Here is a 51,823-nt window from a genome sequence, read left to right on the forward strand (position 1 = left end):
ACGGGCTGAACATGAACATCACCAGCAGGTACACCGGGAACCACGGCGCATCGAAGAAGGCGAACAACGCCTGGCCGGTGGCGAACTGGCGCAGCGCGGTCAGGTCGGCGAGCATCTGCCCCGCCGCACCTTTGTGCCCGGCCAGGCTGGCCTCGTAGGCGGCCTCGAACACCCGCGGGTTGAGGTCCATGTCCATGCGCGTGCCCAGGCGGATCACCACCTGGCTGCGCAGCCACTCCAGCAGCCCCATGAAGGCGAACACCCCGAGCACCATGAGGCTGAGCATCAGCAGGGTCATCTCGTTGCGCGACGACAGGACCCGGTCATAGACCTGCAGCATATAGAGCGCCGGCGCCAGCATCAGCACATTGATCACCGCGGTGAACAACGCGACGTTGCCAAGCCCGGCACGGCAGGCCTTGAGCGCCCGCAGCACTTCATTGGCCGCGGCGGGAGCGGTTCGCATTTGTTGGAAACCTCTTGGAAGGCGCCGACAGGCGATTGCATTCGCGCCATCGTCGCCACAGAATTCGCACCGCCGCAGCCTGGGCCCGGCAAAGACACGGGCTGCGGGGTAAGTGCATCAGATCAGCGAATGGCAGGGTGACCTTCCATTCGCTTTTTCATGCCTGCGCTCAGGCCGCCAGGGCCAGGTCCTCAGGCAGCGCCTGCACGCCGACCGCTTCGGCGGAGGCAGCGTGCGCGGGGCCTGCGGCTAGGGCCGCGCCGATCTCGGCGAAGGTGCTGTTGGTGGACACGCCATAACCGGCCAGCAGGTTGTCGAGCACGCCCTCCAGGGCCGAGGTGTTGCCCTGCATCAGGCCGTAGATCACGCTCTGCACTTCGTTGCCGGCACGGCCTGCGCCCTGCGCGGCATCCAGGTCGAGGCCGTTGAAGCTGACCACGTAGTTGCTCAGGGTGAAGTCGCTGCCGCTGCCGCCGCCGAGCACTTCGCCCAGGGAAACGTTGTCCAGCGAACCCCACAGGTAGTGATTCAGGTTGTCGCCCGGTGCCTTCGACGGGTCGAATACGTAGTGCAGGCCGTTGGCGCTGTCGCTGTCGGCAACGAAGGCGTAATCCGAGCTGTTGCGACCGTGAGTGGCGTACTGGTCGCCGTCGAAGGTGCCGTTGCTGAAGCCGCCGGTGTTGCTGTAGCCGTGGCCGGCGGTGACGAAGCCGGCACTCCAGAAGGCCAGGTAATCGTCGACGGTGGAGCTGGCGAAAGCGGCGTCGTAGTTAACGGAAAGGGTCATGACGGTTCCTCGTTGTTGCACAGTGATGACGAAGGCGTGTTCCGTGCCTTCGCGTCGCCCGGAATGGGCAAACCCGGTTGGATCAGAAGCGGTACTCGAGCATGCCGCTCAAGGTGCGGCCACGGGCCAGCGACAGGTTGTTGCCGTCGCCCATGGCCACGAAGTAGGCCTCATCGGTGGCGTTTTCCAGGGAAAGGGCCAGGTTCAGGCTGGAAGTCATCCAGTAGCTGGCGTACAGGTCATAGACTGTGTACTGGGGCCACTGCGCCTGATCGATCTGGTTGTAGGTATGGCTCTTGAGGTTTTCACCATTGCCTTCGCTGTAGCGCACACGCATGCCTACATCCAGGGTGCGATCGAGCAGGCGCATGCCCAGGGTCAGCGCGCCGCGGTCTGCAGGCATATAGGAGGCGTTGCCCATGATGTCGCCGCAGCTGACGATACTGTTGGTGTCCGCCGCGCCCTCGGCGCGTGATACCCGCACCGGCAGCATGATGATGCGGCTGCCCACACGGACCGGGCGCATGACGGTGCCGGCACTGACCAGCCGCTGTGCGCCGCCCATGTAGAACTGGTTGGAGCAGAACTCGTTGCTGCCGATCATGTGGGTGTAGCTGAGCTGCCCATAGTAGGCGCCGGCGTCGTAATCCAGGCTGTATTCCACGCCGCGAAAGCGCGTGGTCTCCAGATTGTTCTGGTAGGCCGAGCGACCCAGCGCGATACCCGCCACGCTGCTGCCGGGCAGCGAGACATTGGTGTCGAGAAACGAGAAGTTGTCGATGCGCGTGTCGAAGTAGGCGACCTTGGCGCCGAACCGGTCGCCGTCGCGAAGCAGCGACTCCTTGAAAATGTTCAGCCCCAACTCCCAGTTGTGCGACTCCTCGGCCTTGAGAAACGGGTTGGGATAGACCATCTCGGCACTGCCGCCGGCATGTGGGCGGCCGCTCATGAACACTTCGGTCACCGCCGGCGGACGCCAGCCACGGCCCCAGCGGGTGTAGACCTGCAACCAGTCCGGCCCTGGCTTGACCGCAATACCGAAGGTTGGCGAGAAACGGCCCTCCTCCGTCTGCTCGTCGAAGATCATGTGGGTCTGCTGGCGCGAAAGGCTGACCTCGGTGACCCCCTCGGGGTACATCCAGGTGGTGACGCCGGTCTTGCCGCTCAGCCGGTAGCGGTCATAACGCAAACCGGCATCCAGACTGAGCCAGTCGTCATGCTCGTAGGTGAGATTGCCGAACAAGCTGGCCATGATCCGCTTGCCCTTGGGGTTGGCACCTTGCACATAGGGCAGCGATTCCACTTCGTTCTGGGCGGCGACACGGTCCGTGCTGGGACGGAAACTGTCCTGGAACAGCTCGGTGCCGTAGTTGAAACTCAAGGTGTCGACCTGCCCGAAGTGCCAGCGCGAGGTGTTCTGCACTTGCAGCCCCCAGGTGTCGGTCTGGAAGCGGTCGGTATAGGCCTCGACACGGTTGCCGGTACCCACGCTGGACATGTTGTCGGCGTTCCAGCGGTCCTGGCGGGTGGTTACGTAATAAAGCTTGGCCTTGAAATCGATCAGGTCGTTGTCGGGTGAGAAGCTGTAGTCGACTGCAGTGTTCTTCGCATTGATGTCATTGGTCCCGGTGACCCGGTAGTAGTAGCGGTTGCTGTTGCTGTCGTTGTAGGTCCAGGCATCCTTGCTGTCGGCATCGGTCTCGAAGTAGCTGAACTGCAGGCGCTGATGCTCAGGCAGGTTGATGCCGAACTTGAACAGCTGGGAGCGGGTGATGCTGTCCATCGCTCCGACTTCACCGTGCAACCAGCTCTTCCAGGCCTCGCGATTCTCCAGCTTGCCGCGGATCTGCGTGCCCAGGTTGTCGGCATTCTGCGTGCCGCTGCGGTAGTCGCCGAAGTGTCGCTCGCTGTAGCCGACGAGGATGTCGCCTATCTCGTTGCCGGCAGCAAACAGCGCACTGCCGTTGAAGTACGTGCCATTGCCCAGCTCGCCGATGCCATGGCCGGCGCGCAGGCGACCGCCGACTTCCTTGCCGTCGCCAAGCAGGTCACGGGCCTCGACGGTATTGAAACTGGCGATGCCACCGATCACCCCGGCGCCGCCCATGCCGGCAGAGGTGCCCTTGTCGATTTCCACGCCCTGGATGAACTCCGGGTCGATGAACATCGTGCCGTTGCGCTGCTGGTGGCCGTTGACGCTGAAGTTCTGGCGCATGCCATCGATGTTCATGTTGACCCGGCCATAGTCCTGCACGCCGCGGATGTTCACCGACAACCCGGGGTCGCGCTGGTTGACTGCCGTGTATACCCCGGCAGTCTGCTCGAGCAGGTCGGCCGCGTGGCGCGGCGGGCGCTTGTCGATCTGCTCGCGGGTGATCACGCTGACCGAGCGAGGCGTCTGGTAGACCCAGTCGCCGTCACGCATCGAATCAACATGAGTGGCGCCCAGTTCCATGACCTGGCCACCCTCCGCCAGGCGCTCCAGGCCCACTTGGCCCGGGGCACTGAAGCGATAGCGTACGGGCATGCCGCGCAGCAACCGGTGCAGCCCCTCTTCGACGCTGTAGCCGCCGTGCAGGCCTTCGCTTTGCAAGCCAGCCAGGGTTCGGCTGTCGAAGAACACCTGCACCCCGGATTGCTCGGCATAGGCCAGGACGGCGCTGTCCAGAGGCTGGGCAGGGATGTCGAACTGAATGACGGTGTGCTTGGTGCTGCTGGCGGCGGTGGCAGCCTGCACCATGCCGATCCCCATCGGCAGGGTGCAGGTGCCCAGGGCCAGGCTGCCGGCAAGGGCGATGCGGCTCAGAGGCCGGAGGGATCGAGTTGATTGCGTGCTCACTGCGCGTCTCGTCTGTTAGCGTTTTCTAATAATGAAAATCAATCTCAACAGTCAGACGAGCAACGTGGGAAAACTCAGTAACGCCAGATGAAAGTTTTTGCGAAAGACTCAGTAGATCACGGTCAAGCCCGGTAACTGCAGGCGCTTGGCCTTCAGCTCGCGGGCAAGGGTATCGGCGGCGGCGCCCAGGTTGTCGAGGCGGAACACACCGCTCACTTCACGCTGCGCCAGCGTGCCATCGACCACCATCAGGCGGCCATCGCGATAACGGTTCAGGCGCTCGACAACCTCGGCCAGAGGCTGGCGCTCGAACACCAGCACACCCCGCTGCCAGTCGGTGGCCCGATGCAGATCGCGGCCACTCCATGGCCGGATACCCTGGGCCTGGTCGTAGCGCAGTGCCTGCCCCTCCTGCAGGAGCTGATGGGCGGCACCCTGGGCCGGCGCCGTTTGCAGCCGCACGTCGACACTATGCTCGAGCATGCCCACCCAGCCGCCATCACCCGCCTCGCCCACCACGAATCGGGTGCCCAGTGCCTGGCTGGTGGCACCGGCATATTCGACCACGAAGGGCCGCGGCTCATCCGCGCTGACCGGCGCCGCACTGAACACCGCCTCCCCCGCCAACAGGCGCACCCGACGCTGCCGACCATCGAAGTCGAGCTGCACGGCACTGCCGCTGTCCAGGTCGACCTGGCTACCATCGGGCAGGCTTACGCGGCGCACTTCGCCAGCGGCGGTGGCGTAGTCGGCACGCCAGTCGAGCAGTACTTGAGGGCCTTGTTCGACGCCCAGAATTGCCAGCAACAGCAACGCACTGCTGGCCACCGCCCAGCGCAGCCGCGTCGGCCGACGCCGGCCACGCGGACGCTCGGCCCGGGCCACTGATGCCCGGTGCGGCATTGTCGGCGCCAGGCTCGTCACCTGGCCGAGATCGGCCCAGGTCGCCTTGGCGAAGGCATAGGCCCGCGCATGGCGCGGATCGCTGCCGCACCATTGCGCCAACGCCAGCTGCTGCGCCGGGCTCAGGGGGCCGCCCCCCTCCAGCACCACCCACTCGGCGGCCTGCTCGCGGATGGCTTGCTCGTTCTGGCTGCTCACACGGTTCTCTCGCGATCTGGTTATGTCTGGGCTGACGTCTGAAGCGGCATTAGTCAGTAAACCGTTGGTCATTCGGTTTCCTGCAGGCACTGCATCACATAGGCCAGGGCCTTGGCCAGATGCTTTTGCACCGAGCTGTCGGAGATCCCCAGGTGCCGGGCAACCTCGGCATGGGTCATCCCTTCCAGGCGGTTGAGGCGGAAGATTTCCCGGGTGCGCTCGGGCAATTCGCCGAGGATCATCTGCAGGCGACGCAGGTGCTGCTCGCGCACGGCTTGCTCCTCAAGCCCAGGGCCGTCCTCGACGAGCGCCTCGAAAGCCTCGTGGGGCACCGTGTCGGTCTTGCGCCTTTGCTGCTGACGCACATGATCGATCATCAGGTTGTGCGCGGTGCGATAGAGGTACGCCTGGGCGTTGTCGATGGTCTCGGTACGCTGCTGCTCGGCCAGGCGCAGGAAACTGTCCTGCACAAGGTCAGCGGCCAGCTGTGGGTCGCGCACCTTGCGCGAGAGCAGGCCTTGAAGGTTTTTCGCGTGCTTGAGAAACAGCCGCTTGAGGTCTAACTCCGCCACACGCGCTCCATGAGGTGGTCGCAAGGTGGCGGTATGCTACTCGTTATTGAGAATCACTTACAAGAAAATGACCTACTCGAACAATGCATCCAGCGCCTGTTCCAGACGGGTCACGGCAATCACCTGCAACCCGGCGGGCGCCTCTTTCGGCGCGTTGCCCTTGGGCACGATGGCCCGCTTGAAGCCATGTTTGGCCGCTTCCTTCAGACGCTCCTGGCCACTGGGCACCGGGCGCACCTCGCCCGACAGGCCGATTTCGCCGAACACCAGCAGGCCATGGGCCAGCGGACGATTGCGCAGGCTCGACATCACCGCCGCCAGCAACGCCAGGTCGGAAGCGGTCTCGAGCACCTTCACCCCGCCGACGACGTTGAGGAACACGTCCTGATCATGGGTGGGGATGCCACCGTGTCGGTGCAGCACCGCCAGCAGCATGGCCAGGCGGTTCTGGTCCAGGCCCAGGGTCACCCGTCGCGGGTTGGCCAGGTGGCTGTCGTCGACCAGCGCCTGGACTTCCACCAGCATCGGCCGGGTGCCCTCCCAGGTGGCCATGACCACACTGCCGGGCACCTCTTCCTGGGTGCGATTGAGGAAGATCGCCGACGGATTGGAGACTTCCTTGAGGCCGCGGTCGGTCATGCCGAACACGCCCAGCTCGTTGACCGCGCCAAAGCGGTTCTTCACTGCGCGCAGCAGGCGCAAGCGGCCATCGGACTCGCCCTCGAAATACAGCACCGTGTCGACCATGTGCTCGAGCACCCGAGGACCTGCCAACGAGCCTTCCTTGGTGACGTGACCGACCAGGAAGATCGCCGTGCCGCTCTGCTTGGCATAGCGCACCAGCAATGCCGTGCTCTCGCGCACCTGGGCCACGCCACCCGGCGCCGACTGCAGTTGTTCGGTGAAGATGGTCTGGATCGAGTCGATCACCATCACCCGCGGCTTTTCCTGGCGCGCGGTGGCAATGATGGTCTCGATGCAGGTTTCAGTCATGACCTTGAGCTGGTCCTGGGGCAGGCCCAGGCGCCGGGAGCGCATGGCCACCTGCTGCTGCGACTCCTCGCCGGTGACATACAGCGCCGGCATCTGCACGGCGATGTTGCACAGGGTCTGCAGGAGGATGGTCGATTTGCCGATACCCGGATCGCCCCCGATCAGCACCACCGACCCATCCACCAGGCCGCCGCCCAGTACGCGGTCGAGTTCGGTGCTGCTGGTGGTGAAGCGCGGGATCTCCTCGACGCTCACTTCGGCCAGGGTCTTGATCTGCGCCTGCTGCCCGGTCCAGCCGGTACGCCCGCTCGGTGCCGCGGCGCCGCCGCTTTCGATCATGCTCTCGACCAGGGTGTTCCAGGCCCCGCACTCGCCACACTGCCCGGCCCACTTGGGGAAGGTCGCGCCGCACTCGGTGCAGCCATACAAACGCTTGGCCTTGGCCATGGGCTGGGTCTCCTGGAAAAAACCGCCATGATAGCCGAACACGGACGTGCCCCGGAGGCCTCGGCGGGCGACAAAACTATTCGCTCTATAAACAGTCTGTAGCTGCGAACGTCACGCATGAAGCGTTTTAGTGGCTTACACTGCGTTTACCTCTCCATTCGTAACAAAGGAATACAGCATGGGCATGCTCAGTGAATTCAAGGCCATCGCGGTCAAGGGAAATGTCGTCGACATGGCGGTGGGGATCATCATCGGCGCGGCGTTCGGCAAGATCGTTTCGTCCTTCGTCGGTGACGTGATCATGCCCCCCATCGGCCTGCTGATCGGCGGTGTCGACTTCAGCGACCTGGCCATCACGCTCAAGGCTGCCGAAGGCGATGTGCCGGCCGTGATGCTGGCCTACGGCAAGTTTATCCAGACCATCCTCGACTTCATCATCGTCGCTTTCGCCATCTTCATGGGCGTGAAGGTGATCAACCGCCTCAAGCGCGAAGAAGCCGTGGCACCGACCGCTCCGCCTGTGCCCAGCGCCGAGGAAACCCTGCTGACCGAGATTCGCGACCTGCTTAAGGCGCAGAATCGCCAGCCCTGAAGCACAAAACGACTGGGGCCGCTTTGCAGCGGCCCCAGTGACGGCGTTCCAAAAGGCGCCATCGTTCCTTACCAGTAGTTCTCCACCGCCACCTGCCCCGGCCGCTTGCTCAGGCTCAGTTGCAAGTCCCGCGCCTTGAGCACCTTGCGCGTCTCGTCGATCATCTCCGGGTTGCCGCACAGCATGATCCGTGAATGCTCCGGCGACAGCGCCAGCCCCGCCGCCTTTTCCAGTTCACCGTTCTCGATCAACGTGGTAATCCGCGCGTTCAACGCACCCGGATGCTGCTCTCGGGTGACCACTGGAATGAACTGCAGCTTGCCCGCGTACTCCGCCAGGTAGTCGCGCTGCTCCAGCGCGGCGATTTCATCGATATACGCCAGTTCCTTCGCCTCGCGCACCGAGTACACCAGCTTGATGTTGTCGAAACGCTCCCAGGCCTCGAAGTCCTGCAGGATCGACATGAACGGTGCGATGCCGGTGCCGGTGGCCAGCAGCCACAAGTCACGGCCGCCGACGAAGCGGTCAAGGGTCAGGTAACCGAAGGCCTGGCGATCGATCAGCAGGGTGTCGCCCTCGCCAAGCCGGCTGAGCTCACTGGTGAACTCGCCCCCGGGCACCACGATGGAGAAGAAGTCGAGAAACTCGTCATGGGGCGCGCTGACCATGGAATAGGCACGCCAGACGACGCTGCCATCGGCCTTGTTCACCCCCAGCCGGGCGAACTGACCGGCACGAAAGCGAAAGCCTGCATCGCGGGTCACGCGCAGGGAAAAAAGGTTGGGTGTAAGGGGCTGGACGCCGAGCAGGGTCTGGCGGGTGAATTTGTCGGCGCTGGCGGTCATGACGGGCTCCACGAATCAAGTGCGCACAGTGTCGCGCAAAGCAGCAGAGATAAACACCGTCGGTTTGTAAGGTATCGCCAGGAACCAAGCACAATCTGCTTAAGAATGCGTGACAGCTATAGCAAAAAAACCCAGCACACCATTAGGAGATTTCCTACACTACTGCCCGTACAACGCTGACTTTGGATCCACCGCGACACAAAGGGAGCTTCACCGATGCCACATTGGAAGAGTGAGCAACTCCAGCAGATGCTGGAGGAGCGAGAGCCGCAGCAGCTGTTCGGCCAGGCCGTGAAACTGGTCCAGGCACTGGACATGGAGTTCGTCGGCCTGACGCTGCACCTGCATGTCGCTGCCCGTGGCCCCCAGGTGATCCTCTACAACAATTACCCAAGTGCCTGGAATACGCGCTACCAAGCTGAAGACTTCATCAAGATAGATCCGGCAGTGACAAAATGCCACCACACGACGTTGCCGCTGGTCTGGAGCGACGAACTGTTCCACGAGGTGCCTCAGTTGCGGGAGGCTGCCACTGCCCACGGCATGACCCATGGCTGGAGCCAGTCGGTGCACGACCAGCAGCACAACGAAAGCCAGTTGAGTGTCACCAGGCCTCAGGGCGCTGTCTCCCGTGACGAACTGTTCGAGAAAAGCGCCCAGGTGATGTGGCTGTGCAACACCTTGCACGCCGCCCTCAGCACACACCATCTGGCCAAGTACAGCCCACTGCCGCAATTGAGCGAGCGCGAGCTCGAAGTGCTCAAGTGGTCGGCCGCCGGCAAGACCGCAGCCGACGTGGCGATGATTCTTTCGCTGTCGACCAGCACCGTGAATTTTCATATTCGCAGCGTGATCAGCAAGACCAACGCCTCCAACAAAGCCGGCGCCATCGCCATTGCTGCCCTGCGCGGCCTGCTCTGACAGCCCCCGTCCCCCACCCAGACACAAAGCCCTGTAGAATCACCTGCCGCAAGCCCGCCGCACCCGCGCGCCGGGCAGATACGCAGCAGAGCCCCACGTCATGCCCCTGTTCAACAGCCCCTTCGCCGACCTCGACCTGATCCGCCAGCCGGAGCAAGCCAACGACCCGCTGCTGGCGTTCGATGCCGCCGACCAGTACCTGCTTGAGCACCTGGCCGCCCAGGCACCGGGCTCAGGCTGCAAGGTGCTGGTGCTCAACGACAGCTTCGGCGCCCTGGCCGCCAGCCTGGCCGGGCACCTGGACGTGACCAGCAGCGGCGACTCGCACCTGGCGCACCTGGCCCTGGAGAAGAATCTGGCGGGCAACGGCAAGCCGTTCGACAGCGTGCCCTTCATCCCGGCCAGCGAGCCCTTCCAGGGCCCGTTCGACCGCGTGCTGGTGCGCGTACCCAAGACCCTGGCCCTGCTCGAGGAGCAACTGATCCGCCTGCAGGGCCAGCTGGCGCCAGGCGCCCAGGTGATTGCCGGGGCGATGATCAAGCACTTGCCGCGAGCCGCCGGCGACCTTATGGAGAAGTACATCGGCCCGGTGCAGGCGTCGCTGGCGCAGAAGAAAGCGCGCCTGCTGATTGCCACCTTCGCCGAACGCCCGGCCGCCCGCTCCCCCTACCCCAGCTGCTATCGTCTGGAGACGCCGGCCCTGGAGCTGGTCAACCACGCCAACGTGTTCTGCCGCGAAGGCCTGGACATCGGCACTCGCGCCTTCCTGCCACATCTGCCCCGTGACCTGGGTCGCGCCCGGGTCGCCGATCTGGGCTGTGGCAATGGCGTGCTGGCGATCGCCTGCGCCCTGGCCAACCCGGATGCGCAGTTCACCCTGGTCGACGAGTCGTACATGGCGGTGCAGTCGGCGCGGGAGAACTGGCAGGCGGCACTGGGAGAACGCGCAGTGACGATCAGGGCCGCGGACGGCCTGGCGGGGCAGGAGAAACAATCGCTGGACGTGGTGCTGTGCAATCCACCGTTCCACCAGCAGCAGGTGGTCGGCGACTTCCTCGCCTGGCGCATGTTCCAGCAGGCCCGCGAGGCGCTGGAAGTCGGTGGCGCGCTGTACATCGTCGGCAACCGCCACCTGGGCTACCACAGCAAGCTGGCGCGTTTGTTCCGGGGTGTCGAGCAGGTGGCGGCAACGCCGAAGTTCGTGGTGCTCAAGGCCCGGAAATAAAAGCATCGCGGGGCAAGTCGCATCGGTACGACTTGCCCCGCGATGACTCGATGGCTTAGTGAGTACTCAGGCCTGCCGCATTCATGAACATGCGCATGCCATAAGCCACCACGCCAAGCGCTGCCACGCTCAGCCCCCAGATCAGCACCAGCCAACCCAGGCGTTGCCACAGCGGTTTCTTCTCTTCGACATTCATCACCCGGCGCTCCTAGTGATAGCCGTCTTCATGGGTCACCTTGCCGCGGAACACGTAGTAGCTCCAGTAGGTGTAACCAAGGATGAACGGCAGGATGAACAGCGTGCCCACCAGCATGAAGCCCTGGCTCTGCGGCGGCGCCGCGGCATCCCAGATGCTGATCGACGGTGGGATGATGTTCGGCCACAAGCTGATGCCCAAGCCGCTGTAACCGAGGAAGATCAGCACCAGGGTCAGCAGGAACGGGGTGTAGTGGGCATTGCGTGCCACCGCCCGCAGCAACCCGTAGAAGGTCACCAGCACCAGGATCGGCACCGGCATGAACCAAACCAGGTTGGGCATGCTGAACCAGCGCTCGGCGATCTGCGGATAGGCGATCGGCGTCCACAGGCTGACGATGCCGATCACCACCAGCAGCACCAGCGCCAGGGGACGGGCCATGTCGTGCATCTTCTGCTGCAACGGCCCTTCGGTCTTCATGATCAACCAGGTGCAGCCCAGCAGCGTGTAGGCAACGATCAAGCCCAAGCCCGAGAACACGGTGAACGGGGTCAGCCAATCCAGGGTGCCGCCGGTGAACTTGCGGTCGACCACCTTGAAGCCTTCGATGAACGCGCCCAGCGCAACCCCCTGGAAGAAAGTCGCCACCAGCGAGCCCCAGATGAAGGCCTTGTCCCAGATATGGCGTTTGTGGGCCCGGGCCTTGAAGCGGAACTCGAATGCCACTCCACGGAAGATCAGGCCTACCAGCATCAGCATCAATGGCAGGTACAGCGCCTCCAGCACCACCGAGTAGGCCAGCGGGAAGGCACCGAACAGCGCCGCCCCGCCCAGCACCAGCCAGGTCTCGTTGCCGTCCCACACCGGGGCGACCGTGTTCATCATCACATCGCGGTCACGCTCGTCCTGGACGAAGGGGAAAAGCATGCCGATGCCCAGGTCGAAACCATCCATCACCACGTACATCATGACGCCGAAGATGATGATCACGGCCCAGATCAGCGGAAGATCGATACCCATCTCAGTTCCCCTTGCTCAGGCTGGTGGAGTCGGCCTCATGGCCTTCATCGGCGGCGGACAGCGGCCGCGCCGGCGTACGTTTCTGGCCAGGGCCACCGGGGGTGTGCTCATCGCCTTCACCGGTCTTAGGCCCTTTGCGCACCAGGCGCATCATGTAGCCGATGCCGGTGCCGAACAGGGCGAAGTAGACCACCACGAACATCACCAGGGTGAAGCCCAACTGCGCGTAGCTATGGTTGGACACCCCATCGGCGGTGCGCATCAGCCCGTAGACCACCCACGGCTGGCGACCGATCTCGGTGGTGAACCAGCCGGCGAGGATGGCGATCAACCCCGACGGGCCCATCCACAGGGTCAGGTAGAGGAACGGGCGCGAACTGTACAAGGTGCCGCGCTTGCGCAGCCACACACTCCACAGGCCGACGAAGATCATCAGCATGCCCAGGCCGACCATGACCCGGAACGACCAGAACACGATGGTCGAGTTGGGTCGGTCCTCAGGCGGGAACTCCTTCATCGCCGGCACTTGCTTGTCCAGGCTATGGGTCAGGATCAGGCTGCCCAAGGCTGGGATCTCGACCTTGAAGCGCGTGGTTTCGGCCTGCATGTCGGGAATGCCGAACAGGATCAGCGGCGTCGGCTCGCCGGGTTTGTTCTCCCAGTGGCCTTCGATGGCGGCGATCTTCACCGGTTGGTGCTTGAGCGTGTTCAAACCATGGAAGTCGCCGATCACGGCCTGGATCGGAGCCACCACCAGGGCCATCCACATGGCCATCGACAGCATCTTGCGCACCGCCGGGTTGTCCCGCCCGCGCAGCAGGTGCCAGGCCGCCGAGGCGCCGACGAAGAACGCGGTGGCGACGAAGGCCGCGGTGGCCATGTGCATCAGCCGGTAGGGGAAGGACGGGTTGAAGATCACCGCGAACCAGTCCACCGGAATCACCTGGCCATTGACGATCTCGTAGCCCTGGGGGGTCTGCATCCAGCTGTTGGAGGCGAGGATCCAGAAGGTCGACACCAGCGTGCCGAGCGCCACCATGCAGGTGGCGAAGAAGTGCAGGCCACGACCGACACGGTTCCAGCCGAACAGCATGACGCCGAGGAAACCGGCCTCGAGGAAGAAGGCGGTCAAGACCTCGTAAGTGAGCAAGGGACCGGTGATGGATCCGGCAAAGTCGGAGAACTGGCTCCAGTTGGTACCGAACTGATAGGCCATGACCAGGCCCGAGACCACGCCCATGCCGAAGTTCACGGCGAAGATCTTCGACCAGAAGTGGTAGAGGTCACGGTAGGTGTTGTCGCCGGTCTTCAGCCAAAGGCCTTCGAGGACCGCCAGGTAGCTCGCCAGGCCAATGGTGATGGCCGGGAACAGGATGTGAAAGGACACGGTAAAGGCAAACTGGATTCGGGCGAGCTCTAGGGCTTCCAATCCGAACATGGTGCTTCCTCTTCAGGTAATCCGGCGACCGGGCTCATGGCCTGTCGCCCACTGCCCCCACGGGTATCGAGTGCGGCGCGTTGGAATTGTTCTGTTCGATCGCGGGGATTCCGGCCCGAAGGCCAAGATCGTTGCATCTGGAACGATTGATCCAGATCAACGACTGAATGGAAGCATAGTCCTGAATGCCCCATCCGGATGTGTGGTTGATTGCCGCGTGACCGGTTGCCTCACCCTCTTTTGCGAAGTCGCGGGAGTTGATCCACACGACTTTCAGCAACTATTTGTTACAAACAGATGTTACTCTGCAGGCCCCTCTATCTCCGAGGCTGCAGCCCCCCGATGTCCGATTCCGCCCCGCAATTGCTGCGTCATCACCGCCCTTTCCTGGCCTTCTGGCTGGCCCGCGTATTCACCGCCAGCGGCTTCCAGATGCTCACGGTGGCCATTGGCTGGCACCTCTACCAACTGACCGGGAATGTCCTCGACCTGGGCCTGGTCGGGCTGGTCGAGTTCGCGCCCCGGGTGCTGTTCATGCTGCACACAGGCCACGTCGCCGACCGCTACGACCGACGCAAGGTGGCCGCCCTGTGCCAGACCCTGCAGGCGCTGATCGCCCTGGCGCTGGCCCTGGGCAGCGTCAGCGACAACGTCAGCCGCGAGCTGATCTTCATCCTCGCCTTCCTGCTCGGCGCCACCCGTTCGTTCGAGATGCCGGCGACCCAGGCGCTGCTGCCCAACGTGGTGCCGCCCGGGCTGTTCCCACGGGCCGTGGCGGCATCGGCGTCGGCCACCCAGTCGGCGACCATCGTCGCCCCGGCGGTCGGCGGCTTTCTCTACGCCTTCGGCAGTACCTGGGTGTACGGCCCGACCGTGGCCCTCTACCTCATCGCCTGCCTGCTGACCCTGAGCCTCGACGCGCGCCAACAACTACCCCAGCGCGGTCGGGCCAACCTGGAATCGCTGCTGGCCGGGGTGCGCTTCATCCGCAGCCGCCCGGACATCTTCGGCGCCATCTCCCTGGACCTGTTCGCCGTGCTGCTGGGCGGCGCCACCGCGCTGCTGCCAGTGTTCGCCAAGGACATCCTGCTCACCGGCGCCTGGGGCCTGGGCCTGCTGCGCTCGGCACCGGCGGTGGGCGCGCTGTTGATGTCACTTTGGCTGGCGCGCTTCCCGGTGGAGCGCAAGGTGGGCCTGATCATGTTCGCCTCGGTCGGCGTGTTCGGCGTGGCGACCATCGCCTTCGGCCTCTCGACCTCGTTCTGGTTCTCCCTGGCGGTGCTGGTGGTGCTCGGCGCGGCGGACATGATCAGCATGGTCATCCGCGGCGCCTTCGTGCAGTTGGAGACGCCAGACGAGATGCGCGGCCGGGTAAGCGCGGTGAACGGGCTGTTCATCGGTGCCTCGAACCAGCTCGGCGAGTTCGAGTCGGGGCTGACCGCGCACTGGTTTGGCACAGTCCCGGCGGTGGTGCTCGGCGGCGTGGGCACGCTGCTGGTGACCGGGGTATGGATGAAGCTGTTCCCGACGTTGACCCATCGCGACCGTATGCATAACGGCTGAAAACCGTGTTCGCCCCCTCGCGAGGCGAAAAACCCGCGAGAGGGCCCGAATGGCCTCTCTCCCCAATGGCCATAGGCCCCCGCCATCCTTGCTGGTATGATGCGCGGCTTTTTTCCACCCCACACAAAACCACGGCACCCGGTACGGTCTGTGCTTTGCTGTTGGGGTCGATACATTCACGGCGCGAGGGCGCCCGGGGAGCAGGCATGCTGGAAAGGCTGTTTCAACTAAAAGCACACAACACCAACGTGCGCACCGAGATTCTCGCGGGCGTCACCACCTTCCTGGCCATGGCCTACATCCTGTTCGTCAACCCGAGCATCCTCGGCGAGACCGGCATGGACAAGGGCGCGCTCTTCGTCGCCACCTGCCTGGCCGCGGCCATCGGCTCGGTGACCATGGGCATCATCGCCAACTACCCGATCGCCCTGGCGCCGGGCATGGGCCTGAACGCCTTCTTCACCTACACCGTGGTCCTGCACATGGGCCACACCTGGCAGGTGGCGCTGGGCGCGGTGTTCCTTTCCGCAGTGCTGTTCTTCCTGCTGTCGATCTTCCGCATCCGCGAATGGATCGTGAACAGCATCCCGCTGCCGCTGCGCTCGGCCATTGCTGCCGGCATCGGCCTGTTCCTGGCGCTGATCGCCCTGCATAACGCCGGCATCGTCGTCGATAACCCGGCCACCCTGGTGGGCCTGGGCGACCTCAGCAAACCCGCGCCGATCCTCGCCACCCTGGGCTTCTTCCTGATCGTCGCCCTCGAGTCGCTGAAGGTTCGCGGCGCCGTGCTGATCGGTATCCTGGCGGTGACCGTGGCCGCGATCGCGCTGGGCGTCACGCCGTTCGGCGGGGTGGTCTCGATGCCGCCATCGCTGGCCCCGACCTTCCTGCAACTGGACATCGCCGGCGCCCTCGACGTGGGCCTGATCAGCGTGATCTTCGCCTTCCTGTTCGTCGACCTGTTCGACAACTCCGGCACCCTGATCGGCGTGGCCAAGCGCGCCGGCCTGATGGGTAAGGACGGCCACATGCCGAAGATGGGCCGCGCCCTGATCGCCGACAGCACCGCCGCCATGGCCGGTTCGCTGCTGGGCACCTCCACCACCACCAGCTACATCGAGTCGGCGGCGGGCGTGAGTGCCGGCGGGCGCACGGGCCTGACCGCCATCGTGGTCGCCATCCTGTTCCTGCTGGCGCTGTTCTTCGCCCCGCTGGCCGGCAGCGTGCCGGCCTTCGCCACCGCCCCGGCGCTGCTGTTCGTCGCCGTGCTGATGGCTTCGGGCCTGGCCGAGATCAACTGGGACGACGTCACCGAAGCCGCGCCAGTGGTGGTGACCGCCCTGGCCATGCCGCTGACCTACTCGATCGCCAACGGCATTGCCTTCGGCTTCATCGCCTGGACCGCCATCAAGCTGATCTCCGGCCGTCGCCATGACCTGAACCCGGCGCTGGTGATCCTGTCCATCCTGTTCGTCATCAAGCTGGGTTGGTTCCCCGCATGAGTGCTGCCTACGATCCCGCGCAATACGACGCGCAACTGGCGGCCAAGGCCGCCCGCCTGCGCGACCTGCTGGCCCCGTTCGACGCGCCGGAGCCGGCCGTGTTCGACTCGCCGCGCGGGCACTACCGCCTGCGTGCCGAGTTCCGCCTGTGGCGCGAAGGCGGCCAGCGCCACTATGCGATGTTCGCCCCAGGCGAGAAGCACAAGGCCATCCTGATCGACGACTTCCCGATCGCCAGCGAGCGCATCAATGCGTTGATGCCGCGCCTGAAAGCCGCCTGGCAGGCCAATGAAGACCTCGACAACCGGCTGTTCCAGGTGGAGTTCCTCACCACCCTGGCCGGTGATGCGATGATCACCCTGTGCTACCACCGCCCGCTGGACGAGGCCTGGGAGGCCGCCGCGCAGCAGTTGGCCGCCGACCTCGGTGTCAGCGTGGTCGGCCGCTCGAAAGGCAAGCGCGTGGTGATCGGCCGCGACTACGCGGTAGAGAAGCTCGACATCGCCGGGCGCACCTTCAGCTATCGCCAGCCCGAAGGCGCCTTCACCCAGCCCAACGGCGCGGTGAACCAGAAGATGCTCGGCTGGGCCTTCGAGGCCATGGGCGAGCGCCAGGACGACCTGCTCGAGCTGTATTGCGGCAACGGCAACTTCACCTTGCCGCTGGCCACCCGCGCCCGCCAGGTGCTGGCCACCGAGATCAGCAAGACTTCGGTCAACGCCGCCCTGCACAACCTCGACGAGAACGGCGTGGACAACGTGCGCCTGGTGCGCCTGTCGGCCGAAGAGCTGACCCAGGCCCTGAACGAGGTCCGCCCGTTCCGCCGGCTGGAAGGCATCGACCTGAAGAGCTACGACTTCGGCACGGTGTTCGTCGACCCGCCGCGCGCCGGCATGGACCCGGACACCTGCGAGCTGACCCGTCGCTTCGAGCGCATCCTGTACATCTCCTGCAACCCGGAAACCCTGGCGCAGAACATCGCCCAGCTGCACGATACCCACCGTATCGAACGCTGCGCGCTGTTCGACCAGTTCCCCTACACCCACCACATGGAAAGCGGGGTGCTGCTGGTTCGGCGCTGACCCGCGACGACGCGGGGCCGCCAGGGCCCCGCCGTTCGCTGCAAGGAGTGATGTGCCATTGGACCAGTTGAGCGCCATGCAGACCTTCCGCCGGGTCGTCGACCTCGGCAGCTTCAGCGCCGCCGCCCACCAGGCGGGCGTTTCCCACACCGTGCTGTCGCGCCAGGTGAAGCACCTCGAACGCCATCTCGGCACGCAACTGCTCAACCGCACCACCCGTCGCCTGCAAGTGACCGAAGCCGGGGCGCTGTTCTATCGCCACTGCACACGGATTCTCGAGCAGATGCAGGCCATGAACCTTGAACTGTCCGAGCATCAACAACAGCCCAGCGGCACGCTGCGCCTGGGTGTGGCCACTGCCTTTGGCGAGCTGGAACTCGGACACTGGCTACCCGACTTCGTCGGACGTCACGAGCGATTGCAGGTCGAACTGCATTGCAGCGACCGCTTCATCGACCTGCTGGAAGAAGACATCGATGTCTGCCTGAGGGTCACCGACCACCTGCCCGACTCCAGCCTGGTGGCCCGCAGGCTGGCAGACAGCGAGGTGGTGCTGGTGGCCGCTCCCGGCTACCTGGAGCGCCACGGCACGCCGACCACGCCCGACGCCCTGGCGGCCCACCCGCTGCTCGGCTACAGCCGCTTGCCGCATCCACAGCGCCTGCAACTGACCGGCCCCGCCGGCGAGCGCCGTGAGTTGCTGATGCCCCAGCGCCTTAGCGCCAACTCACCGATGGCCCTGCGCGCGGCAGCGATCGGCGGGTTGGGGATCGCCAGCTTCGACCGCTTCATCGCCCACGATGCCTTGCGCGACGGGCGCCTGGTACCGGTGCTGGCGGCCTGGTCGCTGCCCTCACGCACCCTGTACGCGGTCTACCCGCAAAGCCGCTATGTGGCGCCCAAGGTACGCGCACTGCTCGACTACGTGCAGGCGTACTACGCAGAGCCGAGATGGCAAAATTGATTTGTGCTTAAATCGCACAAGACATGGCACCCTGACGAAGTATTTGTGCGCAACTTGATTGTTTAACCTTCGCCCATTGTCACTTGGCGAAGGAGCCTCCCCATGAAAGTACTGCACACGATGTTCGCCGGCCTCACCCTGGCCACTATTACCGCCACCGCCAGCGCCGCAGGCGACACCCTGAGTTCGGTCCCTGACAGCGCCGCGCTGAAATGGCAGCAGGTGCCCGGCACTCAAGGCGCGGTGAGCTACGCCAATGTCGAAGGCGACCTGTTCGGCAAGGGGCCGTACTCGGCCTACGTGAAGTTCCGCAAAGGCACCGACAATGGCCTGCACACCCACAGCCAGAACCTGCCGACCGTGGTGTTGAGCGGAACCTTCTACGCGGTGATCGATGGCAAGCGGGTGGAGTACCCGGCAGGCGCCTACTACAAACTGCCCGCCAACCTCGTGCATGAAAGTGGCTGCACCGCGGCGGCCGATTGCCTGCTGTTCCAGTACCAGGCTGGTGCCTTCGATCTGAACCCGGTCAAAGGCTGAGCCTGGGCAACGTGCTCACTCGCTGACCTGGAACTCCACCCGCGCCGTCTCGCCGCTTTCATCCAAAGCACTCAACTCGATGCGCCCGGCCTGCTCGAAACTTACCTGCAGGCTGTCCTGCCCTTGGGTCTCGCCCAAGGGCTGGCCATTGAGGAACCACCAGCGCCGCCCCGCCCCACCCAATGCCGACACCCGCACCTGCAGTGGCTCATGGCTGGTGGCCGGGCGACGCAGGCTGTCGCCGGCCCGCACCCCGACGATCGACAGCGGTGGCGCGCTGGCCGCCATCTGCGGTGGGCAAACGGGATCGACAGCCGGCAGCCGAGCTGCCCGGCGTTCGGCGCTGGGCAACCACGGCTCGAGCGGGGCCGGCCACAGCGCGACATCCTGGGCCTTGGCACCGGGACAGGAGGCATCGACACGCAAGCCACGCTCGTTGAGCCACACCGTTTCGCGCAAACCCAGCCCCAGCGGCTGATCGGCAGCCTGCAAGGTCGGTGGCGTGGTGGCGTCGAGGGTCCAGGCGAAACGTTGCCGACGGCAGTTCGGGTCCTGACGGTTCATCGGCTGGCCCAGCGGCCAGCAGATCGCCGCCACACCGACCGAATCGGGCACCTGCTCGACCGGCACTTCGATACCGCGTTGGCTGTCGCGGTTGCTCAGCAGGTCATGCACCTGCAGCATCAATGGCGCCGCCGAGGCCAGGCCGAACTGGCCCGGCACCGGGGTGCCGTCGGGGCGGCCGATCCACACGCCGATCAGGTAGCGCGGGCCGACGCCCACCGACCAGGCATCGCGAAAGCCGTAGCTGGTGCCGGTCTTCCAGGCCAATTGTGGACGCTGCACCAGCTCGGCGTGGGGGTCTCGGTCTGGCCGCGCCAGGCCGCTGAGAATGCGCCGGGTGATCCAGGCCGACCCCGGCGACAGCAAGCGGCGCTCCATCAGCGGGTCCTGAGGTTGCAGGCGTACCTGCGCGCTCAACCCTCCACGAGCCAGCGCGGCATAGCCACCGACCAGGTCCTCCAGCCGGCTGCCTGCGCCACCAAGAATCAGCGACAGGTTCGGCTCGGCCAGCGGCGGCAGCACCAGCGGCATCCCGCCCATGCGCATCTGCGCGGCGAAGCGTTTCGGGCCGTAGGCCTCGAGCAGTTGCACTGCCGGCAGATTGAGCGACAGCGCCAGCGCCGAGCTGGCCGACACCGGGCCGCTGAAACCCATGGAGAAGTTGCCGGGGCGGTAGTCGCCGTAGCGTCGTGGCACATCCTGCAACAGCGATTCGGAATGGATCAGGCCGTCATCCATGGCCATGGCGTAGAGGAACGGCTTGAGGGTCGAGCCGGGCGAACGCAGGGCGTGGATCATGTCCACGTGACCGAAGCGGCGCTCATCGTTCAAGTCGATGGAGCCGAGATACGCGCGCACGGCCATGCTCTGGGTCTCGACCACCAGCAATGCCGCCGAAGTGCGCTCGGGCAGGCGGGCGCGCCAGCCCAGCAGCAGGTCTTCGAGGCGCCGCTGCAAGGCTGCGTCCAGGGTGGTGTGGATCAGTGGCGGGCTGTTCGGGGTATTCAGGCGCCGGGCCAGCAGCGGCGCCAGCGCCGGCTCCTGGCGTGGCGCCAGCAACAGCGGCTCCTCACGCGCCTCGTCGATGCGCTGGGCTGGCCACACCTGGTACTCGGCCAGGCGCTGCAGCACCTTGTCCCGGGCGCGTTGGGCGCGTTCAGGGTGGCGGTCCGGACGCAGCCGGCTCGGCGCCTGGGGTAGCACGGCGAGTAATGCGGCTTCGGCCGGAGTGAGGTGTTTCGGCGACTTGCCCAGGTATGCCCAACTGGCCGCTGCCACGCCCTGCAAGGTGCCGCCGAACGGCGCCCGATTGAGGTACAGCTGCAAGATCTCGTCCTTGGACAGGTGCCACTCCAGCTGCGCCGTGCGCCACAGCTGGCGCAGCTTGCCGGGCAAGGTGCGGTCGTGCGGGTCGAGCAGGCGCGCCACCTGCATCGACAAGGTGCTGCCGCCGGACACCACCCGCCCGCCACGAAAATTGAGCCAGGCGGCCCGGGCCAGGGCCATGGGGTTCACCCCGGGGTGGCGATAGAACCAACGGTCCTCGTAGGCGAGCAGGGCTTCAAGGTACAACGGCGAGACTTCCTGCGGGCTGACCGGATAGCGCCACACGCCGTCGGCATCGGCGAAGCGCCACAACGGCGTGCCGTCCTCGGCCAGCACCACCCGCGCCAGGTCGTCGCCCGGCATGGGCAATGGCCAGATCCGGTCGGCCAGCCACAGCAGGGCCATGCCCAGCAGCACGCCGACGGCGACACGCCGCAGCAGCCTGGTCAGGCGCGGGCGCGCTAAGCTTGGCATCGGGAACCGACCGGGCCAGGTGATGGCCAAAGGCTGGGAATCGCCGATTCGTTGATCAGGAAGCGACTATGCATGTAGAAGGTTTTTTCGAATGGCTGGGCCAGGCACTGGGTTCGGTGATCCGGTTCATCGTCGATGGCTTGAGCGGGTTGTTCAACCTGCTGGCCAACGCCGGTGGCAATTTCATCGATGGCCTGGCGCGCACGCTGGGGATGGACACCTCGCTGGTGAGCATCCTGGCGCTTATCGTCGGCCTGATGTTGCTGTACTCGGCGGTCCGCGCATTCATGCGCGCATCGATCATCCTCGGGATCATCTGGGCGTTGCTGGGGTTGTGGGTGTTGAGCTGGGTGGTGCATTGAAAGCAGCTGCAAGCTTGGAGCTACAAGCCACAAGTTGAAAGCAGCCTGCATCGACTGCTTTCTCTTGTAGCTTGCAGCTCACAGCTTGAGGGTCAGCGAGCTCTTACAATCATCTCACCCTGGCTATCACCAATCGCCTGCAGGTTGGGCCGGTACATCGACTCCACCTGCGGTGGCGGAATGCGGTAGCTGCCCGGTGTCACCGCACGGGCCAGGTACAGCAGGTGGGTGGTGCCGTAGCTGTCGAGCTTGAGCGCGGCCACGTAGCGGTCGTCACGGTACTCCTGGTGCACCACGCTGGCGTTCTGCATCGACTCGCGCCACTGCTTCACCGCGCTGCTGGCGTTGTCCAGGCTGGCGGCGCTCTGCGCCAGGTTCTGGTTCTCCAGCTCCAGGCCTGCCGGCAGCAGGTCCACCACCAGGGCGTCGGGCACCTGGTCCTGGGCCTTGAGCGCCAGGTGCACCAGCACCAGGTCACCGCTGCGCAGGTTGCGCACATCCAGCGTCTGGCCATTCATGCCCAGGTACTCGCGGCGGATTTCCATGCCATTGCCGCTGGCGGCCGGAGCCTGGCGCGGGTAGCCGGACAGGGTCAGCTGCTGGTACAGGGTGTCGCCACCCTGGTTCTGCACGGTCAATGGCGAGGCCAGCAGCGGGCCCTCGAGCTTCATGCCCGAGTCATTGTTGTCGAACTCGCGGATCTCTCCGGCGCTGTCCAGGCGGGCCTTCCAGTTGCCTTCCGGCTTGCCCAGCAGGCCCCGACCGGCAAGGAACAGCGCATTGCGCTCCTGGGTGGACAGCCAACGGTTGGCGGCCAGCTCGTCGGACAGGCCGAACAGGCGCTGGTCGACCTGATTGGCGGCCAGGTTGTTCTCCTGCAACAGGGACAGGATCAACGCCTGGTCACGCAACGCACTGCCGTAGTCGGCCAGCCAGCCTTTGCCACGGGTGACCGCCAGGCCCGCCTGCAGCGCCTGCTGCGAACGCTGCTTGTCGCCCATCTTGTCCAGCGCCACGGCCAGTTGCACCAGCGGCAAACCGGAGCGGGCGTCGGCGCGACGCTCGAACAGGCTGCGCAAGGCGCCCAGCGGCGCCTGTTGGCTGCGCGCCAGCACCAGGCCGGCGTAGGCCTGCACGGCGAAGCGGGTGTGGTCGGCGTTCTGGCTGTAGTCGACTTCGATCAGGTTGCGCTCCTGCACATAGCGCAGCAGGCGCTCGCTGGCCTTCTTCAGCGCCTCGGCCGGTACGCCGTAGCCTTGCTCGCGGGCGCGCAGCAGGAAGTCGGTGACGTAGGCGGTCAGCCAGTATTCCTCCTCGCTGTCCGAGCTCCACAGGCCGAAGCTGCCGTTGTAGCGCTGCATGCCCAGCAGGTGCTCGATGCCCATCTCGATCTTGCGCTTGCGCACATCGGCCGGTTCTCCCTTGATGCCCAAGCGCTTGAGGCTGTCGGCATCGGCGTACAGCGACGGGTACAGGCCACTGGTGGTCTGCTCCAGGCAGCCGTAGGGGTAGGCTTCCAGGGCGCGGATCTGCTCGGCAAGGTTCAGCGGTGGGCGGCTCGACAACGCCAGGCTGGCCTCCAGGCCCGCCGGCTCGAACTCGGCCAGGTCGCTGTCGGGCAAGCTCCAGGGCTGGTCCTTGAGGGCCACGCGGTAGTGCTTGAGCATCGCCGGGTAGGCCGGGCGAATACCCAGGGTCCATTCACGCTCGAAGGTACTGGCCGGCTCACCCGGCAGCTGCAGGCCGTTGACCTGCACGCGGACCTTGCCCTGGCCCAGGCCACCCTGGGCCTGCACCGGGATCATCAGGGTGGTGCGCTGGCCTTCGGCGAGGCTGAAGTTCTGCTGCGCGCCACCGACCAGGCTCAGTTGGCCTTCGCTGGACACCTGCACGCTCAGTTGCTGGTCACGGCCGGACAGGTTGGCCAGGTCCAGCGCCAGGCGGGTCTGGTCGCCACCGGCGAGGAAGCGCGGCGCGGACAGCTCGGCAATCAGCGGCGCGGCGACCACGGTCTTGCCTTCGGCCATGCCGAAGTGTTCCTCGGTCCAGGCCTGGGCCATCAGGCGCAGCTCACCGTTGAAATCGGGAATATCGACGCTGGCCTGGCCCTCGCCTTTTTCATCGAGGGTGACCGGCAGGCTCTGCTGGGCAACGATGGTCACCGTGGTGTTCGGGCGCTTGCCGCCCTTGGCCATGGCGGCGTCACCGCCGAAGGCCAGGCTGGCCAGGCGGCCCTGGCCGGCTTCGATCAACTGGCCATAGATGTCCAGCTGGTCGGCGCCGTAGGCCTTGCGGCCGAACAGGCTGGCGAACGGATCGGGGGTCTTGAAGTCGGTGATGTTGAGGATGCCCACGTCCACCGCCGACAACAATACATGCACCTGCTTGGGCACGCTGCCATCGGCGTTGACCGCCTTGACCTTGACGGTCAGCGGTTGCTTGGGCCGCATTTTCTCCGGTGCCTGCAGCGACACGGCCAGCTTGCGCTCGGCGCGATCCAGCGGCAGGTGCAGCACGCCCACGGCGCGTTTCGGCGTGGCGTTGGCCTTGCGCTCACCTGGGCGGATCACCAGGGCGCTGATGTACAGGTCGTGGCGTGCCCACTTCTTGTCCAGTTCGACATCGAAGGTCTTGCCCTCGGCCGGCACCTCGATTTCCTGCCACCACAGCGGGCCGTCGGCGGACTCGATCATCAGGTAGCCGCTGCCGGCGGCCGGCGGGGTGACGGTGACCTTGGCGGTGCCGCCTTCCTTGTAGGCTGGCTTGTCCAGGGCGATCTTCACCTGGTCGGGGCGCACGGCGCCGCCCTCGGCGTTGTCCTGGGCGCGGTAGCCGGCCCAGAAGCGGGCGCTGGAGACCAGGCCGGTCTGCGGGTCTTCCACCTCGACGCGGTACGGGCCCCACTCCACCTGGAAGTTCAGTTTGGCGGTGGAACCTGCCTTCACGCTGACGGTTTCTTCAGCCTGGGTGAGGAACTTCTCGTTGTAGTTGTAGCTCCAGCCATCACTCTGCGAGTAGTTCCAGTAGTAGTCGCGGCGCTCGCGGATCAGCCGTACCTTCAGGTTGTCGGCAGCCAGTTTCTTGCCGTCGCGGTCAGCCACCAGAAACTCGAACTCCACCGGGCCGTCGCCGTCGGTTTCTTCGCCGTCGAACAGGCCGCGCAGGCCCGGCAGGCGCTCGGCTGGCCAGATCGGCTGCTCCAGGCGCCGGGTGATCGGCCGACCACCGGACTCCTGCAGGCTGGCCTGCACGGTCAGTTGCAGCGGCGAGCGGGCTTCAGCCCAGCGACTTTCGATGTCGATGCGGGCCTTGCCGTTCTGGTCGAGGGTGACTTCGTCCAGTTCCAGGTCCTGGTTCAGCTCGGTCTCGGTAACCGCGCCGAACTGGTAGCCCGGCAGCGCCTTCACCGCTTCACGTAGCGGGCGCACGTAGGCCTGGCCACTGAGGCGGTTGCCGGCGGCGGGCGCACCATAGAGGTAACGGCCATTGACCTGGATCGTGGCGGTCTGGTCCGGCGCCAGGGGCGCGGCACTGCCTTTGAGCTCCAGCGCCAGGCGCTCGGGGAGGAAATCCTCGACAAGGAATTCATAGACCTGCTTGCGCCCACCGCCCATGTCGAGCAGCAACTGCCAACGGCCGGTCGGCGCTTCGCTGGCCAGTTGCAGCTGGTACTGGAACAGGCCGTTCTGGTCGGCCTCCCAGACGAACTTGCGGCTGACCTGCTCATCGGGGCGGCGTACTTCCACGTTCACCGGCTGGGCCTTGACCGGCTTGCCGTCCTGGTCGCGCAGCAGGCCGTTGAGCAGCACGGTCTCGCCTGGGCGATAGAGGTCGCGCGGGCCGAAGATGAAGAACTGCAGCGGGTTGGCCTGGGGCCCGGTGATGTCGAACTCGGCCAGGTCCAGCGCCGCGGTGTTCAGACGCAGCAGGGTGGTGTGCACACCCTGGGTGGCGATCAGCGTATCGGCCTTGGCGGTGATCGGCAGCTGCGCATGGCCGTCGCCGTCGGTCTTGGCCTGGGCCAGCAGCTTGCCCTTGTCGTCGTGCAGTTCGAGGGTGACGTCCTTGAGCGCCTTGCCGCCCTCAAGGGCCTGGGCGAATACGTCCAGGCGATCGCGATAGCGGTGCGCCGAGACGCCGATGTCACTCAGGGTGAACAGGGTCGCCGGTTGCGAGTAGTCATAGGTGCCCGAGGCACGCATCACCGCCAGGTACACGCCTGGCTCCTGCAGCGGCTTGATCCCGGCGATCGGCAACAGCACGGTTTCGCGGGTATTGCGCGCCGGGTTGAGGTCGAAACGGCCGCTGTAGACCAGCTCGGCCATCTCCAGGGTTTCCTTGGACTGGTAGTAGTACAGGCTGCTGTTGCGCCCCCAGTTGACCAGGAAACTCGAGAGCATGTCCGGCTTGATGCGGAAGAACTCGACATCGACCTTGTCGACGTTCAGGGCAATCACCGGCAGGCCTTCGGCCAGGCGCGTTGGCAGCAGCGAACCGCGGCTGGCGAAGCCCACCGTGGCCTGCATGTCGCGGGTCTCGAAGCGGCTGACCGATTCGGCCTGCAGCTGGTTGCCGTTGACCGAGAGCAGGCCCTTGTCGATGGTCAGGACCATCTTGCGCTGCGGCTCCAGGTGGCGCAGGCGCAGTTCCATCTGGTTGTCGGAGAGTTCCCAGGCACCGTCGACCTTGCCCTTGACGGTGTCGACCAGGTGCAACTTGCCGGCGAAGTCCTGATTGGCGTCCAGCGGCGCGGAGACGCTGACCGACAGGGTGCTGGCGCCGTCGAGCTGCACTTCCGAGACGTCCAGCACGGTCAACTCGCGGCCGGCATAGCGCTTGGCGAGCACTGCCGGATCTTCGCGCTTGGCCGTCCGGGTTTCGACGGGCGCGACGGCAGCGGCGTCAGCGGCAGGCGCCGATGGCTTGTCCGGGGTGGAAGAATCACAGGCACTGAGCAGGGCCAGCGCGCAGGCCAGCAACAATCCTTTGTTGAGCATTTGAGAGAGAACTCTTCGGCAGCGTGTACGTGAGGGAGGCAACTATAGCGCAACGGCTCGAGGCTTTCCTGGCGATGCGCGGCAAGTGAGACCGTGTTCGCGCCAATAGGTTGCCGGGCCGGTACAATGAGCGCTTTTGATCTTGCAAGGGGCCGCTTCGCGTCCCATCGCCGGCAAGCCGGCTCCCACAGGGATCGAGGCCGCCTTGTGGGAGCCGGCTTGCCGGCGATGGGGCGCGAAGCGGTCCTGATATGAAGGATGTGCATGTCTTCACTGTCCACCGCCTGGCGCAACCGCCCCACTCATCACAAGGTCTGGGCCCTGGCCGCGCCGATGATCCTGTCCAACATCTCGGTGCCGCTGGTGGCGCTGGTCGACAGCACGGTGATCGGCCACCTGCCCCATGCCCATCAGTTGGGCGCGGTGGCCGTCGGTGCCACGCTGTTCACCTTCATGGTCGGTCTGCTGGGCTTTCTGCGCATGGGCTCCACCGGCTTCGCCGCCCAGGCCGCCGGCCGCGCCGACGGCGCCGCGCTGCGCCAGGTGCTGGTGCAGGGGCTGCTGCTGGCGTTGGCTTTCGCCGTGCTGATCGGCCTGCTGGCCCTGCCCTTCAGCCAGCTGGCACTGCAGGCGATGCAGCCCAGCGAGGCGCTGCATGCCTCGATCGAAGCCTTCTTCCACACCCGCCTGCTCGGCCTGCCGGCAGCACTGGCCAGCTATGCCCTGGTCGGCTGGTTCCTCGGCACCCAGAACGCCCGGGCGCCGCTGGCGATCCTGCTGACCACCAACCTGCTCAACATCGCCCTGAATCTGTGGTTCGTGCTTGGCCTGGACTGGGGGGTGGTCGGCTCGGCGCGGGCCTCGGTGATCGCCGAATGGAGCGCTGCCCTGCTCGGCCTGGCCCTCACCCGCCCGGCCTTGCGCGCCTACCCAGGGCAGGTCGCCTGGGCCGCGTTGAAACGCTGGCAGAGCTGGCGACCGCTGCTGGCGGTCAACCGCGACATCTTCCTGCGCAGCCTGGCCCTGCAACTGGTGTTCCTGCTGCTCACCGTGCAGGGTGCGCGCCTGGGCGAGGCAACGGTGGCGGCCAATGCCCTGCTGCTCAATGGGCTGATGCTCACCGCCTATGCCCTCGATGGCCTGGCCCATGCGGTCGAGGCCCTGTGCGGCCATGCCATCGGCGCCCGTGACCGCAGTGCCCTGAAGCAGGCACTGGTGGTAGCCTGCGGCTGGTCACTGATCGTCAGCCTGGTGTTCGCCGTGCTGTTTTTGCTCGGCGGGCACCTGTTCATCGACCTGCAGACCGACATCGCCAGTGTGCGCGAAGCCGCGTATCCCTATATGCCCTATCTGGCGGTGCTGCCATTGGTAGCGGTGTGGAGCTACCTGCTCGATGGCTTGTTCATCGGCGCGACGCGGGCACGCGAGATGCGCAATGCGATGCTGCTGTCGGTGGCGGTCGCACTGCCCCTGGCACTTGCCATGCGTGGGTTCGGCAACCATGGGCTGTGGTGGGCGTTCCTCGGCTTCATGGTGTTGCGGGCGGTGACGCTGGGGTGGCTGGGGTGGCGTTTGCAGCAGCGCGACCGCTGGATTCACTGAGAGCGGCGCCGCTTTGCAGCGCTGCGTCACGAAACCAGGCGAAAGCCCTCGCCTGCCCCCTTGCCTGCGCCCGGCCTGATTCCCCACAATCGCGGCCATGCCGCACCATGACAGGGAATTCGCCGTGCCATCCATCTACCAGCTCAAACCCCGCTTCCAGGCGCTGCTGCGCCCTTCGGTGCAACGCCTGTACGAGCGTGGCGTCACCGCCAACCAGGTCACCGTCGCCGCCGCGGCGGTCTCCATCGTCCTTGGACTGCTGCTCGCCTGGCAGCACCAGGTCACCTGGCTGTTCATCCTGATACCGCTGTGGATGCTGCTGCGCATGGCGCTGAACGCGGTCGACGGCATGCTCGCCCGCGAGTTCGGCCAGCAGTCCAGGCTCGGCGCCTACCTCAATGAACTGTGCGACGTGATCGCCGACACCGCGCTGTACCTGCCGTTCGCCCTGCTGCCCGGCGTTTCGCCGACACTGGTGGTGCTGGTGGTGGTGTTCGCCGTGATCAGCGAATACGCCGGGGTAATGGGCCCGCTGGCCGGCGCGTCACGCCGCTACGATGGGCCGATGGGCAAGAGCGACCGGGCCTTCGCCTTCGGCGTGCTGGGCACCGGCGTGGCATTCGGGCTGCTGGCCGCGAGCTGGATCAATGGCCTGTTGCTGGTGATCCTGCTGCTCTCGCTCTATACCCTGTACAACCGGGTTCGCCACGGCCTGGCCGAAACCCGCTGAGCCCCTCGCTGCCGGACAAGGATATTCGCCATGCGCCAAGCGCAATCGCTGCATTTCTGCACCCATGACGGCGTCGAGCTGCACTATCGCCACTGGCCCGCCACGCGCAACGAGCATCAACCACGCCGCGCCGTGGTGATGTTCCACCGTGGCCACGAGCACGGCGGGCGCATGGCCCACCTGGCCGACGAACTGAACATGCCCGGCTATGATTTCTTCGCCTGGGACGCCCGCGGCCATGGCCAATCGCCAGGAGCACGCGGCGACAGCCCAGGCTTCGCCACAAGCGTGCGCGACGTGCAGACCTTCATCGAGCACCTCCAGGCCCAGCATGGCATCGCCGAACCCGACATGGTGGTGCTGGCGCAAAGCGTCGGCGCGGTGCTGATCGCCACCTGGGCCCACGACTATGCGCCCAGGGTGCGCTGCCTGGTGCTCGCCTCGCCGGCGTTCAAGGTCAAGCTCTATGTGCCCTTCGCCCGCCCTGGGCTGAAGCTGATGAAGGCCCTGCGCGGCAACTTTTTCGTCAACAGCTACGTCAAGCCGCGCCTGTTGACCCATGACCCGGAGCGGGTCATGTCGTATGTCGCCGACCCGCTGATCAGCCGGCCCATTTCGGTCACCATGCTGCTGGGCCTGTATGACGCCGCCGACCGCGTGGTGGCCGACGCGCAGGCGATCCAGGTGCCGACGCAACTACTGATCTCCGGCGCGGACCTGGTGGTCGAGCGCAAGCCGCAGGAGCAGTTCTTCGATCGCCTGGGCAGCGCACGCAAGGAAAAGCACGTCCTGCCCGGCTTCTTCCATGACACCCTTGGCGAGCGCGACCGCGCCCACGCCCTGGCGCGGATCGAACGCTTCGTCGAGCACTGCTTCGACGCGCCGCCAGCGCGCCCTTCCTTGTTGGACGCCGACAGGAGCGGCGCCAGCTGCGCCGAGGCCGAGAGCCTGGCTGCGCCGTTGCCACGCCATTCGCCACGCGACCTCTACTGGCGCGCCACCCGCGCCGGCCTGCGGTTGGGCAAAGGCCTTTCCGAGGGGGTGAAACTGGGCTTCGACACCGGCTTCGACTCCGGCTCGACCCTCGACTACGTCTACCGCAATACGCCGACCGGCAAAGGCCGGTTGGGCGAGCTGGTCGACCGGAACTACCTGGACGCCATCGGCTGGCGCGGTATCCGCCAGCGCAAGCTGAACGTCGAGGAGCTGTTGCGCCTGGCCATCGCCCAGTTGCGCGAGCAGCAGCGCCCGGTCCATATCGTCGATATCGCCGCCGGCCATGGCCGCTATATCCTCGAGGCCTTGCAAGGCCTGCAGCAACTGCCCGACTCGATCCTGCTGCGCGACTACAGCGAGTTGAACGTGCAACAGGGCAACGCACTGATCAGCGAAAAAGGCCTCGGCGAGATCGCCCGCTTCGTCCAGGGTGATGCCTTTGATCGGCAAAGCCTGGCCAGCCTCACCCCACGCCCCACCCTCGCGGTGGTCTCGGGCCTCTACGAACTGTTCGCCAGCAACGAGCTGGTCGGCAATTCGCTGGCGGGCCTGGCCGATGCCGTCGAGGACGGCGGCTACCTGGTCTACACCGGCCAGCCCTGGCATCCGCAGCTGGAGATGATCGCCCGCGCCCTGACCAGCCACCGCGGCGGCCAGGCCTGGGTGATGCGCCGACGCAGCCAGGCAGAGATGGATCAGTTGGTCGAGGCCGCAGGGTTCCGCAAGATCACCCAGCGCATCGATGAATGGGGCATCTTCAGCGTCAGCCTGGCGCAGCGGGTGCGCTGATGGCCCGTGAAACCGGGCTGATCCGCCGCGGCGTGCTCTGGCTGTTGCTGCTCGGGCCGTTGTTTTTCCTCAGCTACGGCCTGGCCAACTCCTACACGGCCGGACGCGACGATATCGGCAGCCTGGTGTTCGCCTGGGAACGGCACATGCCGCTGTCGCCGTGGACGATCATTCCGTACTGGTCGATCGACCTGCTGTACGGGTTGTCGTTCCTGCTGCCGCGGACACGTCGCGAGATGGACCGACATGCCCTGGCATTGCTCACGGCACAGGTGATCTGCGTGGCCTGCTTCCTGCTCTGGCCGCTGCGCTTCACCTTCGAGCGCCCCGAGCTGTCAGGGCTGTTCGGCTGGCTGTTCGATGTGCTGATGGGCTTCGACAAGCCTTACAACCAGGCGCCTTCGCTGCATATCGCGCTGTTGATGATCATCTGGACGATGTTCGCCCGCCATACGCGGCATCCAGCCTGGCGCTGGCTGGTGCACGGCTGGATGGGGCTGATCGGGCTGTCGGTCCTGAGCACCTGGCAGCATCACTTCATCGATGTACCGACCGGAGCGTTGGCCGGGTTCGTCTGCCTGTGGCTGTGGCCGCAACAAGGGCCGCTGCCCTGGCAGCAGGCGCGCCTGGCACGCGATCCCAAACGCTGGCGGCTGGCGCTGCGTTATGGACTGGGTGCGCTGCTGCTGGCGGTGCTCGGCTTCAAGCTGGGACACACCGCCTTGTGGCTGCTCTGGCCTGCGGCTTCATTGCTGTTGGTAGCGTTGAATTATGCGCTGTTCGGGGCGCAAGGTTTCCAGAAAGGCAGCGATGGCCGGCTGTCGGTCGCGGCGACGGCATTGCTGGCGCCTTACCTGATTGGAGCCTGGATCAATTCAAGGCTGTGGACCTGGCGCCACCCGCAGGCGGATGAGGTGTGCGAGGGGGTGTACCTCGGGCGTGTGCCGGGCGCGGGTGACGCGGTGCAGTTCCAGGCGGTGATCGACCTCAGCGCGGAGCTGGCCTGCAGAGCCCTCATCGCGGGGCAAGCGCGCTCCCACGAGCAGACGCCACAGGCTTCGCAGTCCTACCTGAATCTGCCGTCACTAGACCTGGTCGCCCCTGACACGCAGACCTTGCAGCAAGCTGCCGAGGCTATCGAACACCTGCGCCGGCACGGCCCGGTACTGGTCTGCTGCGCACTCGGCTACTCGCGCAGCGCCAGCGCGGTCGCCGCCTGGCTGGTGGTCAGCGGTCGCTGCAAGGCAATCTCGCATGCCGAAACACTGATCCGCCAGGCGCGCCCCGGCGTGGTACTGCATCCAGCCCACCGCCAGGCCCTGCAGCCGCTGGAGACACGGCCATGAACCTGCTCGTCGTCGCCAGCCTGCTCGCCCGTGGTCGCCAACTGGAGCGCTGGTCGGACGGCATCACCTTGCTGGCCCTGGCCTGCAGCCTGGCGCCCATGCTGGGCGTGCCGTTGCCAGCGCTGCCCCGGGTGTTCTGCGCAGCGTTGCTGGCGCTTGGCCTGGTGCACAAGTACTGGGCCATACGCGTTGCCCTGGATGCCGAGCTGTTCGCCCGGCTCGCCAGCCGCGACGACCTGCCCGCCGATACCCAGGCCCTGGACCGTGCCCTGTTCGAACTGCGCCTGAAACCGACCGCCGACGATCCACGCGGCTGGCCTGCGCGCAGCGAGGCCGCCCTGGCCCTGCTGCGCCGTCAGGCCTTGTGCCTGGCCGCGCAGGTGCTGCTCGCCGTCACCCTCCCCTTCACCGGATAACCCCGATGCTCGCCAGCCTGACTGCCTTCGTCATCACCTCCGCCGCCCGCCTGATCACCGGTGCCCGCGCCCTGTGGCTGGGCTGCACGCCGCAACCGGTGCAGCGCCTGTACTTCGCCAACCACAGCAGCCACGGCGACTTCGTGCTGCTCTGGGCCGCGCTGCCCGAGCCGCTACGCCGCCGTACCCGGCCAGTGGCGGGCGCCGACTACTGGTGCAAACCGGGCATCCGCGACTTCCTGATCCGCCAGGTGTTCAACGGAGTGCTGATCGATCGCCAGCAGGCCAGCGAGGGCAACCCGCTGCAACCGGTGCTCGATGCCTTTGCCCAGGGTGACTCGCTGATCTTCTTCCCGGAAGGCACGCGCAACCTCACCGATGACCCGCTGCTGCCGTTCAAGAGCGGCCTGTTCCACCTGGCCTCGGCCAACCCGCAGGTGGAGCTGGTGCCGGTGTGGATCGCCAACCTCAACCGTGTCATGCCCAAGGGGCGCGCCCTGCCGCTGCCGCTGTTGTGCACCCTGAGTTTTGGCGAGCCGCTGCACCTGCAGCCGGACGAAGCCAAGCATGCCTTTCTCGAGCGGGCCCGCCAGGCCCTGCTGAACCTGGCCCCGAAGGAAGCCTGAGATGGATCACAACACCCTGTCGCTGTTCGCCGGTATCGGCGCCCTGCTGCTGCTCGCCAGCCTCGTCGGCCGCCTGCTGAAGTGGCGTGCCGGCCCCGCGCCACATGCGGTGATCGACAACCTCAACGCGCGCATCAATGCCTGGTGGGTGATGGTGCTGGTGATCGGCATCGCCTTCCTGTTCGGCAAGTACGGCGTCATCGTGCTGTTCTACGGCGTCTCGTTCTACGCCCTGCGCGAGTTCATGACCCTCACCCCGACCCGACGCAGCGACTACCCCGCCCTGGTGGCGGCGTTCTACGTGGCGTTGCCGGTGCAGTACCTGCTGATCGCCATGGACTGGTACGGCCTGTTCAGCATCTTCATCCCGGTGTACCTGTTCCTGCTGCTGCCGATCCTCGCCAGCTTCGGCGGCGACACCACGCGCTTCCTCGAGCGCGCTTCGAAGGTGCAGTGGGGCCTGATGATCGCGGTGTACTGCGTGTCCTCGGTGCCGGCGCTGATGACCCTGGACATCCCCGGCTACGAAGGCCGCAACCTGCTGCTGATCGCCTGGCTGATCCTGGTGGTGCAGATCAGCGACGTGCTGCAGTACGTCTGCGGCAAGCTGTTCGGCAAGCGCAAGGTGGCGCCCAACCTGTCGCCGTCGAAGACCGTCGAAGGCCTGGCCGGCGGCGTGGCCTTGGCTACCCTGGTCGGCGCGCTGCTGTGCTGGATCACCCCGTTCACCTTCTGGCAGGCGGCGCTGATGGCGCTGACGGTCAATGCCATGGGCTTCTTCGGCGGGCTGGTGATGTCGGCGATCAAGCGCGACCGTGGGGTGAAGGACTGGGGCCACATGATCGAAGGCCACGGCGGCATGCTCGACCGCATGGACTCGGTGTGCTTCGCCGCGCCGGTGTTCTTCCACTTCGTGCGTTACTGGTGGGCGTGAGGTACTGGGGTTTGGCGAAAGCCTTGCAGTGTCGGTGAGATCAAGCGCCGCCCGCGCGGCGCTCGGTCTCATAGGCGCTGCAAGGCATCCGGCAAACACCTGAGCATAGCGCGCTCTGACAGCTGGACGGCGAGCCCAGGCAACTGCCCGTACGTCGATGGCCCTATGGTGACGCGTCATCTCACCCGTTACCTGGAGCCACGCCATGTCCGATTTCATCACCGTCCTGCGCGAAACCTGCCCGACCCCGGTGGTCGACGCGACCAAGTGGAAGCGCATCGGCGGCGACCCGCACACCGTCAACCTCAACGCCTACCTGTCCGCCGACGGCAGCAAGATCATGGGCACCTGGATCTGCACGCCGGGCAAGTTCGAGGTCAACTACGAAAAGTGGGAGTACTGCCATTTCCTCGACGGCTATTGCATCGTCACCCCGGAAGGCGAGGAGCCGAAGCATCTGAAGGCGGGGGATGTGTTCGTGATCGAGCCAGGGATGAAAGGGACCTGGGAGGTGGTCGAGACGGTGCGCAAGTACTTCGTGTTTGCCTGATCGTTCGGCAAAAACGCACATCCTGTGGGAGCCGGCTTGCCGGCGATCACCGGCAAAGCCGGTGCCCAAAACCGCGCTGCCTGCATCGCTGGCAAGCCAGCTCCCACAGGGGCTTCATTGCCTGGAAGATCGCGGGCAAAAAAAATCGCGGAGCGCATGCCCCTCCCCCAAGGTGCGCAGTTACAAGGGGGAAGACCATGCGATCCGCGATCAAGTCCACTCGCGGGTCAATCCTTCTTGCGGTACCCCTCGACGATCGCCGAGAAATCCTTGCCACCCTCGCCGCGCAGGCTCATGGCCTGGTACAGCTGCTGGGCCACGGCCCCCAGGATCACCGGCTGGTGCGCCTGGCGCGCGGCCTCGGTGGCCAGCCCCAGGTCCTTGAGCATCAGTTCGGCGCCGAAGCCGCCGGTGTAACCCCGTGAAGCCGGGGCAGTCTCGATGATGCCTGGCCAAGGGTTGTAGGTGTCCGAACTCCAGCAACGTCCAGTCGAGCTGTTGATGATCCCGGCCAGCACCTTGGTGTCGATGCCCAACGCATTGCCCAGGGCCATGGCCTCGGACACGCCGATCATCGAGATGCCCAGCAGCAGGTTGTTGCAGATCTTGGCGATCTGCCCGGTGCCGACTTCGCCGCAATGCACGATATTGCGGCCCATCTGCTCCAGTACCGGCTTGAGCGTGGTGAACAGCTCGGCGCTGGCGCCGACCATGAAGGTCAGGGTGCCGGCCGCCGCGCCGCCGGTGCCGCCGGAGACCGGCGCATCACCCATGTCGATGCCCTTGGCCGCCGCGGCCTTGGAGACCTCACGGGCGGTCTGCGGATCGATGGTGCTGCAGTCCACAGTCGGAGTGCCGGGGCGAATGCCGGCCAGCACGCCGGTTTCTTCATCCAGGTACACGCCACGCACATGAGCGGCGGCCGGCAGCATGGTGATCACCAGGTCGCTGTTGGCGGCGGCGTCCTTGGGCGAGGTGCTGACCTGCCCGCCCAGCTCGGCGAGTTCGGCCAGCACGGTCTTGTTCAGGTCGAACAGGTTGAGCTGGTGCCCGGCCTTGATCAGGTTGCGGGCCATGGGCGCGCCCATGTTGCCCAGGCCGATGAATGCGATACGCATGACGAGCTCCTTAGCGCAGGCTGATGGTGGTGTTCACACCGTCATTGACGCTGTCATCGTCGAACCAGCGGGCGGTGACGGTCTTGGTCTGAGTGTAGAACTGCACCACCTGCTTGCCGTACGGGCCGAGATCGCCGAGCTTGGAACCGCGCGAACCTGTGAAGCTGAAGAACGGCACCGGTACCGGGATCGGAATGTTGATGCCGACCTGGCCGATGTCGATCTCGCTCTGGAACTTGCGCGCCGCCGCGCCGCTCTGGGTGAACAGGCCGGTGCCGTTGCCGAACGGGTTGGCATTGACCAGGGCGATGGCCTCGTCGAGGGTATCCACCTCCAAAGTCACCAGCACCGGGCCGAAGATTTCCTGGGTGTAGACCTGCATGTCGGTCTTCACCCCGGAGAACAGGGTCGGGCCGACGAAGTTGCCTTGCTCGTAGCCCGGCACCTTCACGTCGCGGCCGTCCAGTTCGAGCTTGGCGCCCTCCTTGATACCGCTTTCGATCAGGCCCAGCACACGCTCCTTGGCGCGCTTGGAGACCACTGGGCCGACATCGGTGCCCGGCTCGTTGCCGGCATTGACCTTGAGCTTGCTCGCCGCGTCCTTGATATCCGGCAGCCATTCGCGGGCCTTGCCCACCAGCACCGCCACCGAGGTGGCCATGCAGCGCTGGCCGGCCGCGCCGAAGGCAGCGCCGACCAGGGCGTTGATGGTCTGGGTGCGGTTGGCGTCGGGCAGCACCACGGCGTGGTTCTTGGCGCCCATCATCGACTGCACGCGCTTGCCGTGCTGGCTGCCCAGGTTGTAGACGTGGGTGCCGACTTCGGTGGAACCTACGAACGAGATCGCCTTGATGTCCGGGTGGGTGCAGATGCCATCGACCACTTGCTTGCCGCCATGCACCACGTTGAGCACGCCGGCCGGCACGCCAGCCTCCAGCGCCAGTTCGACCAGCATCATGGTCGACAGCGGATCCTGCTCGGACGGCTTGAGCACGAAGGTATTGCCGCAGACGATGGCCATCGGGAACATCCACAGCGGGATCATCGCCGGGAAGTTGAACGGGGTGATGCCGGCGCACACGCCGATCGGCTGGCGCAGGGTGTAGGTGTCGACGCCGCCGGCGACGTTCTCGGCGAACTCGCCCATCTGCAGGGTGCCGATGGAGGCGGCGTGCTCGACCACTTCCAGGCCGCGGAAGATATCGCCCTCGGCGTCGGCAATGGTCTTGCCCTGCTCGGCGCTGAGGGTCACGGCGATGCGCTTGCTGTGTTCGCGGATCAGCGCCTGCAGCTTGAGCATGATGCGCATGCGCGCACCGATGGGGGTGTCGCGCCAGGTCTTGAAGGCACGCTCGGCGGCGGCCACCGCGGCGTTCACTTCCTCGACGGTGGCGAACGGCACTCGCGCCAGCACTTGCTGGGTGGCCGGGTTGACGATGTCGCGCCACTCGGTGGTTTTCGACTCGACCCATTGGCCGTCGATCAGCAGCTTGACCTGCTCGACCTTGGTCTGGTCGGGCGTCTGGGGTGCGTTCATCTGCGCTCTCCTTGGAATTATTGTCGGAACGAAGACGCCTACGCCGGCATGGACACGGGGTGGCGTACAGGGGCTGAGATCGAGTATAGATGTGCAAACATCCAACAAGAATGCACAAAAAAACCGGATCATCATGCAAAAAGACCTCACCTCCCTGAGCGCGCTGAACTGGGACGACCTCAAGTTCTTTCTTGAGGTAGCGCGCACCCGCAAGGCCAGCAGTGCGGCCAAGCGCCTGGCCGTGGACTACACCACGGTGTCGCGGCGCATCGGTTCACTGGAAGGGGCGCTGGGCACTTTGCTGTTCGAGAAATCGCGGACCAACGGCTTCGTCCTCACCGCCGAGGGCCAACGTCTGCTGGGCTATGCCGAGTCGATCGAGAGCACCCTGCACATGGCTTGCGAGCAAGTCTCGGGCTCGGGCGTGGCATTGTCGGGGCATGTGCGCATGGGCTGCACCGAGGGCTTCGGCAGCTTCTTCGTCACCCCGCAGTTGAGCCACTTCGTCGATGCCTGGCCGGCGATCTCGGTGGACATCCTGCCGCTGCCGCACTTCATCAGCCTGTCCAAGCGCGAAGCCGATATCGTCATCGCCCTGGAGCGTCCGGAACACGGCCCTTACGTGTGCTGCAAGCTGTGCGACTATCGTCTGCGCCTGTATGCCACCCAGGACTACCTGGACAACCACGAGCCGATCCGCGAGATCGCCGACCTGGGGCGCCACCCGTTCATCAGCTACGTGGACGACCTGGCCTTCAGTTCGGAGCTGCTGTACCTGGCCAACCTGATCCCCAACGCCAACGCGCACCTGCGCAGCACCAGCGTGATCGCCCAGTACACGGCAGCGTTGCAGGGGCGTGGGCTGGCGATCCTGCCGTGCTTCCTGGCGGCGCAGGACCCACGGCTGGTGACGGTGCTGCCGGAGCAGATCGAGGTGACGCGGCAGTTCTGGATGTATTGCCGGGAGGACCTGCGCAAGTTGAAGCGGATTACCCTGCTGTGGGATTACATCCGTGAGGTGACCGAGGCCAATGCGCCGTTGTTGATGGGGGAGACGCGGGAGATGAAGTTCGCGCGGGATTGAGGGTAGGCATCATCGCGGGGCAAGCCCCGCGATGTCGGTATCACTCCGACCCCACCACGATCGACACGCGGCGGTTCTCCATGCGCCCTGCGGCAGTGCGGTTGTCCGCCACCGGCTGGCTGCTGCCCATGCCGCGGGTCTGGATGTTCTGCGGCTGCATGCCGATGCCGGCCAAGGCCTTGGCCACGCTCTGCGCGCGGCGCTCGGACAACTGCTGGTTGTAGGCGGCCTTACCCGAGGCGTCGGCGTGGCCGTCGATGCGCACGCGCTGGATATCCACCGACAGCAACGCCTTGCCGATGCGCTCGACGATCGACTCGCTCTGGCTGTTGAGGCTGTCCAGGTCGCTGCCGAACAGCACCTTGCCGGACAGGTCGAACGCCCAGCCGTCATCGGTCGGGGCGAAGCCCTCGCGTTTGAGGACGGCGACCTGCTCGGGTGTCAGCCCCTTGGGCGGCACGCTCTGGCAGCCGGTGAGGGCGAACAGCGCCAGCAGCAGGGTGAACAACGGGAAACGCAGTAGGGAAAAACGCTTGGTCACGGTTCAGCTCCTGTTCTTTGCATCGTTGGCACAGCGTTCCGTCTGTGCCACTTGCCAATGGCCGCGGCGATTGCGCTTGGCCTGGTACATCGCCGCATCGGCGGCATTGAGCAGACTGGCCGGGTCGCGGCCGTCGTCCGGGTAATAGGCGATACCGACGCTCAGCGAGGTGGTCAGACTGGTACCATCCTCCAGTTGCACCGGCAGCTTCATGCTGGCGACGATTTTCTCGGCGATGCGCTTCGCATCCTCACGCGAGTGCAGCGGCGTCAGCAGCACGGCAAACTCGTCACCGCCCAGGCGCGCCACCAGGTCATGCTCGCGCAGTTGCGCACGCACCCGGCTGGCCACGCTGATCAGCACTTCGTCACCCACCGCATGGCCGAGGCTGTCGTTGATCTGCTTGAAATGGTCGCTGTCGAGGAACAACAGGGCCAGGTGATCTTCGGTGCGTGCGGCGTTGCGCAGGCTGCGACTCAGCCGCCCTTCGAAGAAGGCGCGGTTGGGCAGGCCGGTCAGGCTGTCGTGGCTGGCCTGGTGGGCGAGGGTTTCGTTCTCGCTTTGCAGGTGGCTCTGCCACACCTCCAGCTCATCGAGCAGGGCATTGAAGTCGTTGCCCAGCTCGTTGAGCTCGGCGATCTGGGTTTCCGGCACGCGGCGGTCGAAACTGCGCTCGCGCCGCGCCGCATGGGCGACGCTGGCCAGGTTGCGCAGGGGCCGGATGATGTCGCCGAACAGGCGCCGAGACAGGTACAGCGCCAGCACCGCACTGAGCACCGTGCACACCAGGATCCCGACCAGGCCGCTGAGCAGGAAGCGCACCAGGCTGCCACCCTGCCCAGTCAACTCGATATGCCCGACGCGCTGGCCCATGTGTTGCACCGGCATGTTGATCGGCTCTTCCAGCAAGCTGCGCGCCACCTGGGTCTGCAACTGCGCCATCACGCCGGGCGTATCACGCTGCCAATGGGCGAGCAGTTCGCCGTCGTTGTCATAGACCTTGGCGTCGGCGACCTCCTCGGTGGAGGCGATCAATGCCAGCGCTTCGTTGGCCGCGGCACTGTCGTCGAACACCACGGCGGCCTCGACGGTGTAGTTGATGGAGCGGGCGATCAGGTGCAGGTTGTGATTGGCATAGACGCGCAACGCCGCCACACCGAGCAGGGTCACCAGCACACCGGCCAGGCCCGCGGCGAGCAGCGCCACGCTCAGGTGACGACGGCCGAGCACGGCACGCAGGGTCGGCCGGCTGAAGCGCTTGGCTGAACGTTTCATGGCTGCCCTGCCCGCCGTCGCGACAGCTGCAGCACGCTGGGGTGGATGCGCACACCGCTGCGCGCCACCGAGTCGAGGTTGACGTCGAACGCCACCTGCTGGTCGCTGACCCGCAGGCAGAACAGGCTACCCACCGTGCACGGGTCATCGGCCTCGCTGATGCTCAGCAGCGGATGACCGTTGACCCGCTGGAACAACCGCTCACGTTCCAGCTTGTCGAGCTTGCCGATATAGATGGCATCGCAGGCATTGGCCACGCTCGGGTCGTCGGCCAGCAGACGGCGCACCTGCAGGGGTTGCCCGGAGTTCTGCACATTGCCCTTGATCAGGTCGTCGGCGTACTCGGTAGGGCCAACCAGGCACAGGCGCAAGGGGTTGGGGTCGGCAGGCCAGCGTGCGTAGCTGAGGATCCCCAGTACCACCTGGGTCACGGCCTTGGCCCGTTGCTGCGCCTGCGCGTCCGACGCGGCAGTGCCCGCCCAGGCGGGAGCGCCGGTCGACAACAGCGTGGCCATCAGCAGCGAGAGCGCACAACCCGTCACTCGTCTCAAGACCGAGACAGCCACAGTCATGGGGGAAAATCTCACAAAATGTTTGCGGATAATGCCGCAACGATAGCATATCGGCGGCGAACTCCAGAGTCAGACTTGCTCCAGCATCAGCCCCGAGACACGCCTGACCTTGCGCTCCACCGCTTCCTCGAACACCCCGGCGCGCGGCTCGATCAGGCTGAAGCAATGCTTGGCGCGGGTGATGCCGGTGTACACCAGTTCCTTGGTCAGCACCGGGTTCAAGGCATCGGGCAGCACCAGCGCGGTATGGCTGAATTCCGAGCCCTGGGACTTGTGCACGGTCATGGCGAAAACGGTTTCCACTTCGCTGAGCCGGCTGGGCAGGACGAAGCGCACCCCACCGCTGCCATCGTTGCGCGGGAAGGCCACGCGCAGCAGCGCCTCGCCCTGCTCGTCCGGCAGGCGCAGGGCAATGCCGATATCACCGTTCATCAGGCCGAGGCCGTAGTCGTTGCGGGTGACCAGTACCGGGCGGCCCTCGTACCAAGGTTGCTGGCTATCGATCAGCCCGGCATTGTGCAGCACCCGGGCCACGCGTTCGTTCAGGCCTTCGACGCCCCAGGCGCCCCTGCGCACGGCGCAAAGCAACTGGAAGGCTTCAAAGCTCTGCAGTACCTCGGCCGCCCAGCGCTCCCAGCGCGGATCGTCGCCCGGCGTGCCAGGTGGCGGGCGCAAGCGGCCGATGGTGCGCAGGTAGCCACGGTAACCCTGCGGCCCTTCGCCGCCCTGGCCAAGGCCGTCGAGCAACAGGCGATCGAAGCGCTTGTCGTGTTCGCCGCCCAGGGTGAGGCAATGAACGTCCGCAGGCCGGGTCGCCAGCAGCGCCCGCGCCTCCAGCGCCTGCTGGCGATTGACCAGGCGCGCCAGCTGGCCGATGCCGCTGCCTTCGCCGAAACGCCGCGAATGACGCAGCATCACGATCTGCTGGGCCAGCGGATTGCGCTGGCCATCGCCCGGTTTCAGGCCGCTGCCCGCCAGCGACTGCCCGCCCACCTGCTCCAGCCAGGCCAGGGTCTGCGGCCAGTAGCAGCCTTCCTCGGCGTCGCGACACAGGTCGCCCAGCACCGCCCCGGCTTCCACCGAGGCCAGTTGGTCCTTGTCGCCCAGCAGCACCAGCCGTGCGGTGGACGGCAGGGCATCGAGCAGGTTGGCCATCATCTCCAGGTCGATCATCGAGGCTTCATCGATCACCAGCACATCCAGCGGCAGCGGGTTGCCGGCATGATGGCGGAAATGCCGCGAGCCTGGACGGCTGCCCAACAGGCGGTGCACGGTGCTGACCTCGGTGGGGATCTGCGCCCGTACCTCAACGTCCACCTGCAGGCGCTCGACCTGCTGGCCGATGGACTCGGTCAGGCGCGCCGCGGCCTTGCCGGTCGGTGCCGCCAGGCGGATACGCAGCGGTCGGCCCTGCTCGACCGCCGGCCCCTGCAACAGCGCCAGCAGGCGCACCACGGTGGTGGTCTTGCCGGTGCCGGGGCCGCCGGTGATCACACTGAAACCCGCTCGGGTGGCCAGGGCGCAGGCCAGTTTCTGCCAGTCCACCTCGCCGGCCGCCGAGCCGCCGTCGAACAGTTGCGCCAGGCGCTGGGCCAGATCGGCGGGCTGAGGCTGACGGCGTGCCAGGCGCTCATGCAGGGCGCCGTCGATCCGCCGCTCGTAGGCCCAGTAGCGGCGCAGGTACAGGCGCTCTGCACTGAGCACCAGGGGCCGGGCGCGCTGTTCGACGCTATCGCCCGCCGCGACCAGCGGGCTCTCGGCAATCCGTTGCAGCCAGGTACCCAGGTCAAGGCTGGCCAGCAGTTGCGAAGGCAGCAGCAGCGGCCCGGCCAGGGCATCGCCTTCCGGAGGCAGCGACAGGGCGAAGTCTGGTTCAGCGAGGGTCTGGCGCAGATCCAGGCAGACATGCCCATGCCCCAGCTGGTGGCTGGCCAGCGCCGCGGCCAGCAGCACCAAAGGGTCACTGCCTGGCGCCCGCTCCTCGAGAAAACTCACGAAAGCCCGGTCCAGGGCACGCAACCACCCGCGCTCGACCCAGCGATCGAGCAACGCCAGCAGGTCGTGGCTGGCGCTCAGCGGCGCCAGGGCGCTCAGATGCTCCGCCTGCAATGGCGTGGGCAGCAGGTCATCGAGGTTGCGGCTCATGGCGCGGCTCCGGCAAACAGGTCCTGTTGTTCAGGTTCTTGCTCACCCCGGAACATCGCGTCGAGCTGCTCGATCAGCGCCCGGGGTGGGCGCGCATGATACAGCCCGTGGCCCGCCGACGTGACGCCGCGCAGGAAGATGAACACGGCGCCACCGACATGCCGATCGTAGTCGTAGTCAGGCAGGCGGGCGCGCAACTGGCGATGCAGGGCCAGCAGGTAGAGCACGTACTGCAGGTCGTAGCGGTGTTCGAGGATCGCCTGCTCCATCGCCAGGTCGCCATAGGCTTCGGCGTCGGGGCCAAGCCAGTTGGACTTGTAGTCGGCCACGTAGTAGCGCCCATCGAGCTCGAACGCCAGGTCGATGAAGCCCTTGAACATGCCATTGAGCAAGGTCGGCTGCGCGGCCGGGCGCGCCGTACCGCCATGGGTATGGCGCGCCACCTGGTAGTCGAGGCGCAGGGCGTCGACCTGGTGGCTGGCGAACCAGAACTCCATTTCGATCTGGTAATGGTTCAGTTGCGCCAGGGTAAGGGTGGCCCCCTGCAGCGGCATGGGTTGCAGCAGCAGTTGCTGCAGCCACTGCGTCAGCGTGGGGATCCAGCCGGTCCAGTCGCGTCGATTGCAGCGCCGCCCCACGGTGCGCTCGATCACCTCGGCCTGGCTGCTGATCTCGGCGAAACCTTCGCGACCCGCCCATTCGAGCAGACCATGGAGGAAGGTCCCCGGGTTCGGCCCACGGGGGAAGCGGTGGATATCGCCCGCCTCGGCCGGGACCTCGCGCAGCAGCTGGCTGTCCAGCACCTCGTCGTCCAGCAGTTGCTGGGCCTGGGAGCTGTCGGCGATCAGCGTCTGGTCGCCCACCCGCAGGGCACTGTAGGAGGCAATCCACCAGTGTTCCGCGGCGGCGCGCCGTGGCTTGCGTGGCGGCAGGAGTTCGCGCTGGCTGTCCGGCGTGCGATAGCTCTGTGTCTGCACTTCGGGCAGCGCCTCCCGGCTGATGGCCGGGTTGCTCGCCGCCAGCGCCTGGAGCCACTCGCCCAACTGGCTGGAGGCAGGCAACGGCAGCCCGCCGCCGAGCAGGTAACCCAGTGCCGAACGGTGCAGTTGCGAGCTGCGCTGGGTGCCGCGCTTGAGGTCGGCGACGCCCAGCCAGCAGGCGTATTGGGCACGGGTCAGGGCGACGTAGAGCAAGCGCAGGTCCTCGGCCAGGCGCTCGTCGTCGGCGCGCTCGATCTGCTCGGCATTCGGTGTCAGGGTCAGGTGCGCCACGCCTTGGTCATCGTGCCAGCCCAGGGGCAGGCGCTGGCCATCCACCGGTTTGCTGGTGCAGATGAACGGCAGGTACACCAGCGGGTATTCCAGGCCCTTGGACTTGTGGATGGTCACCACCTTGACCAGTTGCTCGTCGCTTTCCAGGCGCAGGATCTGCTCCTCGCCCGCCTGCCCGGCGTTGGCCAGGTGCTCGGTGAGGTGGCGAATCAGCGCTTGCTCGCCATCCAGTTCGCCCGCCGCCTGCTGCAACAGCTCGGCCAGGTGCAGCAGGTTGGTCAGCACGCGTTCGCCGTCACTGCGGCCCATCAACGCGCGGGGCAGCTGGAAGTCATGCAGCAGGCGGCGCAGCATCGGCAGCACGCCCTGGCGTTGCCAGATGTCGCGGTAGCGGCGAAAACGCATCACCCAGCCCTCCCAGACCCGTTCGTCCTGGTTCAGGCGCTCCAGTTCGACCAGCGGCAGGTCGAGGGTCAGGCTGGCCAGGGCGGCCTTGAGTAGGCGCTCCGAGTCCGGTTCGGCGCAGGCCTTGAGCCAGGCCAGCAGGTCGTGGGCCTCCTGGGCGGCGAACACCGAGTCCTTGTCCGACAGGTATACGCTGCGCACATCGCGGGCGGCCAGCTCGGCGCGGATCAGCTGGGCCTCGCGGCCGTCGCGCACCAGGATGGCGATATCGGAGGGCAGGCAGGGGCGCAACTTGCCAGCGGTGTCGGCGAATCCACTGACGCCTTGCTGCCCGCCATTGAGCAGCTCGACGATATGGCTCGCGCAACTGGCCGCCAGCTGCTGGCGATACAAGGTACTGGATACCGGCTCATCACTTTCCAGTTGCCAGCAACAAAGGGCTGCGCTCGGCTGACCGGCCACCAGCAATTGCTCGCCACGGCCCTTGGCGCGTACTTCGACGAAGGGCAGCGGGTTATCGCCATGGGCCCGGAACAGGAATGCCCCACGGCCCTCGGCACGCTCCTCGGCCTGGAGGAATACCCGGTTCACCGCCGCGACCATGGCCTGGCTGGAGCGGTAGTTGGTGTCCAGGCTGTGCAGGCGCCCGGCGGTGGCGCGGCGCGCGGCCAGGTAGGTGAAGATGTCGGCGCCGCGGAACGCGTAGATCGCCTGCTTGGGGTCGCCGATCATGAACAGGCCGGTGTCCGGGTTGTTCTCGCTGATACGGTAGATACGTTCGAAGATGCCGTACTGGACAGGGTCGGTGTCCTGGAACTCGTCGATCAACGCGACCGGGAACTGCTCGCGGATCAACGCGGCCAGGCGCTCGCCGGCATCGCTGCCCAGGGCATGCTCAAGGCGTAAAAGCATGTCGTCGAAGCCCATTTCGGCGCGTCGGCGCTTCTCTACCTCGAAACGCGCCGAAACCCAGGCGGCGGCATGCTCCAGCAGGCGCGCATCGGGACTGGCCAGCCCCTGCAACTGTTCACGCAGGGCCGCCATGGCGTGCAGCGCCGGGTGCTGCGGTGGCTCGCCGGCCTTCCACGCCTCGGCCATGCCCGCCGGGGTCAGCCGGGTAAAGCCGGTGCCCAGGTCCAGCTCCATGGCCTGCTCATCACCGGCCCAGGCGCGCAGCTTGTCGAACCAGGGCTCGAAGTAGCGTGCCTGCAACTTGCGCCCGTCCGCCTGCTTGGCGGCCACGGCATCGCGGCAGATCTGCTGCAGCTCATCGGCCCAGGCAGCCCAAGGGGCCTTGAGCTGGGCCAGCTGCTCGGTGCGCTGGCGCAGGGTCGCCTCGATCAAGGCTTGCGGCTCCTGATCGTCCACCTGGCCACGCACTCGGCCGAACAATGGCCTGATCCTTGGCAACAAGGCATCGGGGCTGCCCCAGTTGCCGCGCACCCAGGCCAGCGACTCGCCACGCATGCCGTAGCAGAAGCGCCGCCAGTAGTCGCGCATGACCTGGCCCAGCAACTCGCTGTGATCGGTTTCCAGGCTCTGGGTGAACAGGCTGCCACTGTCGAACGCATGCTCGCGCAACATGCGCTGGCACCAGCCGTGGATGGTCGACACCGCCGCTTCGTCCATCCACTGCACGGCGATTTCCAGACGGTTGGCACAGCGTGGCCAGTGCGCCTGTGGATAATCCTCGCGCAGCAGGTGCAGCAAGGGGTCGGCATCCTCGAGTTCGCCGCGGAAAAAGCGCGCCGCTTCGGCCAGGCGCCCACGGATACGCTCACGCAGTTCCTTGGTTGCCGCATCGGTGAAGGTCACCACCAGGATCTGCGGCGGCAGCAGCTCGCGGGCAAAGCCCTGCTCGCCGCCATGCCCGAGGATCAGGCGCAGGTACAGGGCCGAGATGGTGAAGGTCTTGCCGGTGCCGGCGCTGGCCTCGATCAGTTGGCTGCCGTGCAAAGGAAAGCTCAGCGCCAGGGGGCGGGCTTGGGTCATTGGGCGCTCTCCGGGTTACCCAGGGTTTGCCAGGGCGCCGCGAACAAGGGGCGATACAGGGTTTCGCACCAACCCTCGAAGGTTTCCTCGAGGGCCAGTGCGGCGAAGTCACGGTATTGACGGGCCAGGGCCAGGCTCTCGCTGCGCTCGCCGAAGCTGTTCTGGCCGTCACCTTCGTAGGCACGGGCTGCGGCGGCCAGGGCCTTGTCCGGGTCCTCCTGGGCGAGCCAGGCGAAGGCGGTCTTGGCCGCGACGGGCAAGGGCGCGTTCATTCCCGCCTGGCGTGCCACCAGCAACTCGCCCAGGCGCTGCGTCGCATCGGCCTGCGGCAGCGGTGCCAACAGCAAGGTCAGGTCGCTGGCCACCAACGCGCTGTGCAGCGGATAGCCCGAGGCGCAGGCGGCAAGGTGCATGACCCAGGCCGGAATCAGGCGATGCCATTTCAGGCTGTTGCGCCCGGCACTGAGGGTATTGGGCACGGTGGCGATGCTCAGCAGGCTTTGGTCTTCGCCCTGGTACACACGGCCGAGCCAGCCTTCCAGGCGCTGCGCGCCCTGTTCGAAGTGAATCGGCAGGGCACCCTCGACCAGCGTCGGCCAGCGCTGCAGCAATTGTCGATGGCGTTGCAGCAAGTCCGGCAGCGGCTGGATCAGCTCCGCCTGCAAGGCCTCACCAAATCCGGCCAACGGTAGCAGCCCGCAGGCCTGCAGCCTCCGGGCCTGGGCTTGCAAGGCCCGCTCGGCGTTGTCGGGGTCGGCCAGCGCAGCGCCGAGCAGGCTTTCACTCAGGCCATAGCGTTGCAGGGCATCCAGCACGAAGGGTTCTTCGTCCGGCGTCGGCGCTTCCAACGTTTCGAAGAACACTTTCAGGCGCTGGCTGAAAAAATGCCGTACCGGGTGGCGCAGGAAATCCTGAAGCTGCACCAGGTTCAGCGGTTCATCGCTGACGTAGGGCGACAGCCCGATAGTAGCGGAGGCTGCGCCGTCCTCGGCCTGATGCAAGGCCAGCCACTCATGGGCAAAGCTGAACAGCGGGCTGCCTTTCTGGAAATAGCGCTGGCTGAACGGTTGCAGCGGATGCTCCTGGGTCAACGCATGCAGCAACTGCTGTCCAGCGTCATCGCGCAACCCGGCCTTGGCCCCGGCGAGCTGCCAGCCGGCAGCCAGGTGATCGCGCAGTTGCCCGATCAGCACCGAGGCCGGACGCTCGCTGTTGTCGCGGATACTGCGCCCGACCCAGCTGACATAGAGCTGGTCACGTGCCGACAGCAGGGCTTCGAGCAACAGGTAACGGTCATCCTCCCGTCGGGAGCGGTCGCCCGGACGATAGTCGCTGGCCATCAGGTCGAAGTCCAAGGGCGGCTGGGCGCGTGGATAGTCACCATCGTTCATGCCCAGCAGGCAGACCACGCGGAACGGGATGGCGCGCATGGGCATCAGGGTGCAGAAGTTCACGGAACCGGCAAGGAAGCGTTGCGACAACTTGCCCTGGTCCAACCCCGACAGCCAGGCCTCGCGCACCACCGTTAGCGGCAGCAGGTCTTGCAGGCCAACCGCCTCGCAAGTCTCCAGCCAGGTGTCGCGCAGATCCTGCAGTTGCACCAGGAGCAGCTCGTCGTGTTCGTTCTCGGCCAGGAAGAAGATCTGCAGCAGGGCGTGCAGCCGTGCGCCCCACTCTGGCGCCGAGGCCGGCTGGGTCAGGGCCTGGCAAGCGACCTCCAGGGCATCGAGCAAGGCCACCAGCGGCCCGATCAATGCGGCATCGAGGCCGCCAATCTCATCATAAGGCTCGATGCCGTCACAGCCTTCGCCCACCCCGACCGCGTACCCCAGCAACATCCGGCGCAGGCCGAACCGCCAGCTGTTCTGCTCCAGACCTTCCGGCAGCCCCAGGCTGGCGCGCTGTTCGGCACTCAGCCCCCAGCGGATGCCCGCCCCTTCGATCCAGCGATGCAGCGTCGGCAGGTCGCCTTCCTGGATGGCGAAACGGGCGCGCACGGCCGGTACGTCCAGCAGATCGAGCACTTCACTGACTGCAAAGCGGCTGTCGGGCAGCTTGAGCAGGTGCTCCAGGGCAATCAGCAGTGGGTCGCGACCACGCTGGCCCTGGTCGGTCAGGGTGAAGGGGATGTAGCGCGGGTCGTTGCGATCGAGCTGGCCGAACACGGCACGGATATGCGGCGCGTAGGTGTCGATGGCCGGCAGCATGACGATGACATCGCGCGGGCGCAGAGTCGGGTCGGCGCTGAAGCGGGCGAGTAACTGGTCGTGGAGGATCTCGACTTCGCGCTGCGGGCTATGGGCCAGATGGAAGCGCACGGAGCGGTCCTTGGTCGGATCGACTGCTGGCCATTGCGTACGCGTCTCGGCCAAAGGCCGCAGCTCGAGGATATCGTCCTGCAACTGGTTGAGCAGGGTCTCGGGTTGCGCGTCACTGAACAGGTCGATACGGCCTTCGCTGAAGACATTCTGGTAGCTGCCTGGGTCGTCGTAGCTGTCGAGCAGGTTGATGTAGTCTCGTCCCTGCTTGCCCCAGGCCGCCAACAGCGGATGGGCGTGTTGATGCAGCAGTTCGTCATCCAGCTGCAAAGGCATGCCCTGCTTGCGTTGCTGGCGTTTGTACTGGTGCCGCAGCAGGTCCTTGTCGGCGACGATATCGCCCCAGTGGTGACGACAGGGGTTGTGCACGCACAGCAGCACCTGACTGAAACGGGCAAGGCCTGCCAGCGCTTCCAGGATCTGTGCCGGCAGCGACGAAATGCCAAACACGATCAACCGCGCCGGCAGCCCTGGGGGCGCCTGCTCCAGGCTGTTGATCCGCTCGATGAAGCGCTGGTGCACACCAGCTCGGCTCTGAGCCATGCCCTCCTCGCCCACGTCCTCGAGCAGGAGCCGCCACAGCTCGGCCTGCCAGCGATTGCCAGCAGCCAAGGGCTTGCGCTCGCCACGGGCGGTATTGAGCACATGGGCACCATCTGCCCAGTCCTTCAACCAGTCGGCGCGGTAGACCTGGTACTGGTCGAACAGGTCGGCGAGGCGTTCGGCCAGCTGGTAGCGCTTGCGCAGGTCGCTGTCGTCGGTGAGGAAGCGGCGCAGTGGTTCGAAGTGCGGGCGCTCGATCACTTCCGGGAGCAGGCGCATCAGGCGCCAGGTCAGGGGGGCCTTGTCGAGCAGCGAAACCTCGGGGATTTCATCTCGGCCCAACACGCGGCGGTACAACTGCCACATGAAGCTGCCCGGGAGCTGCACATCAATGGCAGCGGCGATGCCGCAACCGCCCTGATCGTCGTCTTGCGGGTCTTCGGCCAGAGCCAGTTTCAGCCATTGGGCGATACCGTTGCTCTGCACTAGCGCAATCTCGTTCTCCAACGGCGCCAGGGGGTAGCGGCGCATCACGCTCACCACCAGATTGCGCAGCTCGTCCAGGCGATTGCCCTGGACGATCATGAAACCTGGGTGGAGTGAGGTGGTCTGCGGCATAGAAGCTCTCGGGAATGCGGTTGATGCTGACGGGAAACCTTATCACGGAGACAGCAGGCGAGGTCTCGCGATGCTGCCCGGTCAGGCCATGAGTTTTCCGGGCACAAAGACAAAACCCCTACCTGCTCGCGCAGATAGGGGTTTTGCGAAATGAATCTTGACGATGACCTACTCTCACATGGGGAAACCCCACACTACCATCGGCGATGCATCGTTTCACTACTGAGTTCGGGATGGGATCAGGTGGTTCCAATGCTCTATGGTCGTCAAGAAATTCGGTTGCCAGTACGTCTTTGCAGACATGCCAGCCAATTCGGATATGCGATATTTGTGGTTCGTCGCGAACTTTCGGTTCGTTTCGTCTTCACCACCACAATTTGGCCTCGGCGCAAATTGCTTGGGTGTTATATGGTCAAGCCTCACGGGCAATTAGTATTGGTTAGCTCAACGCCTCACAGCGCTTACACACCCAACCTATCAACGTCGTAGTCTTCGACGGCCCTTCAGGGAGCTCAAGGCTCCAGTGAGATCTCATCTTGAGGCAAGTTTCCCGCTTAGATGCTTTCAGCGGTTATCTCTTCCGAACATAGCTACCCGGCAATGCCACTGGCGTGACAACCGGAACACCAGAGGTTCGTCCACTCCGGTCCTCTCGTACTAGGAGCAGCCCCTCTCAAATCTCAAACGTCCACGGCAGATAGGGACCGAACTGTCTCACGACGTTCTAAACCCAGCTCGCGTACCACTTTAAATGGCGAACAGCCATACCCTTGGGACCGGCTTCAGCCCCAGGATGTGATGAGCCGACATCGAGGTGCCAAACACCGCCGTCGATATGAACTCTTGGGCGGTATCAGCCTGTTATCCCCGGAGTACCTTTTATCCGTTGAGCGATGGCCCTTCCATACAGAACCACCGGATCACTAAGACCTACTTTCGTACCTGCTCGACGTGTGTGTCTCGCAGTCAAGCGCGCTTTTGCCTTTATACTCTACGACCGATTTCCGACCGGTCTGAGCGCACCTTCGTACTCCTCCGTTACTCTTTGGGAGGAGACCGCCCCAGTCAAACTACCCACCATACACTGTCCTCGATCCGGATAACGGACCTGAGTTAGAACCTCAAGGTTGCCAGGGTGGTATTTCAAGGATGGCTCCATGAGAACTGGCGTCCCCACTTCAAAGCCTCCCACCTATCCTACACAAGCAAGCTCAAAGTCCAGTGCAAAGCTATAGTAAAGGTTCACGGGGTCTTTCCGTCTAGCCGCGGATACACTGCATCTTCACAGCGATTTCAATTTCACTGAGTCTCGGGTGGAGACAGCGCCGCCATCGTTACGCCATTCGTGCAGGTCGGAACTTACCCGACAAGGAATTTCGCTACCTTAGGACCGTTATAGTTACGGCCGCCGTTTACCGGGGCTTCGATCAAGAGCTTCGCTTGCGCTAACCCCATCAATTAACCTTCCGGCACCGGGCAGGCGTCACACCCTATACGTCCACTTTCGTGTTTGCAGAGTGCTGTGTTTTTAATAAACAGTCGCAGCGGCCTGGTATCTTCGACCGGCGTGGGCTTACGCAGCAAGTGCTTCACCCTCAC

At 65.6% G+C, this 51,823-nt stretch carries 38 protein-coding genes and 2 rRNA genes (2 of these 40 only partly in view); 18 read left to right on the forward strand and 22 right to left on the reverse strand.

Translation table 11 applies throughout. The annotated features are described in order from the left end of the window. The 6 genes from AAHK21_RS10190 to radA all read right to left on the reverse strand — a co-directional run. Positions 1–466, reverse strand: partial view of a type I secretion system permease/ATPase gene (locus AAHK21_RS10190; RefSeq protein WP_367857169.1) — the beginning only. Its footprint begins 1,307 nt before the window's first position; 466 of the gene's 1,773 nt are visible here — the first part of the coding sequence; it begins with the start codon at positions 464–466; its stop codon lies beyond the left edge, outside the window. Positions 467–635: 169 nt separating this feature from the next. After that, a complete protein-coding gene (locus tag AAHK21_RS10195) occupies positions 636–1,253 on the reverse strand; it encodes a heme acquisition protein HasA (RefSeq protein ID WP_367857170.1) in 618 nt (205 codons plus the stop codon). Positions 1,254–1,335: 82 nt separating this feature from the next. Next, positions 1,336–4,005 (reverse strand): TonB-dependent hemoglobin/transferrin/lactoferrin family receptor, encoded by a 2,670-nt coding sequence (locus AAHK21_RS10200; protein WP_367858977.1) that lies wholly within the window; start codon positions 4,003–4,005, stop codon positions 1,336–1,338. A 195-nt stretch (positions 4,006–4,200) separates the two neighbouring features. Continuing rightward, positions 4,201–5,193, reverse strand: coding sequence for a FecR domain-containing protein (locus tag AAHK21_RS10205; RefSeq protein WP_367857171.1), 993 nt, complete (start codon positions 5,191–5,193; stop codon positions 4,201–4,203). 68 nt (positions 5,194–5,261) lie between these two features. Then, complete coding sequence (locus AAHK21_RS10210) at positions 5,262–5,765, reverse strand: RNA polymerase sigma factor (RefSeq protein ID WP_046857207.1); 504 nt, start codon at positions 5,763–5,765, stop codon at positions 5,262–5,264. A gap of 72 nt (positions 5,766–5,837) precedes the next feature. After that, positions 5,838–7,205: a DNA repair protein RadA gene (gene radA / locus AAHK21_RS10215; protein ID WP_046857208.1), complete on the reverse strand. Its 1,368-nt coding sequence runs from the start codon at positions 7,203–7,205 to the stop codon at positions 5,838–5,840. A 178-nt stretch (positions 7,206–7,383) separates the two neighbouring features. Here radA and mscL point away from each other — a divergent pair, with 178 nt between their 5' ends. Then, a complete protein-coding gene (mscL, locus tag AAHK21_RS10220) occupies positions 7,384–7,797 on the forward strand; it encodes a large-conductance mechanosensitive channel protein MscL (protein ID WP_367857172.1) in 414 nt (137 codons plus the stop codon). Between the two features lie 68 nt (positions 7,798–7,865). On the opposite strand, the gene AAHK21_RS10225 is transcribed toward mscL, so the two are convergent. After that, positions 7,866–8,642, reverse strand: coding sequence for a ferredoxin--NADP reductase (locus tag AAHK21_RS10225; RefSeq protein ID WP_367857173.1), 777 nt, complete (start codon positions 8,640–8,642; stop codon positions 7,866–7,868). A gap of 216 nt (positions 8,643–8,858) precedes the next feature. Here AAHK21_RS10225 and AAHK21_RS10230 point away from each other — a divergent pair, with 216 nt between their 5' ends. After that, positions 8,859–9,563 (forward strand): autoinducer binding domain-containing protein, encoded by a 705-nt coding sequence (locus AAHK21_RS10230; protein WP_367857174.1) that lies wholly within the window; start codon positions 8,859–8,861, stop codon positions 9,561–9,563. A gap of 100 nt (positions 9,564–9,663) precedes the next feature. Continuing rightward, positions 9,664–10,788, forward strand: coding sequence for a methyltransferase (locus tag AAHK21_RS10235; protein ID WP_367857175.1), 1,125 nt, complete (start codon positions 9,664–9,666; stop codon positions 10,786–10,788). Between the two features lie 55 nt (positions 10,789–10,843). Here AAHK21_RS10235 and AAHK21_RS10240 read toward each other — a convergent pair whose 3' ends face one another. From AAHK21_RS10240 to AAHK21_RS10250, 3 genes are read right to left on the reverse strand one after another with little or no spacing between them, the layout of a single operon-like run. Beyond that, positions 10,844–10,984, reverse strand: coding sequence for a DUF2474 domain-containing protein (locus AAHK21_RS10240; RefSeq protein WP_023630574.1), 141 nt, complete (start codon positions 10,982–10,984; stop codon positions 10,844–10,846). Positions 10,985–10,996: 12 nt separating this feature from the next. Next, positions 10,997–12,004 carry a cytochrome d ubiquinol oxidase subunit II gene (gene cydB, locus AAHK21_RS10245; RefSeq protein WP_367857176.1) on the reverse strand — a complete coding sequence of 336 codons (1,008 nt, stop codon included), beginning with the start codon at positions 12,002–12,004 and terminating at the stop codon, positions 10,997–10,999. A gap of 1 nt (position 12,005) precedes the next feature. Then, positions 12,006–13,442, reverse strand: a complete 1,437-nt coding sequence (locus AAHK21_RS10250) for a cytochrome ubiquinol oxidase subunit I (protein ID WP_367857177.1) — start codon at positions 13,440–13,442, stop codon at positions 12,006–12,008. A gap of 342 nt (positions 13,443–13,784) precedes the next feature. Here AAHK21_RS10250 and AAHK21_RS10255 point away from each other — a divergent pair, with 342 nt between their 5' ends. The 5 genes from AAHK21_RS10255 (at position 13,785) to AAHK21_RS10275 (ending at position 19,093) form a co-directional block, all read left to right on the forward strand. Continuing rightward, entirely contained in the window at positions 13,785–15,005 is a 1,221-nt protein-coding gene (locus AAHK21_RS10255; RefSeq protein ID WP_102684554.1) for an MFS transporter, read from the forward strand. Positions 15,006–15,211: 206 nt separating this feature from the next. Next, positions 15,212–16,507: an NCS2 family permease gene (locus tag AAHK21_RS10260; protein ID WP_038707321.1), complete on the forward strand. Its 1,296-nt coding sequence runs from the start codon at positions 15,212–15,214 to the stop codon at positions 16,505–16,507. Beyond that, the gene (gene trmA / locus AAHK21_RS10265) at positions 16,504–17,589 is read left to right on the forward strand and encodes a tRNA (uridine(54)-C5)-methyltransferase TrmA (protein WP_046857216.1); all 1,086 of its coding nucleotides are present in this window, start codon (positions 16,504–16,506) and stop codon (positions 17,587–17,589) included. Before AAHK21_RS10260 ends, trmA begins: the two co-directional genes overlap by 4 nt. Before the next feature lie 58 nt (positions 17,590–17,647). Next, entirely contained in the window at positions 17,648–18,553 is a 906-nt protein-coding gene (locus AAHK21_RS10270; protein ID WP_367857178.1) for a LysR family transcriptional regulator, read from the forward strand. 102 nt (positions 18,554–18,655) lie between these two features. After that, entirely contained in the window at positions 18,656–19,093 is a 438-nt protein-coding gene (locus AAHK21_RS10275; RefSeq protein ID WP_367857179.1) for a cupin domain-containing protein, read from the forward strand. Between the two features lie 15 nt (positions 19,094–19,108). Here the strand turns inward: AAHK21_RS10275 and pbpC are convergent, their stop codons facing one another. Then, positions 19,109–21,457, reverse strand: a complete 2,349-nt coding sequence (gene pbpC / locus AAHK21_RS10280; protein ID WP_367857180.1) for a peptidoglycan glycosyltransferase PbpC — start codon at positions 21,455–21,457, stop codon at positions 19,109–19,111. Positions 21,458–21,525: 68 nt separating this feature from the next. Between pbpC and AAHK21_RS10285 the strand changes: the two genes are divergently transcribed. Further along, complete coding sequence (locus tag AAHK21_RS10285; RefSeq protein ID WP_023631497.1) at positions 21,526–21,819, forward strand: hypothetical protein; 294 nt, start codon at positions 21,526–21,528, stop codon at positions 21,817–21,819. A gap of 92 nt (positions 21,820–21,911) precedes the next feature. Here the strand turns inward: AAHK21_RS10285 and AAHK21_RS10290 are convergent, their stop codons facing one another. Continuing rightward, positions 21,912–26,816 carry an alpha-2-macroglobulin gene (locus AAHK21_RS10290; RefSeq protein ID WP_367857181.1) on the reverse strand — a complete coding sequence of 1,635 codons (4,905 nt, stop codon included), beginning with the start codon at positions 26,814–26,816 and terminating at the stop codon, positions 21,912–21,914. A 264-nt stretch (positions 26,817–27,080) separates the two neighbouring features. Here AAHK21_RS10290 and AAHK21_RS10295 point away from each other — a divergent pair, with 264 nt between their 5' ends. The 8 genes from AAHK21_RS10295 to AAHK21_RS10330 all read left to right on the forward strand — a co-directional run bounded on the left by AAHK21_RS10295 (position 27,081) and on the right by AAHK21_RS10330 (position 34,805). Then, the gene (locus AAHK21_RS10295) at positions 27,081–28,418 is read left to right on the forward strand and encodes an MATE family efflux transporter (RefSeq protein ID WP_367857182.1); all 1,338 of its coding nucleotides are present in this window, start codon (positions 27,081–27,083) and stop codon (positions 28,416–28,418) included. A gap of 124 nt (positions 28,419–28,542) precedes the next feature. Then, on the forward strand, positions 28,543–29,148 hold the full coding sequence (locus AAHK21_RS10300) for a CDP-alcohol phosphatidyltransferase family protein (RefSeq protein WP_367857183.1): 606 nt from the start codon (positions 28,543–28,545) through the stop codon (positions 29,146–29,148). Positions 29,149–29,178: 30 nt separating this feature from the next. Next, positions 29,179–30,933, forward strand: a complete 1,755-nt coding sequence (locus AAHK21_RS10305) for a bifunctional alpha/beta hydrolase/class I SAM-dependent methyltransferase (protein WP_367857184.1) — start codon at positions 29,179–29,181, stop codon at positions 30,931–30,933. Continuing rightward, a complete protein-coding gene (locus AAHK21_RS10310) occupies positions 30,933–32,279 on the forward strand; it encodes a phosphatase PAP2/dual specificity phosphatase family protein (protein ID WP_367857185.1) in 1,347 nt (448 codons plus the stop codon). Before AAHK21_RS10305 ends, AAHK21_RS10310 begins: the two co-directional genes overlap by 1 nt. After that, positions 32,276–32,695: a hypothetical protein gene (locus AAHK21_RS10315; RefSeq protein WP_367857186.1), complete on the forward strand. Its 420-nt coding sequence runs from the start codon at positions 32,276–32,278 to the stop codon at positions 32,693–32,695. The genes AAHK21_RS10310 and AAHK21_RS10315 overlap by 4 nt, the downstream gene beginning before the upstream one ends. 5 nt (positions 32,696–32,700) lie before the next feature. Beyond that, positions 32,701–33,321 carry a 1-acyl-sn-glycerol-3-phosphate acyltransferase gene (locus tag AAHK21_RS10320; protein ID WP_046857224.1) on the forward strand — a complete coding sequence of 207 codons (621 nt, stop codon included), beginning with the start codon at positions 32,701–32,703 and terminating at the stop codon, positions 33,319–33,321. 1 nt (position 33,322) lies between these two features. Beyond that, positions 33,323–34,255, forward strand: coding sequence for a phosphatidate cytidylyltransferase (locus tag AAHK21_RS10325; protein ID WP_023631694.1), 933 nt, complete (start codon positions 33,323–33,325; stop codon positions 34,253–34,255). A gap of 205 nt (positions 34,256–34,460) precedes the next feature. Beyond that, on the forward strand, positions 34,461–34,805 hold the full coding sequence (locus tag AAHK21_RS10330; RefSeq protein WP_023631693.1) for a cupin domain-containing protein: 345 nt from the start codon (positions 34,461–34,463) through the stop codon (positions 34,803–34,805). A gap of 227 nt (positions 34,806–35,032) precedes the next feature. Here the strand turns inward: AAHK21_RS10330 and mmsB are convergent, their stop codons facing one another. Both mmsB and AAHK21_RS10340 read right to left on the reverse strand, forming a co-directional pair. After that, positions 35,033–35,923, reverse strand: coding sequence for a 3-hydroxyisobutyrate dehydrogenase (mmsB, locus tag AAHK21_RS10335; protein ID WP_367857187.1), 891 nt, complete (start codon positions 35,921–35,923; stop codon positions 35,033–35,035). A 10-nt stretch (positions 35,924–35,933) separates the two neighbouring features. Further along, a complete protein-coding gene (locus AAHK21_RS10340; RefSeq protein ID WP_038707313.1) occupies positions 35,934–37,460 on the reverse strand; it encodes a CoA-acylating methylmalonate-semialdehyde dehydrogenase in 1,527 nt (508 codons plus the stop codon). Between the two features lie 133 nt (positions 37,461–37,593). On the opposite strand from AAHK21_RS10340, the gene AAHK21_RS10345 reads away from it, so the two are divergent. After that, positions 37,594–38,544, forward strand: coding sequence for a LysR family transcriptional regulator (locus AAHK21_RS10345; protein WP_217868278.1), 951 nt, complete (start codon positions 37,594–37,596; stop codon positions 38,542–38,544). A gap of 40 nt (positions 38,545–38,584) precedes the next feature. Here the strand turns inward: AAHK21_RS10345 and AAHK21_RS10350 are convergent, their stop codons facing one another. The 8 genes from AAHK21_RS10350 to AAHK21_RS10385 form a co-directional block, all read right to left on the reverse strand. Then, the gene (locus AAHK21_RS10350) at positions 38,585–39,085 is read right to left on the reverse strand and encodes an OmpA family protein (protein ID WP_250888395.1); all 501 of its coding nucleotides are present in this window, start codon (positions 39,083–39,085) and stop codon (positions 38,585–38,587) included. A 3-nt stretch (positions 39,086–39,088) separates the two neighbouring features. Beyond that, positions 39,089–40,360 carry a diguanylate cyclase gene (locus AAHK21_RS10355; protein WP_046857225.1) on the reverse strand — a complete coding sequence of 424 codons (1,272 nt, stop codon included), beginning with the start codon at positions 40,358–40,360 and terminating at the stop codon, positions 39,089–39,091. After that, positions 40,357–40,932 carry a YfiR family protein gene (locus tag AAHK21_RS10360; RefSeq protein WP_031316726.1) on the reverse strand — a complete coding sequence of 192 codons (576 nt, stop codon included), beginning with the start codon at positions 40,930–40,932 and terminating at the stop codon, positions 40,357–40,359. Before AAHK21_RS10360 ends, AAHK21_RS10355 begins: the two co-directional genes overlap by 4 nt. 69 nt (positions 40,933–41,001) lie before the next feature. Beyond that, a complete protein-coding gene (recD, locus tag AAHK21_RS10365) occupies positions 41,002–43,077 on the reverse strand; it encodes an exodeoxyribonuclease V subunit alpha (protein WP_367857188.1) in 2,076 nt (691 codons plus the stop codon). Next, positions 43,074–46,745: an exodeoxyribonuclease V subunit beta gene (gene recB / locus AAHK21_RS10370; RefSeq protein ID WP_367857189.1), complete on the reverse strand. Its 3,672-nt coding sequence runs from the start codon at positions 46,743–46,745 to the stop codon at positions 43,074–43,076. The genes recD and recB overlap by 4 nt, the downstream gene beginning before the upstream one ends. After that, positions 46,742–50,224, reverse strand: a complete 3,483-nt coding sequence (gene recC / locus AAHK21_RS10375; protein ID WP_367857190.1) for an exodeoxyribonuclease V subunit gamma — start codon at positions 50,222–50,224, stop codon at positions 46,742–46,744. The genes recB and recC overlap by 4 nt, the downstream gene beginning before the upstream one ends. Before the next feature lie 155 nt (positions 50,225–50,379). Then, positions 50,380–50,495, reverse strand: a 5S ribosomal RNA gene (gene rrf / locus AAHK21_RS10380). Between the two features lie 137 nt (positions 50,496–50,632). Then, positions 50,633–51,823, reverse strand: a 23S ribosomal RNA gene (locus tag AAHK21_RS10385); it runs 1,703 nt beyond the window's last position.

The organism is Pseudomonas sp. TE50-2 (assembly GCF_040813665.1).
In the GTDB taxonomy this organism is placed as follows: Bacteria; Pseudomonadota; Gammaproteobacteria; order Pseudomonadales; family Pseudomonadaceae; genus Aquipseudomonas; species Aquipseudomonas soli.

Bases quoted from the DNA above. Each gene is read 5' to 3' on its own strand.
- AAHK21_RS10285 (WP_023631497.1), top strand. From the start codon at position 21,526: ATGCATGTAGAAGGTTTTTTCGAATGGCTGGGCCAGGCACTGGGTTCG.
- mscL (WP_367857172.1), top strand. From the start codon at position 7,384: ATGGGCATGCTCAGTGAATTCAAGGCCATCGCGGTCAAGGGAAATGTC.
- AAHK21_RS10200 (WP_367858977.1), bottom strand. From the start codon at position 4,005: ATGGGGATCGGCATGGTGCAGGCTGCCACCGCCGCCAGCAGCACCAAG.
- AAHK21_RS10290 (WP_367857181.1), bottom strand. From the start codon at position 26,816: ATGCTCAACAAAGGATTGTTGCTGGCCTGCGCGCTGGCCCTGCTCAGT.
- AAHK21_RS10240 (WP_023630574.1), bottom strand. From the start codon at position 10,984: ATGAATGTCGAAGAGAAGAAACCGCTGTGGCAACGCCTGGGTTGGCTG.
- recB (WP_367857189.1), bottom strand. From the start codon at position 46,745: ATGACCCAAGCCCGCCCCCTGGCGCTGAGCTTTCCTTTGCACGGCAGC.
- AAHK21_RS10360 (WP_031316726.1), bottom strand. From the start codon at position 40,932: ATGACTGTGGCTGTCTCGGTCTTGAGACGAGTGACGGGTTGTGCGCTC.
- AAHK21_RS10195 (WP_367857170.1), bottom strand. From the start codon at position 1,253: ATGACCCTTTCCGTTAACTACGACGCCGCTTTCGCCAGCTCCACCGTC.
- recC (WP_367857190.1), bottom strand. From the start codon at position 50,224: ATGCCGCAGACCACCTCACTCCACCCAGGTTTCATGATCGTCCAGGGC.
- AAHK21_RS10230 (WP_367857174.1), top strand. From the start codon at position 8,859: ATGCCACATTGGAAGAGTGAGCAACTCCAGCAGATGCTGGAGGAGCGA.
- recD (WP_367857188.1), bottom strand. From the start codon at position 43,077: ATGAGCCGCAACCTCGATGACCTGCTGCCCACGCCATTGCAGGCGGAG.
- cydB (WP_367857176.1), bottom strand. From the start codon at position 12,004: ATGGGTATCGATCTTCCGCTGATCTGGGCCGTGATCATCATCTTCGGC.
- pbpC (WP_367857180.1), bottom strand. From the start codon at position 21,457: ATGCCAAGCTTAGCGCGCCCGCGCCTGACCAGGCTGCTGCGGCGTGTC.
- AAHK21_RS10260 (WP_038707321.1), top strand. From the start codon at position 15,212: ATGCTGGAAAGGCTGTTTCAACTAAAAGCACACAACACCAACGTGCGC.
- AAHK21_RS10295 (WP_367857182.1), top strand. From the start codon at position 27,081: ATGTCTTCACTGTCCACCGCCTGGCGCAACCGCCCCACTCATCACAAG.
- trmA (WP_046857216.1), top strand. From the start codon at position 16,504: ATGAGTGCTGCCTACGATCCCGCGCAATACGACGCGCAACTGGCGGCC.
- AAHK21_RS10320 (WP_046857224.1), top strand. From the start codon at position 32,701: ATGCTCGCCAGCCTGACTGCCTTCGTCATCACCTCCGCCGCCCGCCTG.
- AAHK21_RS10315 (WP_367857186.1), top strand. From the start codon at position 32,276: ATGAACCTGCTCGTCGTCGCCAGCCTGCTCGCCCGTGGTCGCCAACTG.
- AAHK21_RS10255 (WP_102684554.1), top strand. From the start codon at position 13,785: ATGTCCGATTCCGCCCCGCAATTGCTGCGTCATCACCGCCCTTTCCTG.
- AAHK21_RS10310 (WP_367857185.1), top strand. From the start codon at position 30,933: ATGGCCCGTGAAACCGGGCTGATCCGCCGCGGCGTGCTCTGGCTGTTG.
- AAHK21_RS10275 (WP_367857179.1), top strand. From the start codon at position 18,656: ATGAAAGTACTGCACACGATGTTCGCCGGCCTCACCCTGGCCACTATT.
- AAHK21_RS10325 (WP_023631694.1), top strand. From the start codon at position 33,323: ATGGATCACAACACCCTGTCGCTGTTCGCCGGTATCGGCGCCCTGCTG.
- radA (WP_046857208.1), bottom strand. From the start codon at position 7,205: ATGGCCAAGGCCAAGCGTTTGTATGGCTGCACCGAGTGCGGCGCGACC.
- AAHK21_RS10250 (WP_367857177.1), bottom strand. From the start codon at position 13,442: ATGTTCGGATTGGAAGCCCTAGAGCTCGCCCGAATCCAGTTTGCCTTT.
- AAHK21_RS10225 (WP_367857173.1), bottom strand. From the start codon at position 8,642: ATGACCGCCAGCGCCGACAAATTCACCCGCCAGACCCTGCTCGGCGTC.
- AAHK21_RS10330 (WP_023631693.1), top strand. From the start codon at position 34,461: ATGTCCGATTTCATCACCGTCCTGCGCGAAACCTGCCCGACCCCGGTG.
- mmsB (WP_367857187.1), bottom strand. From the start codon at position 35,923: ATGCGTATCGCATTCATCGGCCTGGGCAACATGGGCGCGCCCATGGCC.
- AAHK21_RS10345 (WP_217868278.1), top strand. From the start codon at position 37,594: ATGCAAAAAGACCTCACCTCCCTGAGCGCGCTGAACTGGGACGACCTC.
- AAHK21_RS10355 (WP_046857225.1), bottom strand. From the start codon at position 40,360: ATGAAACGTTCAGCCAAGCGCTTCAGCCGGCCGACCCTGCGTGCCGTG.
- AAHK21_RS10340 (WP_038707313.1), bottom strand. From the start codon at position 37,460: ATGAACGCACCCCAGACGCCCGACCAGACCAAGGTCGAGCAGGTCAAG.
- AAHK21_RS10235 (WP_367857175.1), top strand. From the start codon at position 9,664: ATGCCCCTGTTCAACAGCCCCTTCGCCGACCTCGACCTGATCCGCCAG.
- AAHK21_RS10305 (WP_367857184.1), top strand. From the start codon at position 29,179: ATGCGCCAAGCGCAATCGCTGCATTTCTGCACCCATGACGGCGTCGAG.